This window comes from Streptomyces longwoodensis (assembly GCF_001514125.1).
Classification (GTDB): domain Bacteria; phylum Actinomycetota; class Actinomycetes; order Streptomycetales; family Streptomycetaceae; genus Streptomyces; species Streptomyces longwoodensis.
On the sequence record NZ_KQ948560.1, the window covers coordinates 111,906 to 167,202 of the forward strand.

The following is a 55,297-nucleotide window of genomic DNA, read 5'->3' on the forward strand; positions in this document are numbered from 1 at the left end:
TTGCGCTGGAGGCGCAGGCCGCCGAGCGAGGGGAGGGACAGCAGTGCCGCGCGGTGCTCGTGGCTCACTTCCATGACGAGCTTGCGGCCGTGCGAGTGCAACGGCAGATCGGTGAGGGCCACGACGACGTCCCACTTCTCGTCCTGCCCCCGGTCCACCGTCCGGCGCGCCACGGTGGCCAGGTCCTCGGTCCCCCCGCTGAAGGGCTCGCTGACCACCTCGAACTCGAACCGCCGGCCGCCGGTCCTTTCCGCGAGCCGATCGGGCAGGACCCGGGCCATGCGCCGTGCGGCCTCCGTCGGCGCGTCCGGATCCGCGAGGAGGGCCACGACCGTGACGTTGTGCGACGGCTCACCCATGACGGCCCCTACTCGTCGGCAGCTGCAGGGGTTCAGCAGTGCCCAGAAAGGCCTCGTCCTAACGCCGTCGGCGCCGTCGGCCCCGAAGGGGAGGGCGGGGGGCCGCCCCCGCTCCTCAGCGAGCCACCCGTACCGGCTTCTCCACCGTCACCTGGTCCACGTCCGACACCCGTACCGTCACCTTCATCGTCCACGTGCCGGCGAGCGGGAGGTTGACCGCGTTCGTCGCCCAGTAGCCGCCCCGGTCCGTGAGGTCGGCGTTCAGGGGGCCGATGTCCTGGGCGGGGAAGGTGAAGGCGATGCGGAGTTCGGGGACCGCGGCCAGGCCGCCGTCGGCGCCGTAGACCACGGCCTCCACGGCGTTGTCGCCGGTGCGGGCCGGGTCGAGGGTGACCTGGACCGTGCCCCGGTGGCCGGCCACGCTGAACGGCGCCATGACCACCGAGGTCGCCGGCAGGGCCGCCGCCTGCCGGGTCGCCTGCGCCTCGGCCTCGGCCCGGCCGGGCAGCGTGCCCGTCAGGACCGTCGTCAGGGCGAGGACGACCGCCGCGACCAGCACCTCCACCAGCACCGAGCGGCGCAGGGCCCGGCGGTGCGCGTCGCCGTCGGACGACGGCTCGGTGAGGGCGGTGCCGGCCTCGGAGGGCCGGGGGGTGCCGGCCTCCGGGGGCCGCTCCGTGAGGCCGTCGGGGGCCGGTGTCCCCGTACGGGTCGCTCCCACCGGTTGTGGCATGCGCAGCTCCTCCTTCCGCTCCGCGGGCGTCGCGGCCCTGGCCCGCTCCGCCACCCAGCGGCGCGACCAGTCGGCCGCCGTCAGCAGGACCGTCACCGCGGCCAGCTTGGCCAGGAGGAGGCGGCCGTAGGACGTGTCGGTGAGGGCGGTGAGGGTGCCCAGGCCGCGCCAGGACTGGTAGAGGCCGGTGACGGCCAGGGCGGTGACGCTGAGCATGGCCAGGCGGGAGAAGCGGGTCACCGTGGCGAGCGGGGGCGTGTCCCGGCGCAGCAGCACCAGCAGGGCCGTGAGGCCGCCCAGCCAGGCCGCCATCGCGAGCAGGTGCACGACCGCGGACGCCATCGCCAGCGGTACCTGGATGCCCGCCGACGCGTGCTCCGCCGCCGCCCAGGTCAGGGAGAGTCCGACCGCCAGGACGGCGCCGAGGGACAGGTGGGTGCGCGAGGGGCGTGCGCGCCGGGCCGCGTGGGTCAGCAGGAGGGCGGACGCGGCCAGCAGCGCGAGGCGCGCGAGCAGCGCCCAGCCCGGCCTGCCGGTGAGCGTGCGACCCAGCGCGTCCAGGTCGAGGGCGGCCGACGGGCCGTCGCCGGTCTCGTACGGGGCGCGCAGCACGAGGAGCAGGACCGTCGTGCCGGCCAGGCCCCAGCCGCCCGCGCGGAGCAGTCCCCGCAACGGGCGCACCCGCGTCGGACGGCACACGGCGACGAAGGCCGCCGTGCCGATGAGCAGCGCGGCGGCGAGGTAGGCGGCACCGCGGGCGGTGCCGTACAGGAAGGCGGTGAGCGGGTCCTCGGTCGGGCCCGTCGGCACCGGGGCCGCCGTGGCCGAGGGGGCGCCCACGGAGAAGGTGAAGGCGCCCGACACGGGGTGGCTGTCCGCCGACACCACCCGCCAGGCCACGGTGAACGTCCCCCGGTCCAGGCCGGCCGGGAGGCTGATCCGGGCGGTGTCCGCGTGCCCCCCGGCGTGCTCGGCGTCGCCCGTGGGGACCCGGTGCCCGGTGGGGTCCAGCACGCGGAAGGAGTCGTCGAGGAGGCCGACCGACTCGGTGAAGGTGAGGGTGACGCTGCGCGGGGCGGCCGGGACGACGCTGCCGTCGGCGGGGTCGGTGGCGCGCAGCGCGGCGTGTGCCGACGCCGGGTTCGCGCCCGGGAGGAGGAGCAGGAGGAGGAACGTGCCCAGGAGCAGCGTCAGCGCCCCGAGTCGTCTGCGGGCCACGCCGGCCCGGGCGTCCCGGTGTGCTGTTGCGTGGCCCTCTCCCACGGTCACCTCGCGCTCTTCGTCCACGCCGTCCCCCCGCCTCCGGGTCCGGCCTCCCGCTTACGTACGGACCGGGGGCCCGCTGTGCTCACCGCGTCCCGCACACCGTGCCCGGCTCACCACGTCGGGCGGGCCGTCGCGCCGCCGTCGACGACCAGGTCGTGCCCGGTGATCCAGGAAGCGAGCCGGGAGGCCAGGAACACGCAGGCGTCGCCCACGTCCTCGGGGCGGCCGAGGCGGCCCGTGGCCGTCGCCCCACGCCAGCGGCGTACGCCCTCCGGCCAGGCCTCGGCGAGGCCCGGGCGGTCGATCAGGCCGGGCGAGACGGTGTTGACGCGGATGCCGTGCGGGCCGTACTCCTGCGCGGCGGCGCGGGCGTGGGCCACCACGGCCGCCTTGGACGCCGCGTAGTGGGCGTGGCCCGGCGCGGGCAGGCCCGCCTCGACCGAGGCGATGTGGGTGACCGTGCCGCCGCCGGTCTGCTCGCGCATGACGTCCGCCGCGGCCTGGGTGCAGGCGAAGACGCCGGTGAGGTTGGCGTCCAGGACGGTCCGCCAGTCGGCGGTCGTCATGCCGGGAAGCGGCTGGACGGGCTGCACGCCCGCGTTGTTGACCAGCGCGGTCAGCCGGCCGCCGCCCCACTCGGCCGCCTCGCGCACCAGGCGGCGGCACGCGTCGTCGTCCGTCAGCTCGGCGCGCAGGACGACCGACCGGCCGCCCGCCGCGTCGATCCGCGCGGCGGCCTCCCGGACCGCCGTGGTCTCCGTACGGCAGTGGAGGGCCACCGCGGCGCCCTCCTCGGCGAAGCGCAGCGCGATGCCCCGGCCGATGCCGCCGCCCGCGCCCGTGATGAGGGCCACCTGGCCCGTCAGCAAGGTCATGGGCGGCAGAGTTCCGCGATCCGGGCCGCCTCGTGCGGGTAACGCGCCGTCAGGTCGGCCCGGTCGCCGTGCGCGTAGTCCGCGTAGGTGAAGCCGGGGGCCATCGTGCAGCCGAACAGGGTCCAGGAGCCCCGGGTCCGCCCGCCCATCCAGGTGTGCGCGGGGACGGTGAACTGGACCGCCTGGCCGCCCAGCACGTCGGGGCCGAGCACGGCCGTGCGGGAGGTGCCGTCGGGGGCGAGCAGCAGCAGCTCCAAAGGGTCGCCGAGGTAGAAGTGCCAGGTCTCGTCGGTCGGCAGGCGGTGCAGGGCCGAGTGGTCGCCGGCCGTGAGGAGGGCGACGACGGCCGTTCCCGCCGGGCGGCCGTCGGGTCCCTCGGGTCCCGCCCAGGTACGGCGGAACAGGCCGCCCTCGCGGGGGATCGGCTCCAGGCCGTAGTGCGCGATCAGCTCGTCCGGGGTCACCCGGGGAAGGCTACCTCCCGGCGCAGGAACGCCAGTTGGGCGCGCTTCTCCGGCAGGTACACGTCGGGCAGGTCCACCTCGGGCAGGGTGACAACCGGGCCGGCCTCGAAGCCGAGCCGCACGAAGCGGGCGAGGGCCCTGTCGTTGCGCACGTCCGGGTCGACGACCACCCGGCGCCGGTCCAGGCCGAGCAGCACGTACCGGGCGAACGCGCCGAGCAGCGCCCCCGACCAGCCGGGCCGGGCCGTGCCCTCGGGGGCGGGGGCCAGCAGCACGTGGGCGCCGATGTCGCCGGGCTCGACGGGGTAGCACGCGCCGACCCGGTCCTCGGCGGGCTCGTAGGTCTGCAGCAGCGCCACGGGCGTGCCGTCCAGCTCGGCGAGGAAGGCGTGGTGGGTGTCGAGGCCGGCCAGGTGAGCGTAGATCTCCCGGACCTGGTCGACCGTCAGGCCGTTCATGCCCCAGAACACGGCCCGTTCCTCGCTGACCCAGCCGTGCACGACGGGCGCGTCGCGGTCGGCGTCCAGGGGGCGCAGCCGGAGGGTGCCGAGACCGGGGAGGTCCTGCTCGTGGACGGGGGCGTCGGCCCTGCCGCCGTCGTCGGTGGGGGCGGCCTCATCGGCGGGGAGGTGCATCGCTCTCCTTCTCCAGGTGGGCCCAGTCGGTGACGACCGGGACGAGCTCGCCCCGCAACCACAGGGGGAGCTGGTCGTGGTGGTGGGGGTGGCCGGGGGTGCCGTGCGCGCCGTGCGGGACGACCCACCGGCTGTCCTCGCGGCGGGCGAGGTCCCAGACGTAGCGGGCGGCGGGGCCGCGGGCGGCCAGGTCGGTCAGACCGGGCACGGCGGAGGTGCACAGCACGCAGTCGTGGTCGCCGGAGAGGGCGGGAGCCGTGGTCTCCCCGTTCGGCGGCTCCGGCAGGGCGCGCCAGGCGGCGAGGCGGTGGGTGTCGCCCCAGCGGGCCGGGGGGCGGCCCACGCGCGCGTGCGCCACCTCCTCCAGGGCCGCGCGCACCAGCGCCGGACGGTCGACGCCGTACAACTCCTCGGCACGCAGCAGGTGTTCCAGCGCGTACCCGATCCGCGGCACCAGTGCCAGCCAGGGCAGCAGCACCTCGGGGTAGGCCGGCGGCGTCCTGAGCGTGGCGAAGGCGGGCTGGGCGGCGAGGTGCCGTACGACCGCGCCGCGCACCTGCGCGTAGGCCGCCGCGTCCTCGCTGTCGGCGTCCATGCGGCGGTCCCAGCGCAGCAGGCGCTCGCGCAGCGCGGCGGCCGGGCCGGTCAGGCCGTCCAGGGCGGCGAGGTGGTCCAGCAGGGGTGCGGCGGAGGCGAGGTGGGTGTCGGTGTGGATCGCGGACAGGTCGGCGGCCGACCAGGTGCGGCGCTCGCCGAGGAGGGCGCGGATGCGGTCGGCGCGGTGCGGCGGGGCGAACTCGACGCCCAGCGCGGCGGCCACGCCCCGCTGGTTGGCCATCACGGCGACGCCGTCGGTCAGGCCGGCCCTCGGCAGGGGGTGCCAGCCGGTCCACTCGTGGCCGGGCTCCCAGGCGGGCACGACCCGGACGCGGTTGTCCGCGGCGCGGACCGGGACGCGGCCGGCGACCCGGTGCAGGACGCCGCCCTCGGTGTCGGCGGCCTGGACGACGTTGACCGGCTCGGCCCAGGCGTCCAGGGCGCGGTCCACGTCGGCGACCCGGCGGGCCCGCAGCAGCGGCAGCAGGGCGCCGAAGCCGAGGTCGCCGGTGACGCGCGGCGGGTACCGCAGGCTGACGGCCAGCGGGGTGCCGTCGTCCAGCCCTTCCGGGCCGCCCGCGATCACCGGGCCCCGGTCGGTCTCCAGGACCTCCACCTCGACGGTGTCCTCCCCGGCCACGTGGACCGGTTCGGTGTGCCGGGCGGCCCGGTGCCAGAGCCCGTCGGGGCCGAGGGCCTCGACGCCGGCGCCGGTGCGGCGCAGGCGCTCGCGGTAGAGGTCCTGGTAGTCGGCCATGGCGTTGGTGATGGCCCAGGCGACCGTGCCGGTGTGGCCGAAGTGGGCGATGCCGGGGACGCCGGGCACGGCGAGGCCGACCACGTCGAACTCGTCGCAGGCCAGGCGGATCTGCTGGTAGACGCCGGGGTCCTCGACGAAGCGGTGCGGATCGCCCGCGAGGAGGGCGTGCCCGGTGACCGTGCGCTCCCCGGCGACCAGCCAGCCGTTGCTGCCGGCGGTGCCGGGGCCGTCGGTGGCGAACAGGCCGACCGCACCGGGGCCGAGGTGCCGTACCGCCTCCTCCCGCCAGAGCTTGGCGGGGAAGCCGGCGAACAGGATGTGGGTGGACAGCCACACGGCGAGCGGGGTCCAGGGCTCCCAGCGGCCGGGGGCGAGGCCGACGCGGGAGAACTCCGGGGCGACGCTCCGGGACGGGTCCTCGGCGACGCCCCGGGAGGGGTCCTCACCGAGGTCGGCGAGGCCTTCGTTGACGCCGTCGACGTACGCCGCCACCCACGCGGCCGTCCCGGGGTCGTGCTCGGTGAGCGCGGTGTGGCAGCGGCGGGCGGTGTCCTCCAGGCGGGCGCGGCGCGCGAACACGTCCCAGGCGAGGGCGCCCAGGCCGAGGAACGACGCCGAGGTGCCCTGCGCGCGGTGCCGTTCGACCTCCAGCTGCCAGGCGCGGTCGCGGGCGGTGACCAGGCCCTGGGCCCGGGCGAGGGCGAGCGGGTCGGGGGCGCGCAGGTGCGGGACGCCCCAGGCGTCCCGGTGGATCTCGGTCGTCACCGTGCACCCTCTCTGTGCCATGCAGCGGCTTTAGGTTAGCCTCACCTAAGTATTGGTGGAGATCGTACGTGAGGGGTGGAGAGGTCATGGCGCAGGGGCGGGGCTGGGAGGGCGCGGTCCTCCGGTTGATGCGGGCGAAGGACTTCACGCTGACGGTCACCGGGGCGCGGGACGTCACCCCGTCGTACCGACGGCTGCACCTGACCGACGGCGGGCTGCTCGCGGCGACCGGGGTGCACCCGACGATGTGGGTGCGGCTGTGGTTCGACAACGCCGGCAAGCCCCACCAGCGGGCCTACACCCTGGTCGACCCCGACCCCGCCCGGGGCACGTTCGCCCTGGAGTTCGCGCTGCACGAGGGCGCGGCCAGCGACTGGGCGCGGACCGCGCGCGCCGGCGACACCATCGAGGCGACCGTCCAGGGCACCGGGTTCACCCGGCCCGAGCCCGCGCCGACGCACGTCCTCGCGATCGGCGACCCGGCCTCGCTGCCCGCGATCAACTCCCTGCTCGGCGCGCTGGACGGGACCCCGAGCACGGTGTGGTTCGAGGGCGGCGACGACGGCCTGCCCTTCCCCGTCTCCCCCGCGCCGGGCCGGCTCGAGCTGCGCCGCGTGGGGCGCGGGGAGCTGGCCGACCGGGTCCGGGCCGAGCTCCCCGGCCTGCTCAGCGCCACCGAGCACCCGTACGTCTGGATCGCCTGCGACACCCGGACGACCCGCACGCTGGCGTCGTACGTGCGCAAGGACCTGGGCGTGCCCAAGGACCGGCTGCACGCGCTGGGGTACTGGCGGGACGAGTGAGCCGGCCCCCGGAGGGCCGGCGCCAGGTGTCACGACCCTCCTCGAAGAGGCGGCGGGGTGTCCGGCGGGCGATCATCGGTGCATGGACGTCACCGTGCACCTCGCCCAGGACCCCGAGGCCGACGCGCTCCTCGGGCGCTCCCCGCTCGCCGCGCTGGTCGGGATGCTGCTCGACCAGCAGGTCCCGATGGAGTGGGCGTTCAAGGGGCCCCGCACCATCGCCGACCGGCTGGGCGCCGACGACCTGGACGCCCACGAGATCGCCGCGCGCGACCCCGAGTCCTTCGCCGCGCTGCTCTCCGACAAGCCGGCCGTGCACCGCTACCCCGGCTCCATGGCCAAGCGCATCCAGCAGCTGTGCCAGTACCTCGTCGACCACTACGACGGTGACGCCGAGGGCGTCTGGCGGGGCGTGGACGACGGGCGCGAGCTGCTGCGGCGGCTGGAGGACCTGCCCGGGTTCGGCAAGCAGAAGGCCCAGATCTTCCTCGCCCTGCTCGGCAAGCAGCTGGGGGTGACCCCGCAGGGCTGGCGGGAGGCCGCGGGCTCCTACGGCGAACCCCGCGCCCACCGGTCCGTGGCCGACATCACCGGTCCGGAGTCGCTGGCGAAGGTCCGGGCGTTCAAGCAGGAGATGAAGGCGGCGGCCAAGACGGCGAAGGCGTCGACGGGCACAAAGGCAGCGAAGAGCGTGAAGAGCACGAAGACAGCGAAGAGCGCGAAGAAGCCGTAGCAGGGCCTGAGCCTGCGCCGTACGGGTGAACTCGGCGGGCGGGCGGAGGGGCTCCGGGCGTGCCGCGGGCAGAGCCCCTTGTGTGAGCACCGCACGACACCGTCCGCACCGCCGCGTCTGGCTGCGGGTGCTCGTCCTGCTGCTCGCGCTCCTGGTCTCCGGCGGCGAGGCGGCCTGTGCGGCTCCGCACGGCACGGTCGCCGCCGAGCACGACGTGACCGCTCCGGCGCCCCGGTCCGCCGCGTGCCGTCCCGCCGCACCCCTGCGGCCGGCGCCCACGCCGCGTCCCCGGCCGCGGGCCGCCGTACCGGTGGGACGCCCCGCCGCCCGACCGCCGTACACCGCGCCCCGCGTCCTGCGTTCCGTGGTCCTGCGCTGCTGACGGACCGGCCTCCCCCACCCACCGAGGTCAGTCCGAGACGCAGTCGGAGGAACCGTCATGCCCATCGATCCCTACGCGGTCCTGCGCGCCCTGCTGCGCGCCGAGGCCGCCCGCAGCGCCCCGAAACCGCAGCCGGAGCAGCGGCCCCTGCCCGAGCAGCCCCGCGAGCGAGGGGGCCGCTGAACGAGGTCCGGCGGGGGCGGGCGGCCGCCTCCGCCGGACGAGACACGCCCGAGGGACGGGGCGGGGCTCAGCGTCTCCTGCGGGCCGTGCCGAACAGGGAGCGGGTGATCTCGCGGCCGAGCTGGGTGCCGACCGAGCGGGCCAGGGACTTGAACATGCCGCTGCTCACGACCTGCTCCACGACCGACGGCTCCTCGTGCGCCGCGCGCTGCGACGGCTTCTGCGCCCGCTTCCCCGGTTGCCTCTCCGGCTCCGTCGCCGGTGCGTCCGTCGGGCCCGCCCCCGAGTGCGCCGCGGCGGCCGTCAGCTTCTCGTACGCCGACTCCCTGTCCACACCCTGTGCATACCGTTCGTAGAGCGGCGAGGCCTTCACCGCGCCGTCCAGGACCCCCGGGTCGACCGGGCCCATCAGGGACTCGGGTGCGCGCAGGCGGGTCGCGGCGACGGGCGTCGGAGCGCCGTTCTCGCTGAGGACCGTGACCACGGCCTCGCCGGTGCCGAGGCCGGTGAGCAGTTCCTCCAGGTCGTACGGCGAACGGGGGAAGGTCTGCACCGTGGCCCGCAGGGCCTTCTGGTCCTCCGGGGTGAAGGCACGCAGGGCGTGCTGGACGCGGTTGCCGAGCTGGGCGAGGACGTCGGAGGGGACGTCCTTCGGGGTCTGGGTGACGAAGAAGACGCCGACCCCCTTCGAGCGGATCAGCCGCACGGTCTGCGTCACCGCGTCCAGGAACGCCTTGGAGGCGTCGTGGAACAGCAGGTGCGCCTCGTCGAAGAAGAACACCAGCTTCGGCTTCTCCGCGTCGCCGACCTCCGGCAGGTCGTGGAACAGGTCGGCCAGCAGCCACATCAGGAACGTCGAGAAGAGCTGCGGCCGGTCCTGGACGGCGGGCAGTTCGAGCACCGACACCACGCCCCGGCCGTCGGCCGCCGTCCGCAGCAGCTCGGTGGTGCGGAACTCGGGCTCCCCGAAGAAGCCGGACGTGCCCTTGGCCTCGAAGGCGGTCAGCGTCCGCAGGATCACCCCGGCCGTGGCCGGGGACAGCCCGCCGAGTGCCTTCAGCTCCGGCCGGCCCTCGTCGGAGGCGAGGAAGGCGACGACTGCGCGCAGGTCCTTCAGGTCGTACAGTTCCAGGCCCTTCCGGTCGGCGTAGTGGAAGACCAGGCCGAGGGACTGCTCCTGGGTCTGGTTCAGGCCGAGCACCTTGGAGAGCAGGACCGGGCCGAAGCTGGTGACCGTCGCGCGGACCGGGATGCCGTGGCCGAGGCCGCCGAGGGCGTAGAACTCCGCCGGGAAGGCGCTCGCCGTCCAGTCCTGGCCGACCTCCGCGGACCGGGTGCGGACCCGGTCGCCGGGGGCGCCGGGGGCCGAGATGCCCGACAGGTCCCCCTTCACGTCCGCGAGGAACACCGGCACGCCCTGCGCCGACAGCTGTTCGGTGACGAGCTGCAGCGTCTTGGTCTTGCCGGTGCCGGTGGCGCCCGCGACCAGGCCGTGCCGGTTGAGCATCGGAAGCGGGACGCGGACCTGCGCGTCGGGCAGGCAGCGGCCCTCCCAGAGCAGGGCGCCCAGGTCGAGCGCGGGGCCGGAGAAGGCGTACCCGGCGGCGATCTTCGCCACGGGCTCGCTGGCGTTCATCGACAGACCCCTCCCGGATCGTTCGCGTTCCGCAATTCCGGGTTCACTCCCGGGGCGCTTCCGGTATGCCCGGGTTCCTGCGGTATTTCCAGCGTCGCACTCGCTCGCCATGGCTGCGCCCGGAAGGTCTGGGCCGGTAGGCTTTCCGTGTGATCTTCAAGCGCATCGGAAACGGCCGGCCGTACCCCGACCACGGCCGGGAAAGCACCCGGCAGTGGGCGGACGTCGCGCCGCGCCCGGTCCGCCTCGATCAGCTGGTGACGACCAAGCAGCAGCTCGACCTGGAAACGCTCCTCGCCGAGGACTCCACGTTCTACGGCGACCTCTTCGCGCACGTCGTGAAGTGGCAGGGCGACCTCTACCTGGAGGACGGACTGCACCGCGCGGTGCGGGCCGCGCTCCAGCAGCGCCAGGTGCTGCACGCGCGCGTGCTCGAACTGGACTGACGGGCCGGCCGACCGCCCCTTCCCCCGTGCACACGGCGGCTGCCGTGTGGCCCTTTCGGGTTCACCTGAGCGGTGTCGAATGATCATCTAGTAGGCACGGCAGCTCCGTCGCACTACGCTGCGCTCATGAGCATGCTGACTCCCCCCGGGATGGGCGGCCAGTACCGCATCACGGGGGACAAGTACCCGCGGATGCGCCCGCCCCGGCGGCGCGCCAGGATGGCCGGCATCGTCGTCGTCTGCGGAGCCGTGCTCGGAGTCGCCGGGTGGGGAACGCTGCAGCTCGTCGACGTCTTCACGGGCGGCGGCGGTACGGCTTCCGCGGCCGCGGCGAAGGCGTGTGCGACCACGAAGTCCGGTGCGGTGGCCAGTGCCTCGCCCGTGGTGCTGCCCAAGCCGGCGCAGATCACCGTGAACGTCTACAACGCCACGACCCGCAGTGGGCTCGCGAAGACCACGGCCGACGAGCTGAAGAAGCGGGGCTTCAAGGTCGGGCAGGTGGGGAACGCGAGTGCGGCGTTCGACAAGAAGGTCACGGGGGTGGGGGTGCTGGTGGGGGCCGGGGCCTCGGTGAAGACGTCGTTGCCGGTGGTGGGGGTGCAGGTGCCTGCGGCGGAGCGGCGGGTGGATGCGGAGCGCGTCGCGGATGGGGCGGTGGATCTGGTGATCGGTGACGGGTTCAAGGGGTTGGCGGTGCGGGGGGATGCGGAGCGGGCGCTGGCGGCGTTGGCTGCGCCGAAGGCGGTGGCTGTGGTGAAGAAGGGGTGCTGACGTTTTAGCGCCGGGGGGTTGGTGTTGTGCGGGGGGTTCGGCTGTGCGGGGGGTTGGGGGGTTTTTGCGCAGTTCCCCGCGCCCCTGACGGACCCGGTTTGGCGCGCGTTTCGTTGCGCCTGACGCGCCGTGGTGGTGTTTGCGCAGTTCCCCGCGCCCCTGACGGACCCGGTTCGGCGCGCGTTTCGTTGCGCCTGGCGCGCCGTGGTGGTGTTTGCGCAGTTCCCCGCGCCCCTGGCAGACCGGGTTCGGCGCGCCTTTAGATGCGGCTGACGCGACGTCGTCGGTTTTGCGCAGTTCCCCGCGCCCCTCCACAAGCGATCCGTCGCGGTGGCGGAAAGCTGAGTCCCCGCGGCCTGGTGGGGTGCTGGGCGCGGGGACTTGGGGCGGGGGGAGGCTTACTCGGCTGCTCCGTACAGGCGGTCGCCTGCGTCTCCGAGGCCCGGGATGATGTAGCCGTGTTCGTTCAGGTGGTCGTCGACGGCTGCCGTGACGACCGTGACCGGGGTGCCCGCCAGTTCGCGTTCCATGATCTCGACGCCCTCGGGGGCGGCGAGGAGGACGACCGCGGTGACGTCGTCGGCGCCGCGCCGGATCAGTTCGCGGATCGCGGCGACCAGGGTGCCGCCCGTGGCCAGCATCGGGTCCAGGACGTACACCTGGCGGCCGGAGAGGTCCTCCGGCATCCGGGTGGCGTACGTGGAGGCCTGCAGCGTCTCCTCGTTGCGGATCATGCCGAGGAAGCCCACCTCGGCGGTCGGCAGCAGCCGGACCATGCCGTCCAGCATGCCGAGGCCCGCCCGCAGGATCGGCACGACCAGGGGGCGCGGGTGGGAGAGCTTGACGCCGGTGGTCCGGGCGACCGGCGTGGTGATGTCGACCTGCTCGGTGCGCACGTCGCGCGTGGCCTCGTAGGCGAGCAGGGTGACCAGCTCGTCGGCGAGACGACGGAAGGTGGCCGAGTCCGTGCGCTGGTCGCGCAGCGTGGTGAGCTTGTGGGCGACCAGGGGGTGGTCGACGACGTGGAGACGCATGGGCACCACAGTAACCGGGCCGACCGGGCCGGTCGTCCGCACGGAGCGCACATCCTGGGCCAGAGCTTCACGGGCCCTCACACGCCCGGGGCATGCATCCCGCCGACCGGGGGAAGGTGGAGGGGACGACGGACCGGGGTGGTCGACCTGGACCGATGCGGGGTGGTGCGCCTATGGCAGAACGAACGGATCGAGCAGGTCGGACGGAACGAGCGGGTCGGACGGAACGAACCGTCCGGACGGCAGCGACGGACGCGTCCGCGCGGGAGACCGACGCCGAGCGCCGTCGCCGCCGCGCCCAGTTCCTGCGGGAACTCGCCGAGGCCCGCGCCCTGCGCGACCGGGTCCAGCCCCGCCGCGCCAAGGCCGCGCGGCTGCGCCACGCGATGCGGATGCGCACCTTCCGCTGGTAGCCGTACGGCCCCCGTCGGGAGTCCCGACACGAGGTGTCCGCGGGGGGAAGATCGCCGACGTGCCGCGCGTTGCGAGGGGTGGGCGTGCGTGGCCGCGGGGGAAAGCCGCGTACGATCCGCACGTGGCGGCAACGAGTGTGCTGGTGGGGTCGCTTGTGCACGTGTCACCCCGGCGCCACCGGGGTGTGCACCCAGCTGCGATCAAAATGCCGGACACAGGGAGCCGAAGACGTCCCCTGGACGCCTTGTTTCTGCCACGATTCCGAGTGGGCGGGGCTCGGAGCCTGAGCTCTCTCCCCGCCCGTAACCTCCGCCGGGGGGACCCCCAACCGGCACGCCTATGACCAGTGGGAGAGTCACGGTGTACTTCGCCGCACTGCTCGCGCGCACCGAAGACGGGTGGGAAGCGAGCGACACAGAGCTGGACGATGTGGAGACCCTGTCGGATCTGGCCGACCTGGCCCGGGAAGCCTCTCCCGACGACGACACGGTGCTCGTGCTGATCGAGCAGGAGGACGCCTGGTTCGGCGTCGTCCGGGTCGACGGCGAGGAGGACCCTCGTATCTACGTCTCCGACGCGGCCGCGGCCGCCCGCAGTTCGTACGGCGAGATCCTGCTCACCGACGAGCTGCTCGGCCGGGAGCCGGGCGAGGACGTCCCCGACCTGGACGCCCTCGACCTCGACGGCACCGAGGACGGCGAGGACGACGACCAGGAGGACGACGACGCGGACAGCCCCGCGGCCGCCGCCTCCACCGACGGGAGCGTGCCGCACGGCCCCGTCGGCGACGGCGGCATCCTCGACGACCTCGGCGTCAGCCAGAAGGAGCTGCGGTCGCTGTCGCAGGACGCCGTCAACGAGATCGCCGAGGCCCTGGGCGCCTCGGAGGTGCTGGAGACCGTCCGCTGACCGCACCGGAACAGTGGGGCCGGCCCCCCGGGACCCCCGGGGCCGCCGACCCGGTACGCGACCGCTGGCGGGCCGCGATGCGACTCGCCCTGGACGAGGCCGCACTGGCCGTCCGGGGCGGGGACGTCCCCGTCGGCGCCGTCGTGCTGTCCCCCGACGGGGAGAGCGTCCTCGCCGTCGGCCACAACGAACGCGAGGCCGTGGGCGACCCCACGGCGCACGCCGAGGTGCTCGCCGTCCGGCGGGCCGCCGCACGGCTCGGCGAGTGGCGGCTGACCGGCTGCACCCTCGTGGTGACCCTGGAACCGTGCACGATGTGCGCGGGCGCGATCGTGCAGTCCCGGGTGGACCGGGTGGTCTACGGCGCCCGCGACGAGAAGGCGGGCGCGGCCGGCTCCCTCTGGGACGTCGTCCGCGACCGGCGGCTCAACCACCGCCCCGAGGTGATCGAGGGCGTCCTCGCGGACGACTGCGCGCGGCTGCTCACCGACTTCTTCCGGGACCGCTGAGCGGCCGACGTATCGATTTCCAACCCGGTCCCGGCGTGCTGTAAGGTCTCCCTCGGTAGCGTGTCCGAGCGGCCGAAGGAGCTCGCCTCGAAAGCGAGTGTGGCGCAAGTCACCGAGGGTTCAAATCCCTCCGCTACCGCAGAGAGACGAAGGGCCCGGTCCGGTGGACCGGGCCCTTCGCCCGTTCCGTGCCCCGGGGCGGCGAAAACGCCCGTGGTCGCCGTGCCTGCGGTCATACGAAACGATCTGCGCGTTACACTCGCGCCCGGCAACAGGGCCCGAGGGGCACATCGGTGGCAGGGGAGGCCGCGGTGGCGGTGAACGCCAAGAAGATCGCCGTCTACGTACTCGTGGTCTTCGTGCTGTACGTGATCATCACGGACCCGGCCAAGGCCGCGGACTACGTCCAGATAGGGTTCGAGGGCATATCGGACGCCGCCAAGGCCGTCGGGGAGTTCTTCACCTGGCTCGCCGACGGGGCCAAGTAGCGCGCGTCCCCGAGCACCGCACGGGAACCACGCTGGGAGCGCCCATGATCCGCCACCTGGTCCTCTTCAAGCTCAACGAGGGCGTCCACCGCGACGACCCCCGGGTCGCGGCCGGTGAGGCCGCCTTCCGGGCGCTGGGCGGGCAGATCGAGGAGCTGCGCCACTGGGAGCTGGGCTGGAACGTCAGCGAGCGGCCCATCGCCTACGACTTCGCCATCAACTCGGCGGTGGACGACGAGGCCGCGCTGAAGCGGTACCTGGAGCACCCCGCGCACCAGGCGGGCGTCGCCCTGTGGCGGGAGTTCGCCACCTGGGTGGTCGCCGACTACCCCTTCTGAAAGCAGCCGCACCACGAGCCCCCCGCCGGTCGGCGGGGGGCTTTTGTGCGCCCGGAAGGCTCAACTTCTCCATCAACACGGTGTGATGGGGTGCTTGCACACAGTGCACATGTCTTGTGATGCTATGACCGCTTTTGACGGATGATTGACCGATGAAGAGGTGGCGTTGACCATGTCGGCCAGTACTGCGCCGCCCCAGGAGAAGGCCGGGGAAGAGGCACCCGCCCCCGCCGCGGACGTCCCGGAGAAGCGGCGCGGCGCCGACACCAGGGCCCTCACCCAGGTGCTCTTCGCCCAGCTGAAGGACCTCACCCCCGGCACGCCGGAGCACAACCGGGTGCGCGGGGCGCTCATCGAGGCGAACCTGCCGCTCGTGCGCTACGCCGCCGCCCGCTTCCGCTCCCGCAACGAGCCGATGGAGGACGTCGTCCAGGTCGGCACCATCGGTCTGATCAACGCCATCGACCGCTTCGACCCCGACCGGGGCGTGCAGTTCCCGACCTTCGCCATGCCGACCGTCGTCGGCGAGATCAAGCGGTACTTCCGCGACAACGTGCGCACCGTCCACGTGCCGCGCCGGCTCCACGAGCTGTGGGTGCAGGTCAACAGCGCCACCGAGGACCTGACCACCGCCCACGGGCGCACCCCGACCACCGCCGAGATCGCCGAGCGGCTGCGCATCAGCGAGGAGGAGGTGCTGTCCTGCATCGAGGCCGGGCGGTCGTACCACGCGACCTCGCTGGAGGCCGCCCAGGAGGGCGACGGGCTGCCCGGCCTGCTGGACCGCCTCGGCTACGAGGACCCGGCGCTCGACGGCGTGGAGCACCGCGACCTGGTCCGCCACCTGCTGGTCCAGCTTCCGGAACGCGAACAGCGAATCCTGCTGCTGCGCTACTACAGCAACCTGACCCAGTCGCAGATCAGCGCCGAGCTCGGGGTCTCGCAGATGCACGTCTCACGCCTCCTGGCGCGCAGCTTCCAGCGGTTGCGCTCGGCCAACCGGATCGACGCGTAGACGTACGGGAGTTCGAGGCGTACGCCGGGGGGAGTCCCGTACGCGTGAGCGAGGGATCCCCGGGGAGAGCGAATCGCTCCACGGTCCCGATCACGGGAATTCGGGGCTGAAAAACCGTCACACCCCCACTTTCCAGGGCGGATTCGCGACTACGATGTCGACATGTCACTACAGCGTGTTGCCGACATGTGACATTCTGCCGGAAGAGCGTTTGCCGGAGCTCGGGCTCCGGTATTCAGGTGAAGGCCGCGTTCCTCCCCGGGAGCGTCCGCCACGACCGTCCCGCGACCCAAAGGGGGTGGCATGTCCGCAGATCAGGGCAGCTCGAAGGTGCTCACGCTCGACAAGAGCGAGACCGCGCCCGCCGTGCCCGTCGAGACCGACGTGCTCGACGACGTCACGGCCCTCGAGGCCGCGCCGGCCCCGGCCCTCCCGGCCTCGGAGGCCATCGACACCCGCACCCTGTCCCGCTCCCTGTTCCTGCGGCTGGCCGCGCTCGACGAGGACAGCCCCGAGCGCGCCTACGTCCGGGACACGCTCATCGAGCTCAACCTCCCCCTCGTCCGCTACGCCGCCGCGCGCTTCCGCTCGCGCAACGAGCCGATGGAGGACATCGTCCAGGTCGGCACGATCGGCCTGATCAAGGCGATCGACCGTTTCGACTGCGAACGCGGCGTGGAGTTCCCGACCTTCGCGATGCCGACGGTCGTGGGCGAGATCAAGCGGTTCTTCCGGGACACGTCCTGGTCGGTGCGCGTGCCGCGCCGCCTCCAGGAGCTGCGCCTGGCCCTCACCAAGGCCAGCGACGAGCTGTCGCAGAAGCTGGACCGCTCTCCGACGGTGACGGAACTCGCGGCCGTCCTCGGCGTCTCCGAGGAGGACGTGGTCGACGGGCTGGCCGTGGGCAACGCCTACACCGCCTCCTCCCTCGACTCCCCCGCCCCGGAGGACGACGGCGGCGAGGGCTCCCTGGCCGACCGGCTGGGCTACGAGGACAGCGCGCTGGAGGGCGTGGAGTACCGCGAGTCCCTCAAGCCCCTGCTGGCCAAGCTGCCGCCGCGCGAGCGCCGCATCATCATGCTGCGCTTCTTCGCCAACATGACGCAGTCGCAGATCGGCGAGGAGGTCGGCATCTCGCAGATGCACGTCTCCCGCCTGCTGACGCGCACGCTGGCGCAGCTGCGGGACGGGCTGATCAGCGACTGAGGCACCCCGCCTCCCGCAGCACCTGGCGACCGCCGCGCCCCGGCTCCGAGGAGCCGCAGGGGCGCGGCGGTCGCCGTTGGTGCGTCGTCGCCGTCGCTGTGTCCGCCGGCGGTGACCCGCCTCAGCGGGTCCTTACTTCAGCGCCAGCCAGGCGACCGCGGCGACGACGACCACGGCCGCCACGATGCCGATGATCAGTCCGAGGCGCGGGCCGGAGGAGCCGGACGGCGCCGCGGCCTGGCGGGACGGCTGCGGGGTGCCCTCGTCGACGAACGCGCGGAACATCTGGGTGCTGCCGGCGGGGTCGTAATTGCCCTGGGGGCCCTGGGTGTTAGCCATGGCCCGAGACCCTAGCGAAAACGGGTGCGGCGGCCCAAGTGGGGGTCGGTCCCCGGTCGCCGGCGGCGGGCCGCACCAGCGCGTTTACTCCGGCACTACTTGCCTTTGCCAACTTTTTGCGGCGGAGGCGGCCTCTTTATTTGCCTGTAGCAACCAAGCGCCCCTATGGTTGCCCTAAGCAACGAATCGGGAGGGTGAGATGGCCGGCGAGGCGCGGTACGAGGAGCTGATGCGTCAGTTCAGCGCCTTCGGGGCCGTGAAGAGGGAGCTGGGACGGATCCTGCCGTCCGACTGCCCCAGCGGTTCCACCGCCGTGCTGACGCTGCTCAGCCGCCATGGCGACATGCGCATGAGCAAGCTCGCCGAGCTGCTGGTCGTCGACATGTCGGTGACCAGCCGCCACGTGGCCCACCTCGCCGAGCGCGGTTGGATCGAGCGCTCCCCGGACCCGGCGGACAAGCGCTCGCGCATCGTGCGCCTGACCCCGGCCGGCTGGAGCCAGATCGACGAGCTGTCCCGGCGCACCACCCGGCTCCTGGAGGAGCGGCTGCGCGACTGGAGCGACGACGAGGTCGACCAGCTCACCCGGCTGATGCAGCGGCTGCGGTCCAGTTTCGACGACTGCCGTACGACCGCGCACCGGCCGCCGCAGCCGCCCGCCGAGCCCCCGGCACCGCCGCCGGCCCCTCCCGCACTCGACCAGACCACCCGTACACCCGCGAACACGTAAGAAAAGGAAGCCCATGGCAACGACCACACCAGCCGGTGTGCGGGCCCATGCCAAGCACGGGGGAGGCTCCTCCGGCGGCCACGCTCCGATGAGCCACCGGCAGATCATGGAGGCGCTCTCCGGGCTGCTGCTCGGAATGTTCGTGGCGATCCTGTCGTCCACGATCGTCTCCAACGCGCTGCCCGAGATCATCGGTGACCTGGGCGGCGGCCAGTCCGCCTACACCTGGGTCGTCACCGCCGCCCTGCTGTCGATGACCGCGGCCACTCCCCTGTGGGGCAAGCTCGCCGACCTGTACAGCAAGAAGGCGCTCGTCCAGATAGCGCTCGTCATCTACGTCGTCGCCTCGATGGCGGCCGGCCTCTCGCAGAACCCCGGCATGCTGATCGTCTGCCGCGTGGTGCAGGGCATCGGCGTCGGCGGTCTGTCCGCGCTGGCGCAGATCGTGATGGCCGCGATGATCTCCCCGCGCGAGCGGGGCCGTTACTCCGGCTACCTCGGTGCCACGTTCGCCGTCGCGACCGTCGGCGGTCCGCTGCTCGGCGGCGTCATCACCGACACCTCCTGGCTGGGCTGGCGCTGGTGCTTCTACGTCGGTGTCCCGTTCGCCGTCATCGCGCTGATCGTGCTGCAGAAGACCCTGCACCTGCCGGTCGTCAAGCGTGAGGTGAAGGTCGACTGGGGCGGCGCGACGCTGATCTCCGCCGCGGTCTCGCTGCTGCTGATCTGGGTCACCTTCGCCGGTGACAAGTACGACTGGCTGTCGTGGCAGACGTACACGATGGTCGCCGGGTCCCTGGTGCTCGGCGCGCTGTTCGTGCTCGTCGAGGCCAGGGCCAGTGAGCCGATCATCCCGCTGCGCCTGTTCCGCAACCGCACCATCACGCTCGCCTCGCTCGCCTCGCTGTTCGTCGGCATCGCGATGTTCAGCGGCACGGTGTTCTTCAGCCAGTACTTCCAGCTGGCCCGCGACAAGTCCCCGACGATGTCGGGCGTCATGACGATCCCGATGATCGGCGGCCTGTTCGTCTCCTCGACGGTCTCCGGCCAGTTCATCACCCGCACCGGCCGCTGGAAGGCCTGGCTGGTCAGCGGTGGTGTCCTGGTGACGGCCGGGCTGCTGCTGCTCGGCGGCATCCGGTACGACACGGACTACTGGAAGATGGCGCTGTTCATGGCGCTGCTGGGTCTCGGCATCGGCATGATGATGCAGAACCTGGTGCTGTGCACGCAGAACCAGGTGGAGCCGGGCGACCTCGGCTCGGCCAGCTCCACGGTCACCTTCTTCCGCTCGCTCGGTGGTGCGATGGGCGTGTCCGCCCTGGGCGCGGTGATGTCCCACAAGATCACCGACTACGTCAAGGACGGCCTGGCCACGATCGACCCGAAGTACGCGGCCGCCATGGCGCAGTCCGGGTCGACCGACACCATCCCGGACATGGACAAGCTGCCCGCGCCGCTGCGCACGGTCATGGAGAGCGCCTACGGTCACGGCATCGCCGACGTCTTCCTGATCGCCGGCTTCCTCGCCGCGCTCGCCTTCCTGATCACGCTGTTCATCAAGGAGGTGCCGCTGCGCACCAAGGGCGCCCTGGCGCAGGCCGCCGAGGGTGACGCACCCGCCGTCGACCCGGCCGCCGCGCCCACCGTGGCCGAGGCCCAGCAGGTGCCGGCCGCCGTCGGTGCCCCCGCGGCCTCCGACAGCGCCGCCGCCACCGCCGGTGCGGCCACCGCGCCGCAGCCCGTGGCCGCCGTCGCCCCGGGGGCCGGCTCCACGGACACCCCCGCCGGGGGCGTCCCGGTCCGGGGCTTCGTCCGCGGCGCCGAGAGCGCGCCCGTGCCGCACGCCGCGGTCACGCTGATCTCGCTGGCCGGCCGCCAGCTCGGCCGGGCCGTCGCCCAGGCCGACGGCGCCTACGCGCTGGACGCGCCGGGCGCGGGGTCGTACGTCCTGATCGCCTCCGCCGACGGCTTCCAGCCGCAGGCCTCCACGGTCGTGGTCAACGGCGAACCGCTCGCCTACGACATCCTGCTCAGCGGCACCAGCGGGCTGACCGGTGTCGTGCGGGCCGCCGTGTCCGGCGAGGGCGTCAAGGACGCGATGGTGATCGTCACCGATGTGCGCGGCGATCTGCTGGCCACCGGAACCACCGGTGAGCACGGCGAGTTCTCCTTCACGGAGCTGGTGCCGGGTGCCGTGACCGTCGCGGTCAACGCCGCCGGGTTCCGGCCGCGGGCGCTGCCCGTCGAGATCGGCGCCACCGGTGTGACCCGCACGGACGTCCTCCTCGACGCGGGTTCCCGGGTGCAGGGTGTCGTGCGCGCGCCGCACGGCCCGCTGGCCGACGCACGGGTGACGCTCGTGGACGCCGCGGGCAACGTGGTCGGCTCGGCCACGACCGGCGCCGACGGGGCGTACGCCTTCACGGACCTCGACGGCGGCGAGTACACGGTCATCGCGACCGGTTACCCGCCGGTGGCCACCGCCCTGACCCTGTCGGGCACCGGTGTCGACGACCACGACATCGAGCTCGCCCACCCGGGCGAGTAGTCCGGCCCCGGCCCGTGACGGGAGGCGCGACCGGCTTCCGGCGCGCCCCCGCCACGGGCCGTTCCACGTTCTGACCAGTTGTCACGCTGTGTCGGGAAGCTCAGTTGTCGAAGCTCTGCAGGGGAGAGAAAACGGGATGGGACTGACCGCGAGGATCCGCACCCGGGACGGATGGGCCGTGTCGCACGCGGTCGTCACGGTGACCGACATGACCGGCACGCAGGTGGTGCGCGCCGAGGCCGACGACGAGGGCGTCGTCCGGGACGCCACGGCGCTGGCGCCCGGGGCGTACACGGTGATCGTCACGGCCGTCGGGTACGCGCCCGTGGCCTCCAGCGCGATCGTCACCGCGAGCGGGCGGGCCGAGGTCGGCACGGTGACCCTCGCCCGGCAGGGCGGCACCGAGCTGCCGCCGCCCGGCCCCTGGACGGTCGACCCGGCGCACTCCACGGTCGGCGCGGTCGCCCAGCACCTGGGCATCTCCAGCGTGCGGGGCCGGTTCACGGACTTCTCCGCGGCGCTGGAGATCGCCCCGGACGACGTGACCAAGTCGAGGGTGGAGGCGGTGATCCGGGCGGCCTCGATCGACACCGGCAACGCGATGCGCGACCAGCACCTGCGGTCGGCCGACTTCCTGGACACCGAGCGATTCCCGGAGATCGCCTACCGCTCGACCGGCGTGAGCGAGGCGGGCCCGGACCGCTGGACCGTGCGCGGCGAGCTGACCATGCGGGGCATCGTCCGGCCCGTCGACCTGGACCTCGCCTACCTGGGCACCGGCGCCGACCCCTGGGGCGGCACCCGCGCCGCGTTCCGGGCGACGGCCGAACTGCACCGCGACGACTTCGCGATGAACTACAACCAGGTCGTCCAGGCCGGCATCGCCGCCATCGGCACCACACTCAAGGTCGAGCTGGACGTCCAGGCGGTGCAGGGCGAGTCCCTGCCCCAGGCGTAGGCGCCCGGGCGTAGGCACAGCAGGGTCAGCCACCGGGCGGGGTTCCGCGCCTAGGCTGCCGTCATGGCACCGAACATCGCGACGAACACGACCGTCTCCCGGGACGAGCTGCTGGACTTCGTGCGGCCCCGCCACCGGGCCCTGCTGCTCACCCGCCGGGCCGACGGCAGTCCCCAAGCCTCGCCGCTGACCTGCGGGGTGGACGACTCCGGCCGGATCGTGGTCTCGACCTACCCGGAGCGCGCCAAGACCCGCAACGCCCGGCGGGACCCGCGGGTGAGCCTCGTCGTCCTCAGCGACGAGTGGAACGGCCCGTGGGTCCAGGTCGACGGCACGGCCGAGGTGATCGACTCCCCCGACTCCGTCGAGCCGCTCGTGGAGTACTACCGCACCATCGCCGGGGAGCACCCGGACTGGGACGAGTACCGCGCGGCGATGGTCAAGCAGGGCAAGTCGATCATCCGGGTCACCCCGGAGCGCTGGGGACCGGTGGCGACGGGCGGCTTCCCGGCACGGCTGGCGCAGGAGGACTGATCGACGAGACACCCCCTAGGGAGCGGGCCCGTCGCCCTCACGCGTCCGGCGCGGGCCCCGAACGCTCCACCATCGCCTCGATGCCCGCGACCAGCAGGTCCAGGGCGAAGGTGAAGTCGCGGTCGAGCATCTCGTCGACCGTGGCGCCACCGCGCGCGTCCATGATGTCGCGGGTCTCCTCGATGACGGCGGCCGTGTCGGGGGTGCCGCCCACCGAGGCCATCATCTGCGCGTGGTACTCGTCGGGGGTCACCCCTGCCTCGGTGACCCGGGACATGAAGTGGCCCTGGATCGTGCCGTAGCCGTACACGAACTGGAAGACGGCCGAGATGGCGCCGGTGATGCCGTGCACGGGCAGGCCGGTGCGGCGTACCACGTGGTGGATCGCGCGGGAGAAGGCGAGCGAGTTCGGGCCGATGTTGAGGTAGCGCCCGATCAGCGGCGGCACCCAGGGGTGACGCACCAGCAGCGCCCGGTACTCGCGGGCGAGCGCGCGCAGCAGTGTCCGCCAGTCGCCGGCCCCGTCGTCCGGGTCCGGCAGGGCCGGCTCCCCGAACACCTCGTCGAGGGCGAGCTCCAGCAGCTCGTCCTTGGTGTCGACGTACCAGTACACGGACATCGCGGTGACGTTCAGCTCGGCGGCGAGCCGCCGCATGGAGAACCGGTCCAGCCCCTCGGCGTCGAGCAGCCGTACGGTCGCCGCGGTGATCCGGTCCCGGTCCAGCCCCGAGGGCTGTCCGCCGCCCCGGCCGCGACGCGTCCCGCCGCCCAGCCAGACACTGCTGCGCGCGGCCTGTTCGCCTGCCCTGGCGGCCATGCGGCACCTCCTGGTCTCCCACCGACGGGCCTCCGACGGGCCCACCCTACGGGGCGGGAGGAGCCGCACCACCAGCGACGACGCCCGCGCTACGACGGGACGGCCGTCGTCTCCTTGCGCGCTGGTTCTGCTCTTCCCGCCCGGCGCAGCAGGACGGCCGCCAGTACGCCGCCCGCGAACACGGCCACCGCGCCGACCGCCTGACCGGTGCCCAGGGCCGAGGAGAGCCGCGCCCCGGACGCCAGCCGCGCGCTGAGCACCGCACCGAGCACCGCCACGCCGAGCCCGTTGCCGAACTCGGCGAGCATGCCGTTGACGCCGGCGCCCACCCCGGCGCGGTCCGGCGGGATGGTGCTCATGATGGCGTGGGCCATCGCCGGTCCGGCCAGCGCGGTGCCCGTCCCGATGAGCAGCAGCCCGAGCAGCGTGACGGCGTACCCGTCGGAGGCCACGGCGATGGAGACCAGGCCCGCCGCCATCGCCGTCATGCCGGTCAGGATCGCCGCCGGTCCGCCGAGCTTCACGGTGGCCTTCGCCGCCAGGCCCGTGAAGTTCAGGGCGACGACGGTCAGCGCGAGCGGCGCGGTGCGCAGGCCCGCCTCCAGGGGGCCGTAGCGCAGCACGAGTTGGAGGTGCTGGGTGAGGAGGAACAGGGCGCCGCCCATGCCGAAGGTCACCAGCACCGCGCCGGCGACGGCGCCCGTGAACCGGCGGTCGCGGAACAGGGCGAGGTCGAGCATCGGGTACGGGGCCCTGCTCTCCCACCGGGCGAACAGCGCGAGGACGCCCACCGCCACGGCCCCGCTGACCAGCACCCGCGCCGACGTCCAGCCGTGCGTGGGGCCGGAGATGACCGTGAAGACCAGCGAGGCCATGCCGACCGTCGACAGCAGTGCGCCGGGCAGGTCGGGGCGGTCGCCCTGCGGGTTCTTCGACTCGGGCACCAGCGCGACCACCGCGACCAGGGCGAGGGCCGCGACCGGCAGGTTGACCAGGAAGATCGAGCCCCACCAGAAGTGGTTCAGCAGGAAGCCGCCGATGAGCGGGCCCGTGGCGAAGCCCAGCGAGTTCACCGCGGCCCATACGCCGATGGCCTTCGGCTGTTCCTCCGGCGCGAAGATCTGCATGACCACGGCCAGGGTGGTGGTCAGCAGCAGCGCCCCGCCGACGCCCATCCCGGCGCGCGCGGCGATGAGCTGCCCGGTGGTGCCCGCGCAGCCGGCGACCACCGAGCCGGCGCCGAACAGGGCGAGCCCGGCGATCAGCATCCGCTTGCGGCCGTAGCGGTCGGCGGCGCTGCCCGCGGTGAGCAGCAGGCCCGACTGGACCAGCGAGTAGGCGTTGATCATCCACTGGATGTCGGAGGTGGAGGCGCCCAGTTCCCGGGTGAGGGAGGGGATCGCGACGTTCAGGACGGTGTTGTCGAGCAGCACGGTGAGCTGCGCGAGGCAGATGACGCCGAGGATCAGCCAGCGCTGGGGATGGCTCGGGACGGAAGGCATGCTCTACACCGTAGAAGAGTTCTCGTACGGTGTACAAGCGGGATGCGGGAAGAGGCGGTGCCCGTCGGGACACCGCCTCCGTCCGTGCTGCGCCCGGCCGTCAGCCGCTCGCCTCCTGCGTCAGGTCGTAGAAGGTGGCCGAGCCGACCGTCACCTTCTTGAAGGTGGCCTCGACCCAGGAGGTGATCTGCGACGACGTGCCGTTCGCCCCGCCGCCCGGGCCGGCGCCCATGGAGCCGCTCGCGATGAAGTAGTGGATCCGCCCGTCCGCCACGTACCGCTTGAACTGGGCCGGCGTCGGGGACGGGTCGGTGCCGTTGAAGCCGCCGATCGCCATCACCGGCTCGCCGGTGGCGAGTTGGTAGCTCGCGGCGTTCTGGGAGCCGATGGCCGCGGCGGCCCACGTGTAGCGGCCGGAGTCCGTCTCCAGCAGCTTCTCGGCCTCGGCGGTGACGGACGCGCCGTTCAGCAGGCCGCCGACGCCACCGCCGCCGCCCGCGCCCTCGCCGGTCGGGCCGCCCTGCTGGGTCTGCCCGCCGCCCTGGCCGGGCAGGGCGCCGCCGAAGCCGCCCGTGCCACCGCCGGGGAAGCCCTGGCCCTGCTGGTTCCGGCCCTGTGGGCCGCCCTGCTGGCCCTGCTGGCCCTGCTGGTTCTGGCCCGGCATGCCTCCGCCGCCGAAGCCGCCGCGAACGCCGCCGGGACGGCCCCCGCCCATCATCGAGGCGCCCGCCGGGCCGGCCGTGACGATGGACCCGGTGTGGCCCTGCTGGACGGTGCTCAAGGTGTACGCCGTCGGGCCGGCCAGCGCGGTCAGCAGGCCGAGCGAGGCCGCCGCGAGGGCGAGCCGCCGGGTGAGCCGGCCCGCGAAGACCAGGCCGAGCGCGGCGGTGAGACCGCCGACCAGCACGAGCCACCTCAGCCAGGGCAGGTAGTCGGGGGTGCGGTGCAGCAGGACGTAGCCCCAGGTGGCCGCCGCGACCGCCGCGGCCGCCAGGGTGAGCGACGCCCACAGCTCCCGGCGCCTCTCCCACAGGAGTCCGGCGCCCATGCCGGTCACGGCCGCCAGGTAGGGGGCGAGGGCGACGGTGTAGTACTGGTGGAAGATGCCCGCCATGTAGCTGAAGACGACCGTGGTCATCAGCAGCGAGCCGCCCCAGACCAGGAACGAGCCGCGGGTGACCGACGTGCGGCGGGCCCGGCGCGTGGCCACCAGGCCGGCGGCCAGCAGCACCAGCGCGGCCGGCAGCAGCCAGGAGATCTGGCCGCCGACCTCGGAGGTGAACATCCGGTCCCAGCCGGTCTCGCCCCACTGCCCGGTGCCGCCCGCGCCCCCGCCGCCCCCGCCGACGCTGCCCGTCTCGTCGCCGCTGAGCCGGCCGAGGCCGTTGTAGCCGAAGGTCAGCTCCAGGAAGGAGTTGTTCTGCGAGCCGCCGATGTACGGGCGTGAGGACGCCGGCCACAGCTCGACGACCGCCACCCACCAGCCGCCGGAGACGACCAGCGCGCCGGTCGCGGCGGCCAGTTGGCCGAGGCGCTTCCTCACCGTGACCGGTGCGCAGACCGCGTACACGAGCGCCAGCGGCGGCAGGATCAGGAACGCCTGGAGGGTCTTGGCGAGGAACGCGAAGCCGATCGCCGCACCGGCCCACACCAGCCACCTGGTCCGGCCGTCCTCCAGCGCGCGGACGACGAGGTAGCAGGCCACGGCCATCAGCAGGGCGAGCATCGCGTCCGGGTTGTTGAACCGGAACATCAGCGCCGCCACGGGCGTCAGCGCCAGCACCGCGCCGGCGATCAGGCCGGAGGCGGGGCTGAACCGGCGGCGGACGGCCGCGTAGACGACGGCGACCGTGCCGACGCCCATCAGCACCTCGGGGACGAGGATCGCCCAGGAGTTCAGGCCGAAGGTCCTGACCGACAGCTGCATCGGCCACAGCGAGGCCGGCGGCTTGTCGACGGTGATGGCGTTGCCCGCGTCCAGCGAGCCGAAGAAGAACGCCTTCCAGCTCGTGGAGCCGGCCTGGACGGCCGCGGAGTAGAAGGAGTTGGCGTAGCCGGAGGCGCTGAGGTCCCAGAGGTAGAGCAGCAGCGTCGCGAGGAGCAGGGCGAGGAAGGCCGGGCGGACCCAGCGGGGGTCCTCGGGGCGGCCCCGCCACAGCCTCCGGCCGAACGGCTGCTGCGGCTCACTGGCCCCGGGTCGGGCCGGAGGGGGAGGGGTGGACGGGGTCAGCGTCGCCGGAGGGGGCGAGGCGGGCGGGCCCCAGTCGGCGCGGTCGTAGTCGGTGGTCATCGGGTCTCCCCCGGGTCGGTGTCGTAGGGGCGGACCGGGCCGGGGCGCCGGGTGGCGTCCGGCCGGGTGCCGTCCGCGGCGTCACCGGCGCGGAACGGGGAGGTCGGGGGCACCGGGGGGTGCGCGGCGTGGGCGCCGTGGGAGGGGGCGGGGCCGCCGGGTGCCGTGGGCTCGGGGAGGCCGCCGTCGCGGTCGGAGAAGACCCAGATGCGGAAGAGCAGGAAGCGCAGGACGGTCGCGGCGAGGTTGGCGGCGACCAGGACGGCCAGCTCGGTCGAGTGCGCGGGGTGGGCGTTGGCGGCGTTCAGGGCCACCAGCGAGCCGCTGGTCAGCGCGAGGCCGATGCCGAAGACCACCAGGCCCTGCGCCTGGTGCCGGACGGCCCCGCCCGGGCCGCGCACGCCGAAGGTGAGCCGGCGGTTGGCGGCGGTGTTGGCGACCGCGGAGATCAGCAGGGCGAGCGCGTTGGCGACCTGGGAGCCGGTGAAGAGCCGGAAGCCGCTGTAGAGCAGCAGGTAGAAGAGGGTCGACAGACCCCCGACGACGCAGAAGCCGACGAGCTGACGGGCCAGTCCCTTGGGTACGTCCATGATCTCGCGGTCGCGGGGGTCGTCCCCGAACGGCCTGGTCAGCCGGTCCAGTGGCAGCGAACCGGTGGCCAGCGCCTTCCCGACGCGCCACACCCCCTTCAGGTCCTCGGTCGCCGTCCGCACGATGTGCACGGTGGAGTCCGGGTCGTCGACCCAGTCGACCGGCACCTCGTGGATACGGCATCCGGCCCGCTCGGCGAGCACCAGCATCTCAGTGTCGAAGAACCAGCCCGTGTCTTCCACCAGCGGGAGCAGGACTTGTGCGACGTCCCGGCGGATCGCCTTGAAACCGCACTGCGCGTCCGAGAAGCGGGCCTGCAGCGAGCCGCGCAGGATCAGGTTGTAGGAGCGGGAGATGAACTCGCGCTTGGGGCCGCGCACCACCCGCGCGCTGCGGGCGAGCCGGGAGCCGATCGCCAGGTCGGAGTGGCCGGAGATGAGCGGCGCCACCAGCGGCAGCAGGGCGTTGAGGTCGGTGGACAGGTCCACGTCCATGTAGGCGAGGACCGGGGCGTCGGAGGCCGACCAGACGGTGCGCAGCGCCCGGCCGCGGCCCTTCTGCTCCAGCCGGAGCGTGCGGACCCCGGCGATCCGTGCCTCCAGCCGGCGGGCCACCTCGGGGGTGGCGTCCGTCGACGCGTTGTCCGCGATGGTGATGCGGAACGGGTACGGGAAGGTGCGCTCGAGGTGCTCGTGCAGGCGCAGCACGCACGGCTGGAGGTCCCTCTCCTCGTTGTAGACGGGGATCACTACGTCCAGGACAGGCGCACCGGCTGGTCCGGCCGGGAGATGCTCCCGCGCCGGCAGGGTGCCGGGAGAAGAGTCGGTTCGCATACCGACGACTCTCGTCAGGAGCCCTGTCGCACCCATGTGGCGGCACTGTGCTGTGCCTGTGAGTCGTGACTGTGCTGTGCCGGTGAGTCGTACGGCCGCCCGGTTGCGTACGCGGCGTGCGGCGCCGCGGGCGGGAGAGCGGGCAGGTGGACCGTGAACACGGTCCGCCCGGGCACGCTGTCGACGGTCACGGCGCCGTCGTGCGCGGCCGCCACGGCCTGCACGATGGCGAGGCCGAGGCCGGTCGAGCCGGTGGCGCGCGAGCGCGCGGAGTCGCCGCGCGCGAACCGTTCGAAGACGCGCGGGAGCAGCTCCGGCGGGATGCCCTGGCCGTCGTCCTCGACGTCGACGCACAGCCAGGGGCCGCTGCGGCGCACGCGCGCGGTGACGGTGGTGCCGGGCGGCGTGTGGGTGCGAGCGTTGGCGAGGAGGTTGACCAGGACCTGCTGCAGGCGGGCCGCGTCGGCGGAGACGAGCGCCGGTTCCTCGGGCAGCTCCAGGCGCCAGACGTGGTCGCGGCCGGCCGCGCGGGCGTCGCTGACGGTGTCGACGACCAGCGGGACGAGGTCGGTCTGCCCGAACTGCAGCGGGCGGCCCGCGTCGAGCCGGGCGAGCAGCAGCAGGTCCTCCACCAGCAGCGTCATCCGGCCCGCCTCGGACTCGATGCGGCCCAGGGCGTGCCGGGTGTCGGGGCCGACCTGCTCACGGCCGCGCCGGGTCAGCTCGGCGTAGCCGCGGATGGAGGCGAGGGGGGTGCGCAGCTCGTGGCTGGCGTCGGCGACGAACTGGCGCACCCGCGTCTCGCTCTGCTGGCGGGCGTGCAGGGCGCCGTGGACGTGGTCGAGCATGCGGTTGAGCGCGGCGCCGACCCGGCCGACCTCGGTGTGCGGGTCGCACTCGGCCTCGGGGACGCGCTCGCTGAGGTTCACCTCGCCGGTGTGCAGCGGGAGTTCGGAGACCCGGGTGGCGGTGTGGGCGACCCGGCGCAGGGGGCGGGTGGCGACGCTGACGATCACCGTGCCGGCCAGGGACGCGGCGATCAGCCCGGCCGCGGTGACGCTGATCTCGACGAGGACCAGTGTGCGGAGGGTGTTGTCGGCGTCCGCCGTCGGGATGGCCACGTAGTAGGCGTAGGTGCCGTTGGTCGTGTACGTGACGCGGTAGTCGCCGAGTCCGGGCAGGTCCACGGTGTGCACGGCGCCGTCCTGGGGGACGGAGTCGAGCACCTCGACCTGCGCCTCGCCGAGCGCCTTGGCGGTCATGTCGAAGTTGCCGCTGGCCGTGGACTTCACCCCGCGCCGGGAGTCGGTGACGGTGCCTTTGGTGATCTTGGCGGCGATCGTGCCGGCCGGCACCGGGCCGTGGGTGACGAAGGTGGAGAGGTCGGTCTCCACGGGGACCTTGCCGAGCGGGCTCTGCTGCCGGCGGGGCGCGGTGCTGTCGCCGGTGCTGTCGCCGGAGCTGTTGTCCGTGCCGGTGCTGTCGCCGGAGCCGTTGTCCGTGCCGGGCGGGGTGAGCGGGCCGAAGTCGCGCGGGGCCACGCGGATGGCCACCTCACTCAGCCGGTCGTCGAGCTGCTGGTAGAGGTGGGAGCGCAGGGCGAGGGTGGTGACGGAGCCGATCACCGTGCAGACGACGGCGATCAGGACCACGGACGCGACGACGAGCCGGGTCCGCAGGGTGCGCGGCCGGCTGGGCCGGAGCCTGCGCGGACGCTGCACACGCGGCCGTCGTCGCCCGCTCACGGGACGGCGGGGACGGCGGGCTTGATCAGGTAACCGGCCCCGCGCCGGGTGTGGATCATCGGCTCCCGTCCGGCGTCGATCTTCCGCCGCAGGTACGAGATGTAGAGCTCGACCACATTGGCCTGGCCGCCGAAGTCGTAGGACCACACCCGGTCGAGGATCTGCGCCTTGCTGAGCACCCGCCGCGGGTTGCGCATCAGGAAGCGGAGCAGCTCGAACTCGGTGGCGGTGAGGTGGATGGACTCGCCGCCCCGGTAGACCTCGTGGCTGTCCTCGTCGAGGGTGAGGTCGCCGACCACGAGCACGGAGTCGGAGCGGTGGTCGGCGGCACCGGAGCGCCGGATCAGGCCGCGCAGCCGGGCGACGACCTCCTCCAGGCTGAACGGCTTGGTGACGTAGTCGTCGCCGCCCGCGGTGAGACCGGCGATCCGGTCCTCGACGGCGTCCTTGGCCGTCAGGAACAGCACGGGCACGTCGGGCAGCTCACGGCGGAGCCGGCCGAGGACGGCGAGGCCGTCCATGTCGGGCAGCATCATGTCCAAGACGACGGCGTCCGGCCGGAACTCCCGCGCCGTCTGGAGGGCGCCCTGCCCGTCCCCGGCGCTGCGGATCTGCCAGCCCTCGTAGCGCAGGGCCATGGACAGGAGTTCGGTGATCGACAGCTCGTCGTCCACCACCAGCACGCGGACGGGGCTCCCGTCCGGCCTCAGCAGTTCGGTGCGCCCCTGGGGCGAGGTCGTGGTCATGGTGACACCCTGTCGGGGCCCTCTGAGAACACGCTTTCGCTTGTCTGTGATTTCCCTGAGAAACACACAGGGGACTCTCAGGAAGCGTGCGGGGAGCGGGAGTTCTCTCCTGTGGTTGCCGTGCGGTCGCCGTGTGGGCGTCGTGCGGTTCCTTCGCGGGGCCTTCGCGGGGCCTGTGCGGGAGGGGGGCGTGCGGTCAGAAGAGCCCGTCCTGCCGCGCGGCGTCACCGGGGGCCTCGAAGCGCCGTACGGGAAAGGCGGCTGGGGCGTCCTCGTCGCCGGCCGGCGGCACGAGGTCCCAGCCCGTCATCAGCCGGGTGTCCAGGACGACGACGGTGTCCCGCGCGGTGCGCAGGTGCAGGTCCGGTCCGGCGGCCGCGACGAGCTCCCCGCGCACTCCGCCCCCGGCGGTCAGCTCGGTCACGTCCCCGACGGCGGCCGGGGTGTCCTGGTCGAGCCCGAACGCCCGTACGTGGTCGACCGGGTGGAACGGCGCGGGCGCCAGCGACTCCGGCCAGCCGGCCAGGGCCGCGGCCCGTGCGTGCAGGTCGGCGAGCTCCGCCGCCCGCTCGGCCCCGTCCACGGGCAGCCGGGAGCGCACGGCGCGCTTCTCGGCGTACGGGATGCGGTCGGGCACGCGCAGGGCGGCCCGCAGCAGCTCCTCGGTGCGCCGGGCGGCCATGAGGGGGCCCGCGCCGAGCCAGGTGAAGCAGACGGCGCCCTGTTCCAGCAGCCGGGCGCTGCCGCGCTCGACGGCGGTGATGCCGACCTTGGCCATCCCGGGGCCGAACCAGGCCAGGTACACGTGGTACGGCCGCGGGTCGTCGGCGAGCGTGTCCGCCGCGACCGAGTGCGCCCGGTCCAGCCGCGCGCACTCCTCGCACCGCCCGCCCGTGCTCCGCGCCGGCACCGGCGTCCGGCGCGGACAGGGGTGCCCCCGCGCGCCCACGCACCTCCTGACCTCCCCCGGCGCGACCGCGAAGGCCACGCCCTTCCCCCAGGACAGCGGGCTACGACGCCCCCCGTCCCACGTCAGCTCCGGGTTGCCCGCCGACCAGCGCAGCGCCGCGCACCTCCATGCCTGTGCCATCACTCGCGAGCGTAGAGGGAGGCACTGACAGTGGGGTCGACGTCACCGGGGGCGAGACCGGCTGGGCCGAGGTCACCGGGGGCGTAACCGGCTGGGGCGAGGCCGACCGGGGCGAGGTCACGCGCCCGCGCCCGGCGAGGCGGCAGCCGAGGCAGTCCGGGTGCCCCTCGCGCGCGTGCGGGTCGCGCACCCGCATGCTCCACTGCGCCGGCGGCCGGATCCCGGGCGGCTTGCCCCAGCCGCTCAGGTGCAGCGCCCAGGTGACCAGCAGCGCGAGGACGTCGATCACGCCCCCGAGGACCAGGGCGGGGGGCGAGACCGTGCACACGCCGACGCCCATGACGGAGGTCCCGACGGTCGCGATGGCGACGCCGGTCCAGCCGGCGACGGTGTGGCCCTCGTCGTACGGATGCACGCTCATGGATTACCTCACGACGTGAGAAGTTATGTTTCTGAATCTCTTACAAGGTAAGACATCTCGAAAGCGGATAACAAGGGAGCCGACGCTTCAGCCACGAGACAGCCCGAGACAGAGGACCCATGAGCGAGGAATCCGCGATGCCGGACGAGGCCGTGGAACCGGCGGCCGTGCCGGACGAGGCCGTGGAACCGGCGGCCGGTGACCGCCCGACGGCGACGCCCGCGCAGGCGCTGTCGGCGATGGACGACCTGATCGCGGGCAGCATGGTCGGCCAGCAGGAGATGGCGCAGCGCCTGGGCGTGAACGTCACCGACCTGACGACGTTCGCGTACGTCCTCCAGGCCGGTGAGAACCTGCTGACGGCGGGCGAGCTGGCGACGAAGGTGCACGTGACCACGGGCGCGGTGACCGGCATCCTCAACCGCCTCGAACGCGCCGGCTGGATCACCCGCCGCGCCGACCCCACGGACCGCCGCCGCGTGCGGGTGGCGGCGGAGCCGGAGGCGGTGGCCCGGGTGCTCGCCCTGTACGGGCCGTACTACGAGCGCCTCACGGCCCTGTTCGCCTCCTACTCGCCGGACGAGATCGCCGTGCTGACGGACTGGTTCAGGAGGGCGACGGAGCTGGCGAACGCGTACCGGGAGGAGCTGCGGGGGCAGGAGCGGGGGACGGGTGGTGGGGGCGGTTCCCCGGAAGCTCCCGGCGGATGAGGCGGGGCCGGGCGGGTTTGTAGAGTGCGCGGGGACGGCGGACGGGGGCACGGATCCGCCCGGGGGAGGGAGAAGGCATGCGGGACACGGAAGGCACGGGGGACACGAACGGCCGCGCGGAGGTGATGGTCGCGGAGGCGCGGAAGGCGTTCTTCGTGATGTTCGCCTTCGTGGCCCTGATCTGGGTCGTCCAGCTGGTCAACGCCGCCGACGGCTACGACCTCTCCCGCGACCACGGCGTGGTCCCGGGCGACCTGGACAGCCTGCCCGCACTGCTCTCGGCGCCGCTGCTGCACTGGAGCTGGAACCACATCGAGGCCAACTCCGGCCCCCTGTTCGTCTTCGGCTTCCTGGCCGCGTACCGGGGAGTGACCCGGTTCCTGGGCCTGACCCTGCTGGTCGCGCTCACCAGCGGTGCGGCGGTCTGGCTGTTCGAGCGGGGTGGCGTGGACACGGTGGGCGCGAGCGGCCTGGTCTTCGGCTACTTCGGGTACGTGGTCGTGCGCGGCCTCTTCGACCGCCACCTCGTAGACACCCTGATCGGCGTGGTGATGGCGGCGTCCTTCGCCTACCTGCTGACGGTGGCCGTACCGGGCACCCCCGGGGTGAGCTGGCTGGGCCACCTGGGCGGCCTGACCGGAGGGGTACTGGGCGCGTGGCTGTTCCGGGACCGGGGGAAGCGGTCGGCCGGCGGGGGTGGCGGTGGGGGCGGCGAGGAGCCGTCGGCCACCGCGTCCCCGCGGGCGGACCTGCACAAGGAGCTGGGGGACCTGGGGCTGCTCTGAGCGGGCCGCCGGGGCCCGTTGGGGCACGCCGGGCCAGCCGGGGCCGGCCGGGGCGGTTACCGGGCGAGGAGCCAGGCCCGGCTGACGGCCATGGCCTTGAGCTCGTCGAGCGTGACCGCGGGCTCGGCGCCCCGCTTCTTGGAGGTGGGGCTCGGCGCGTTGTAGGCGGTGAGGGACATCCACAGACCGTTGACGCGGAGCGCGTCGGCCCGCAGTTCGATGACGCCCGGCTGCTCGCCGGCCGTGCGCCGGGTGCCGACCTTCGTGCCGTCGGGCAGGGTCTGGCTCCAGAACTCCTTGTCGCCGGCGGTCCGCACGGCCTGGATGTACGTGGTGTCCCCCTTCTCGGGGTCGACCACCACGACGTGGCCGTCCGCCCCCGTGCCGCCCTCGGAGTAGATGTGGAGACGCTTGGGGAGCAGGGACTTCAGCACGGGCAGGATGTCGCCCGGCTCCGGCCGCGAACCCGGCGTGACGGTGGCGAAGGGGTTGGGGTCGCCGGTGCCGGTGAACGAGGCGTCGACGTACATCGCCAGGAAGCGCAACTTCCCGGGGTTCATCCGGGGATTGCGGCTCAGCGAGGTGGCCGGGTCGGGGGACGACGCGGCCGCGGTCGGCGTCAGCCACACATCCGCCGTCGGAGTCCCCTCCGCACGTGCACCCGGAGCCGCACTCGCGGTCGCCGGCGAGGGGATGTTGTAGGTGGCGACGTCGATGACGTACCCGTTGGACGAGAGCATCGTGACCGCCCACTTCTTCACGCCCCCGGCCTTCCCGGCCCCGGTGTACCCCTTCACCGCGCGGTTGTCGCTCTGGGTCGTGCACTCCTCGTACAGTGACCCGGCCCGCGGCGGGCAGGTGATCAGCTTCTTCAGACCCGGCTGTGCCGGGTCCACGCGGCGTACGGAGAGCGTGACCCTGGCCCGGCCCCAGCCGTCACCGAAGTCGAACGAGGCGGTCGCGGGCCGGCCCGGGCCGGAGCTGCCCGCGGCCGTCACCTCGGGGTGCGCGGTGGCGACGCCGGCCCGCTCCATGCCGTTGGACAGGATGTTCTTCATCTCCTCGCGGGTGACCGAGAACCGCCGGTAGTCGTGGTCGGACCCCGATGACGCGGCGGGATTCCCCCGCCCGCCGCCGTCCCCCAGGCCACCCCACTGGACACCGGCCACGGCCACGAGGGCGGCGGCCATCGCGCTGCCGCCGGCGACGGCGATCCGGCGGCGTGCCACGCGCCGACGGCCGCGGGCGAGACTGCGTTCCGCGAGGAGTCGCTGTTCGGTGGAGTAGGCGCCGGCCGTGAGGCGAAGTGCCCGGCCGACCTCGTCTTCGAAGCGCATGGGAAAGCCACCAGTTCCTGTGTCGATGCGGGGGTGGGGACGAGGCGAGCGGACGGCCGCCGGGCAGGGCGCGCCTGGGACCGGCCGTGGGCCCGGCGGGCGCGACCGCCGGCCGCGGTCAGCCGGAGCCGGCCAGTTCGGCGAGGCTGCCGCCCAGCCGTGCCCGGAGCTTGGCGAGCGCTCTGCTCGAACGGCTGCGGACGGCGATGGCGCTCACGTTCATCGCGTCGGCCGTCTCCTCGACGGTGCGGTCCTCCCAGTAGCGCAGCATCACCACCGCCCGGTCCTTGGGCGGCAGTTCACGCAGCGCCTGGAGCAGCGCCAGTCGCAGCGCCGGGTCGTCCGCGCCGTGCGGGACGGGGAGCTCCGGCACGTCGGCCAGGGGCCGTTCGGACGCGGAGTAGCGGCGCCGCTGCGTGAGGAACGTACGGACGAGGACGGTCTGTGCGTACGCCGCCGGATTGTCGATGCGGGAAATGCGTCCCCACAGCGCGTACATCCGGCTGAGCGTCTCCTGCACCAGGTCCTCGGCGAGGTGGGTGTCACCGCTGGTGAGCAGGCACGCGGAACGGTACAGGTGCCCCCCGCTCCCCGCGGCGAACTCCAAGAACTCGTCCGCCCTGGACCGTGTCCGCGACCTACCCACATCCCCACCCCTCGGAGCCCTGCACCGGCCTACACCTCACCGACGCGCTGAGGGACGGGAATGTTGCAGACGAATCGCCGGGGGCTGGGGACGAGGGACCGGCTCGGCCGCGACGACCATCGCGCTGCCCCACTAAGTCAACAACTGACCTACAGCCTCTCCACCGTCCTCCCGTGACCACACCCGAGGACGAACGCGCGGATCTCCTGGAGACGCTGGCGGAGCACCGGCAACTGCTGCGGCACATGGACTCGCCCGTCAACGCCAGAGGCCACGGACTGATCCGGGCCTCCGGTCCGGCCGCGGAGCCGCCACCTCGCCCCCAGCGCTCGACGCTGCCTATCGCTTCTGGGCCCGGTAGCGCTTCATCAGTGCGGTGATCCGTGCTTGGTCCGCCTGCCCGTTGAGTTCGGCCAGGAGATCGTCCAGGCACAGCTCGTAGACATCGCCCCACCAACGGCGGCCCCGGTTGTCCCAGATCCGGTAGCCACCCGGCACCCCCCTGGCGACGTAGCGTCTCCTGCTCACTCTCCCCCTGCCCCGCCCCGCACAGCTCGGGCCTCCGCTGGGCGTCGTCAAACGCCAGAGGCCCCGGATCTCTCCGGGGCCTCTGGTCTGTGTGCACTCGGCAGGACTCGAACCTGCAACCTTCTGATCCGTAGGCGGGCGCGCTTCTAGCAGAAGCGATCAGATACCCGTCTCTGCTCTGGCCGACGACAGATCCATGCCTAGCTCCTGTATCCCTCCGTGCGCGGTCGTGCGCGACTGTTGATGTCAGCGGTTGATGTCAAGGCACGAGTTGCTGACCTGCGCTTCCGAGTGCCAGGGCGTGTCTCGGTAGGGCGTGACCTCAATGCCCGCGTGGACAGGGCCCGACCGGCACGAGAGCGGTGATGGTTGCGGAAGCGGTGTCCATCTCGGTTCGAACCGCTGGAGTGCCTGGAGCGCGAAAGCCACTGAGCTAAAGAGGGAGCTACAGCCGCTACGGCGAGAGCCGTATTGAGCGGCACCGCAGTGGAGGGATGTCGGTGGACCAGCGCCATGGTGAGAACGGACGCGACGCCGAGCGCACTTGCCAGCGCACCTCGCCAACAACCTCGCTGCCGAAACGCAGCGGATAGTCGCCAGCCGTCACCGCGGCTCTTCCCTGCAGTTGAGGTTGTCCGTTGAGTCGGTAGTGTCACTACTGGCCTTTCTCACGCCAACGGGTGGGCCAGGGCGGCTCCCGTTCCAGCGGGGGCCGTCTCTACTCGGGCCACGCCACCCTGTGTGCTGCCAGAGTGGCCCATCTACCGGCTCTTTCCCATCTCCTTCAAAATTTGCAATTTGCGCAAGTGATTGAACGTGACGCAACACGTGTTGCTATAGAGTGGGCCTGATCTGCCATTATTTGAAGCACCGCGCTATGCATGGATAGACAATGCAAAGCACGGTACGGTGGCTATTCCGGCAGTTGAAGCGGATGATGTTCAGCCGCTACCGCTGGCAGACGCTCAGCCGCGGAGAGCCGCTGTAGAGCGCACACGGTGAGGCGCAGCAACGGCGAGCCGCGCAGCGACGGGAACGCATTGCCATCGCAGAGCACCCGGCCCCAGAAAGTGTGACTAACGTCTCATTAATCGTCGCTCGCGATGACTGCTGCAATAGCGTCCGATGACCAGTGATCGGATGCGCCGGGACACGCCGCCACGTACTCAGCAATTGCATCCACGTCCCATGCCCCGGCCTCTCTCAGCCCAGACGCCAGGAAGCGTACGTAGGCTCGGGAGGGTGGCACCCAGGGGACATCATCGATCCCCCACGGGGCAGTGAAAGTAAGCACTGGCCGGCCTTCGATCTGGCCGGCACAGATGAGTGTTTCGTACCGCCCTTCACCGAGCACGGACCGGCCGGTGCGAAGTACGCCGGCAAGCGACAAATCAACCCCTGGCTCTCGATACATCTCCTGTGCAGCGATGTCAGAAAACTGTTCAGTTGTCACCAAATGCGCTCTGGCCAACACGCGCCCTGCCGCAGCCGGGTCGTAAAAGGCACGTCCCCCTCCCCACACGGGGGACTCGGTTGCGAAGTACATGGCACCCTGCAATTCCACGGCGATCGAGCGGGACGGCATCGCCGGGTTCCTACATCCTGGGTACCGCCTTGAGGCACCCTGCGGGCTCCCACCTCGGATGTACGCGGCAAGCCGCTGGAGGTGCATGTTCGACCCGTACGAGGTGTACCAGACCTCCGAAGGACAAAGATCCTCGGGCAGGTGCGGATCGATGCTGTTCAGCGCCTTCACGGCCGTGTGCTCCTAGGGGCGGGTCTAGTCGGCGGAAACGTCGTACCTGATGACATGACGATCCCCGGGAAGAATGGTGATCATCACACGAAGTGGTCGGCCGTCTTTGTCGTAGCCCGTGCGCATGTGCACTGCAACAGGAGTGGCTGACGGCAGAGACAGCTTCTCGATCTCTGCGCGAGTAGGCATTCGCACGGTGATCTCATCGCGGTAGCGAGCCTGGATGAGACCAACGCTTGCGAGTACCCCGCCCGGCGCTGACACGTCCTCAGGAAGCATCAACGGCGTACCGCGGACCAGTTCTTCGGGGAAGTAGGAGTCGGCCAGAGCGTAGGGGTCCTGGTCGACTATGCGGACCCGCTCCCGTACGACAGTGAGGGCCGTCTCGGGGTCCAGCTCTAGTCGCTCGGCCACGTCTGCCGGCGGCCGACGGATCGACACACGGACTTCCTGCCGTGGCTGACGCCCACTTTCAGCCACGATGCTTGACCACTGGTCGCCCTGCTGGTCGCTTTGATGGCGGGACCGTGATTCCAGCACTGACCAGTCCCAGACTGCCGGCTTGAGCGCGTGCCGGACGAAGCTGCCCCGTCCCTGACCAGCAATGACGAGCCCTTCTTCGGTCAGTCGTCGCAGTGCGAGACGAACCGTGTTCCGACTCGCCTCGTAGCGCTCCACCAACTCAAACTCAGTGGGAAGCTGCTCGCCCGGCTCCAACTCCCCCCGCTCGATCTGTCCTCGCAGGTCATCAGCGATGCGGTGATACCTCGGGCGTTGCTCCCTCACGGTTCCCTCCCGACGGTTGGCTGACTTGTGCCAACAACATACGCCGTTCGCCTTGACGTGCCCACCAACTCGGGGCAACACTCAGGGCGTCGGTTGTTGGTACAACACCACCAACACCGATGAGTCAGTCTTTGTGCCGGTCAGGAGCGCCCGCAGAACCTTGCGGGCCCTGAACTGGGCGTTCTTTGACAACTGAATGGGATTACGCCGCCTCTCCTCGGCCAAGTAGGCGGCCACACAGGGGTTCGCCCTTGTGTGAGGTACAGCGCGACCCAATCTCCACAGCACCCGCTGTGGCCGGTTGCCTCCGTTGCACGTCTCGCACGTGCAGCGTCGAGGGGAGCCGGAGTTCCGACTTCAACGGCGCGCGGCCCCGGTGCGGGAACACCGGGGCCGCTGTTCGGGCCGTTTCACCTGCTAGGGAGACCACGACCCATGGACCACATCGTTACTGTTCAGGACGCTGTTACCGCGTTCGCCGACTTCATGGAGCCGACGGCCGCGGAGCTGGACGCCATCGACGCCGAGATGCCCGTCATCCGCGCGGAGATGGAGTTGCTGGACGCGCAGATCGTCGTCATCGACCGCGTCCCGACCGAGCTGGACGAGCGGCGTATCCGCCGGGCCCGCCGACGCGTGCTCGCCGCGCACCGCGACTACGTCAACGGCCTGCCTGTGCAGAAGGGCGGCGCCGCGTGATCCGCATCGTCACCCGAGCCCGGATCGCGCAGCTCGAACACGACGCCCGTACCACCGCGGGGCACGCCCGGCAGACCAGCGGGGCCGCGAACGAGGCGTTCGGCCGGCACGTGCGGGAGCTGTACGCCGCCGCCACCGACCGCGCGGAGCGGGCCGAGGCAACCACGACCGAGGTAGGCACCCTGCTGGCGCACGCGATGGCGGAGCTGTCCGCCGCGCAGCAGGAGTTACTGCTGAGGGACATCGAGATCCGCCGGCTGCGTCAGGAGCTGGAGGGGGAGTCGATGGAGGGGCGGACGCTGACGGTGCTGCTGCACTACGGCGAGCCCCACACGGTCTACGCCTCCCGCGAGGACGCCCACGCCGACACCGCCACTCACGGAGTCCCCGCCGGCGCATGGGTGCCCGGTGATGAACGTCCGGTCGGTGAGGTCGCGTGGCGCTGTGAGGCGTTCATCTACGACGCCGCGTCCAACGGGTTCCGCCGCGCGTACGTGCCCGCTGCGGGGTCGGTCGGGGAGGCGGCGTGAACAGCGTTCAGACGCGTTCAGCGGAGCGCGCTCTGTCGTCTGGCACGTGGCTGATCGTGTGCGGGGCGATGCTCTACTCGATCCTCACGGTGACGCCGCTGATGGCGAAGCACACGGCGAATGAGTGGGACTGGACGGCGCCGATTCTGCCGCTCGTGGTGGACGCCGCGGTGGTCATCGTGGTCAAGCTCGATGACGTGCTGGCCCGGCTGGGCGGGCACGGCGGGCCCTGGCCCGTCGCCCTGCGGTGGATGACCGGCCTGATGACCCTGGCGCTCAATACGGCCGACTCCGCGCTGAGGAAAGACCTGGTCGGCGTGGCCGTGCACGCGGTGGCGCCGCTGCTGCTGATCGTCACCGCGGAGACCAGCCTGGCCTACCGCCGGGCGATTGCCGCCGCCGTGGCCGCGCTGGAAGCCGAGCAGCGGGCCGAGCGGGAGCGGCGCGAGCAGGCGGCCCGCGAGCGTGCCGAGCAGGCCCGCCGGGACGCCCGTGAGGAGCGCGAGCACGCCGCGCAGTTGGCGCGTGAACAGCGTGAACACGAAGCCCGCCTGGCCCGCGAGCAGGCCGAGCGCGAGGAGGCCCGGCGGCGCGAGGAGCGCGAGGCGCGGGAGCGGGCGGAGGCGGCCGAGCGGGCGGAGCGTGAACGCCGTGAACGCGAGCGTGAACGGCTCCGGGCCGAGCGTGAACGCGCCGAGAGTGAGGAAGCCGAGCGGCGCGAGCGGGAGCACCGCGAGCGCATGGAGCGTGAACGCCGTGAACGGCACGAGCGCGAGGAGCGGGCCGAGTGTGAACGCGCCGCGCTGCTGGCCGCTGGCCCGGCAGTCGAGAAGTTCCCTGAGGAGCAGGCGCGCGCGACGGTGCAAGCCGCGTTCGCTGCGGGTCTGTCGGTGCGGCAGGCTGCGGAGCTGTGCGGCTGGTCGGTGGGATGGGTCTCGGCCCGCTACGCCGAACACCGCGACCCGGGCCCGCGCCCGGCTGAACTCGCCGCCGCGAGCCGATGATGGGCACCCTCCCCGTCTACCGGTGGCGCCTGGCCCCTGACGGCTACGCCACCTACCGCCAACTCCGCGCGCTGGGCCTTCGCCCCGGTGGTCAGGACGTAGCCGCTCAACTCGAACGGCCACGCCGACGCCGTGACCCGCTGGTCGCTTACCTCTACCGCATTGACCACGCGAAACCGGTCCGGCCGATGACCCCGGCCAAGTGGGCGGCGCTGGCCAAGGCGAACGCCGCGCGTCGCACCTGCCCCGCCTGCCGGCGGGATGCCGGATACGTCATCCCGCCCACCCTCGGCACCTGCGCCACCTGCGCCTTCCCCGACGAACAGTGCGCCGCCTAAGCCCCTTCGGCCTTCCCAGGAGTGTCCTGTGTCCAGTCGTACCCGTGCCCGCGGCGTGAAGACGGCCGCCGGCGTCCACACCGTCCGCATCCCCCGCCAGCGCAGCCGGCGCCGCGCAGACCCGTTCGTCATCGTCGTACCGGAGCGGCCGTCCCTGGCCCGTGAGGCCGCGGCCGTGGTGGGCGGGTGGCTGTGGCGCTCGCGCCGCGCCCTCGCCCCCACCGGCCTCGCCGTCCTGGCCCTGATCGTGGCCGGTCTGCTGCACGTCATGGCGTGGTGGTCCGGCCTGCTGCTCGCCCCGACCGCGGCCGGCCCGCTCGTGTGGCTGCTGCTGATGCAGCGCCGCCGCCCCGCGAGCGGCTCCGTCCTGGCCTGGCGCACCGGGCTCGCCGCGCTCGCCTCGTCCGCGCTGGCCTGGCTCGCGGTGGCGGCCGGGTTCGGCCCGCTGGCCGGGCCGCTGGAGCTGTGGTGGCTGCTCACCCTCATCGTCGCCCAGACCGCCTGGCTCATCGTCCGCCGTACCCACTGACCTGAGGAGACCACCCCATGGCCAGCAACCGACGCACCAACGCTGTCCGCGACTTCGCCTCCCGACAGGCCAGCGAGCCGTTGACCCGCCCGAACGGGAGCAACCGCACCACCAATGACGGCAAGGGCAACAAGTTCGCCAACGCCGGCGCCGCCGCGGGCGGGTTCGTCGGAGCCCTGGGCGGATCGTTCGCCCCGCCGATCAACGTCACCGTGAACAACAACCGGGGCGGCAGCGGCCACAGGGGCGGTGGCCGCTCGCACGCCGAGTCCCTGCTGCCCGCGCCGGAGTTCACCTCGCCGGCGCAGGTGCGCGGCTACTGCAACACCCTGCGGGCCGCCGCCGTCACCCTCTCCATCGAGGTCGCGATGGGTGCGGAGATCCTCAAGAGCGTGCTGGCCGCGGTGCCCGACCCGGACGGGCGGGCCTTCGGCTCCCGGGTGCGGGCGGCCAAGGTCGCGCGGAAGATGCAGCGTTCTGCGGACGCGCTGCGGGACGCCGCGAAGAACGCCGCCGCCTGCTACGCGACCTTCCAGCAGGAGTACGAGGAGGAGATCAACCGGGTGCGCCACCGCGCCCGCAAGCCGCAGCAGCCGGTCATGAACTGGACCCAGCAGTAGGAAGGCCCGCCCGATGGCACGCAACACGAGCCGCCGCGCGCGGCCCACCGACTACTACGACAACGCCGCGGCCGGCGACTACGCCGGCTACGGCCTCCTGCCGGGCGACAGCGGCGCGGGCGCGGGCAGTGTCCGCGGCTACCTGCTGCACCGGGCCAAGCCGCACCTGCCGCCGTGGCTCGCGGTCGGCGCGACCGGCCTGGCCGGCGCGCTCGGGAACTGGCGGTGGGGCGACAGCGCCGCCGCCGGCGTCGGCCTCACCCTCGCCTCCGTCGCCCTGACCGGCGCCACCTGGTGGGCAGGCAAATCGACCAGCCAACAGCGGCGCCTGCACTCCGCCATCACGGTTGCCGCCGGCTCCGCCTGGATCACCGCGGCCTGCCTCGCCGGACCCACGGCCGGGCCGCTGGACGACCTGTACCTGATGGGCGGCCCCGTGGTCGCCCTGTCGTGGAACGTGCGGATGATCCTGCGGCACAACGCCGACCCGTCCGGCGAGAACAGCGACAAGGGCCTGCTGGAAAAGGTCGGCCTGGCGCGGGCGCAGATCCGTGAGGCGAGGGTGGAGCCGAACCGGGTCACCGCGCCCGTGGCGCTCGCCCCGGGCGAGCAGACCAACGACGACGTATCCAAGGCACTCGGCAGGATCGCGTCTGCCCTGGACCTGCCCACGAGTGCTGTGCGCTATCACCCCGAGCCGGACTCCAACCGCCGTGGGGACCTGGTCATCGTCCCCGAAGACATGCTCGCCGAAGTGGTCGAGTGGGAGGGCCCTTCCAACCTCGGGGGTTCGATCGCTGAGCCGCTGGTCATCGGCCGTTACGACGACGGCGCCCCGCTGGTGGTGTGGCTGCCGGGCGACCCGGACGCGGGCCGCAACTCCACCCACGTCCTGGTCGCCGGCGGCACAGGGTCCGGCAAGGGCGACACCGCCCTGAACCTGCTCACCGAGGTCCTGTCGCGCCGGGACGTGATCGTGTGGTTCTCCGACCCCAAGGCGTTCCAGGACTTCGCACCCCTGCGGCCCGGGCTGGACTGGGCCGCGGAGGGCGGCACCCAGACGGAAGTCATGGTCGCCGCCGTGCAAGAGGTCATCCCGGCGCGCACGCGCTGGCTGGGCGAGCACGGCTACCGGCAGTGGGTCCCGCAGGCCGCGCAGCAGCAGACCAGTGCTGAGCACACCTGCCGGGCCGACGGCCGGGCGTGCGGCTGCGCGGGGATGCCGTTCCTGGTCACCTGGTTCGAGGAGGCCGCCAACACCCTGCGCGCCCTAGGGGACGACGCGTTCACCGGCATCGCCCAGGAAGCCCGCTCCGCCGGCATCTCCCTGATCGTGTCGCTGCAGCGTCCGTCCTACGACCAGATGTCCACCTCCACCCGCGCGTCCCTGCCCTCCGTGATCGCGCTGGGCTGCGACCCGCGCGACGAAGGCTTCTGCCTGCCGGACGAGGTCCTCGCCGCGGGCGCCCACCCCGGGGCGTGGGGCAACCGGCGGCCCGGCTACTGCTACGTCGTCTCCCCCGGCATCGCGGAGGACCGGTACCCGTCCCCGGGCCGTACCCGCCGCTTCACCCACCGCGCCGTCCCGGTCATGGAGCTGCTGGCCACCTGGGCACAGCGCAACGGCGCCACCGCCGACCCGGTCACCGCCGGCGCCGCGGCGGGCGTCGCCGGCACCGCCTACACCGGCCGCACCACGCCCGATGCCCCGCAGCAGCCGGCCCGGCTGCGGGCCGTGTCCGAGGAGGACGACATGCAGCACGGCGGACCGCTCGTGGACCCCGAGGACGCCCACATCGACCCGGAAGCCGACCTGCCCGACGCGCTGGACGGCGACGACGCGCCGATCTTCGCACCGGAGCCCGGGCACAAGCCGTCCCCCGAGGAGGCCCGGGAGCTGTTCGCCCGCGCCCTCCAGGAGTTCGAGGAGAACGGTCAGATGATCGTCGGCCCGAAGGACTTCATGGACTGGTGCGACCGGCACAACCTCTCCCGCCCCTGGGTCTCCGCCCGGCTCAAGGAAGCCGCCCTCGACGGCCGGCTGGAGCCGACCAACACCACCGGCCGGTGGCGCATCGTCCCCACCCTGACGGCCGCCTGACACCTGACACCGTCACACCCCCCTGACACCCAAACCCTCAGGCAAACCCGGGTGTCACGCGCTCCTGACACCCCCACCGTGACACCCCCTGACACCCCACCCACACGGGCCCGCGCCCCACCCCGGCGCGGGCCCGCCACACGCCGAAGAGGACTCCGCATGTACCCCGACCACACCACCCGACCGCCCACCGCACGGGCCGTGGAACTCCACCACCCCACCCCGCTCTCGACCACCGCACCGGCGTCCGTCGCGGTGCCGACCGTGGCGAGCATCGTCCTGCCCGACGGCCGCATCGTCACCGGCTACGCCATCAGCCCCATGCAGCCCGAACCCGTCGTGGCCAAGCCGCCCATCTCCCGCGCGGCCGTCAACGTCGCCCTCGGAGGCGTCGGGTTCCTCGCCGTGTGCGGCGGACTGCTGCTGCTCACGTCGTTCATCGCGGCCCTAGCCGCGCTGGTCGCTCAGCTCGTCACCCTGGCCGCTGTCATCTTCGGCGGATGGATCGCCGTGCAGGTGTTCAGCGCGAGCAGCCACCGCGGCGGAACCACGGTCAACATCCGCAAAGCCGTCATCAAGCGCAGCCACTTCCACGGCTAGCTACGCCAAGGGCGGCCCCCACCTCTCGCCAAAGAACGCGGGGCCGCCCTTGCCAACCAGCACCGTTCAAGGAACTGGAGATATCCAGCATGACCCATGACACCCGTTCCGCGCTGCTGCGCGCAGCGCTGGACGCCGCCGCCCGCGGGTGGCACGTCTTCCCCTTACGTCCCGGCACCAAGCGCCCCGCCCTTCACGGCGAGCAGGCGTGCCCCCGCACCGGTGAATGCGCGGCCGTCCACGTGAAGTGGGAGCAGCGCGCCACCACCGACCCCGACCGAATCCGCGCCGCCTGGTCGCGGGCGCCGTTCAACGTCGGAATCGCCACCGGCCCGTCCGGGCTGGTGGCCATCGACCTGGACGTGCCAAAGGACAAGGGCAGTTCGGACGCGCCTTGCGGCGCGACGACCTTTGCAGCGCTCTGCGAGCGCGCCGGGCAGGCCGTTCCCACCACCTACCGGGTGCGGACCGCGAGCGGCGGTGAGCACCTGTACTTCACCGCCCCCACCGGCCCCAGGCTCACCAACACCGCACGAACGATTGGGGAGTTGGTGGACACCCGGGCATGGGGCGGGTACGTCGTCGCCGCCGGCAGCATCACCCCCGCCGGCCCCTACGAAGCCCTGTGCGGCCTCGAGGTGGCCGCACTGCCCGACTGGCTGTGCGACATCCTCCGACCGGTCCCCAAGCCGTCTCAGGCGCCTTCCGTAGCCGTAGCGGGGCAATCCTGCCGATATGCGAACGTAGCACTCACCGCCGAGACGCAGAACGTCGCCACGGCCCAACTCGGAACGCGGGAAGCGGCATTGTTCCGTGCCGCACGCGCCCTGGGGCGGTTCGTCGCGTGGGGCGACCTCCCCCGCCACGTGGTCGAGCAGGCTCTTCAGGAGGCAGGCGAGACGGCCGGACTCACCGCCGCCGAGTGCCGCTCCACCCTGCGCAGCGCCCTTAACTGGTCCATCACCCACAACACCCGCCGCCGGGACGCGGCATGAGCACCCCTGCCCGCCCCTCCCTGAAGAGCATCCCCGCCACCCCCGACGGGCCGCGCCCCGCCGGACCGGCTGCACCGTTGGCGGCCGTGGGCGAGCCGAAAGGCGCCGCCCGCAAGGGCGTCCCAACAAGCCCTGACCCGCACACAGCCGACCCGGGCAACCCCATCCCTGACCGGCCCGGAATCCGCATCTGCGCCCCGCCGGTCTACCGCCACCACTACGACGGCGCCCGCTGGTCCCCACGCCGCTACGGCGAAACCCCCACCGCCGCCTACGCCTGCGCCTGCGGTCAGACCCGCACCGCCCGCGGACGGGACGCCGTGGCCGCGCTGGTCGCCGACTACGACACCCACCGCGCCACCTGCTCAACGCGCACCACTGAGGAAGGACGGGCCGCCGCATGACCGACCACATCGACGGGGCCGCGCTGCTCAACGAGGTGGAAGCCTTCCACCGCCGCTTCAACGTCTTCCCCCACGAAGCCGCCTACGTCGCCGTGGCTCTCTGGGACGCACACGCCCACCTGCTCGACTGCTTCGACTCCACCCCCCGCCTCGCCTTCCTCTCCCCCGAACCGGGGTCGGGCAAGTCCCGGGCGCTGGAGATCGTGGACACCCTCGTGCCCCAGCCCATGACGGCCGTCAACGCGTCAGCCGCCGCCCTGTTCCGGGCCGTCTCCGGGCCCAGCGGCCGGCCCACGATCCTGTTTGACGAGATCGACACCATCTTCGGCCCTAAGGCCGGGGACAACGAGGAACTGCGCGGATTCCTCAACGCCGGACACCGCCGCACCGGGGTCACCTACCGGTGCATCGGCGACGGTGGCAACCAGACGGTGCAGGCATTCCCCTCGTACTGCGCGGTCGCGGTCGCCGGACTCGGCTCGCTTCCCGACACGATCATGACCCGGTCCGTCATCATCCGGATGCGCCGCAAGGGCCGCAACGAGCGCGTGGAGCCCTACCGCGCCCGCATCCACGAAGCCGAAGGACACCGCCTGCGTGACCGGCTCGCCCAGTGGGCTGAGCAGGCACGGGCACAGGTGGTGGACGCCTGGCCCGACATGCCCGACGGCGTGACCGACCGGCCCGCCGACGTGTGGGAACCCCTGCTCACCGTCGCCGACACTGCCGGCGGCACTTGGCCCCAACGAGCCCGCGAAGCGTGCGTGGCGCTGGTCAAGGCATCCCGCGCCAACGACAAGGGAAGTCTCGGCATCCGCCTGCTCACCGACCTGCGCGATCACGTGATGGTCGGTATCGACCGCCTGCCCACCGTCGCCATCCTGGACCGGCTCAACGCCCTGGACGACGCCCCGTGGGCCGACTTGGGCGGCAAGCCGCTCGACAACCGGCGCCTGTCCCGGATGCTCGCCGAGTACATGACGGCCGATAACGAGCCCATCACCTCCCGCAACATCAAAACCGCCGGGAGCGTCCTCAAGGGCTACTACGCCACCGACCTCTGGGACGCGTGGGCCCGCTACTGCCCCCCACCCCCGGAAAGTCCGCTACCTCCGCTACCCGGCACCGAAAACCTGGCCTGACCAGCAACAACGCGGTAGCGGCAACCCGCCCCGGTTGCCGCTACCGCCCCGCTACTCATCCGCTACCGCTACCCCCTCCCGCTACCACCAACAGGCCCCTGACCTGCGCGGTAGCGGCGGTAGCGGAAGTAGCGCCCCTCAGAAACAGGGGCCGACAGTACCCCGGTCGATCACGGAGGTATCGACGTGCTCACCCTCGTCCCGAGCGAGCCGCAAGCCCTCACCGTCCCCGAGGTCATGACCGCCCTGCGTCTCAGCCGCAGCAAGGTCTACGACCTCATCCGTTCCAAGCAACTCCCGAGCTACACCAGCGGCCGCGCCCGGCGCATCCCGGTCGAAGCCGTCCGCCGCTACATGCAAGACCGACTGGAGGAAGCCGCCTGATGGCAAAGCGCCGTGCAAACGGAGAGGGAACGATCACCAAGCGGGCGGACGGTCGGTATCACGCGGCCGCGTACGTCTTCCGCCCTGACGGCACCCGCACCCGCAAGTTCGTCTACGGCAAGACGCGCGAGGAAGTCGCCGACAAGCTCACGGAGATGCAGGAGATGACCCGGCAGGGCATCCCAGCAGCGTCGTCCACCATGGCGTTCGGGGAGTACCTGACGTACTGGCTCGCCGCGATCGCCCCTGAACGGCTCAAGCCCTCGACGCTGAACAGCTACGAGGGTCTTACCCGGCTCTACATCCGGCCCGCGCTCGGCAGGAAGCGGCTCAACCGGCTGTCGCCGGCGGACGTCCGCACCTTCCTCTTCAACTTCAAGTCGGCGTGCCTGTGCTGCCTGCGTGGGGCGGACACAGAACGCCCCAAGGGCAAGCGCATGTGCTGCGCGGTCGGTCGCTGCTGCGAGCGGCGTCCCTCCGCGCGCACCGTCCAGTACGTGCACGCCGTCCTGCGGTCCGCGCTGCAACAGGCAATCCGCGAAGAACTGATCGCCCGGAACGTGGCCCGGATCGTGGAGACCCCCACCGTGAACCGTAAGGAGGTGCGTCCCTTGGACGCCGGCGAGGTGAAGGCACTGCTCAAGACGGCCCGTCCGCACCGTCTCTACGCCCTGTGGCTGCTGCTGGTCTCCACCGGCCTGCGCCGCGGGGAAGCCCTGGCGCTCACGTGGTCGGACGTGGACCTGAACGCTGGCACGCTCCGAGTGCGCCGCAACGTGCAGCGCATCCGGCGGGAACTGATCTTCGGCACGCCGAAGACCACGCGATCCATCCGCACCATCTCCCTGCCCCGGCGGTGCGTCCAAGCGCTTACCGAACACCGCGCGGCGCAGGAAAGGGAACGTGCGGTCGCGGGTCCGAAGTGGAAGCCGACGGAGGGACAGCCGGCGGGACTCATCTTCACGACCTCAACCGGCAGGGTGATCGATCCGCGCGGCCTCAACAGGATGCTCACCATCCTGTGCCGGGACGCCAAGGTGCGGCGGGTGCGCGTGCACGACCTGCGCCACACCTGTGCGTCGCTGCTGCTAGCTCAGGGAGTGGACGCGCGCACCATCATGGAGACGCTCGGGCACAGCACCATCACGATGACGCTGGACACGTACGCGCACGTCATGGGGCCGACGCTGAGGGCCGCCGCGGAGCAGATGGACGAGGCCCTGGGACTGGACGACGACCAGAGCGACTCGGAGGACGGGAGGGACACCTGAACGGAGCCGCGCGGGGGCGTTGATGTCACCCGTTGATGTCAAAGGCCCTGCCGGATTCACCGGCAGGGCCTTTGACCTGTGTGCACTCGGCAGGACTCGAACCTGCAACCTTCTGATCCGTAGTCAGATGCTCTATCCATTAAGCTACGAGTGCTTGCTTGTTCAGTTTTTTCGTCTTCGCTCCTGGTCCTTGCGGGCCCCTCGCGGCGACAGGAAGAACATTACATGACTGCCGCCGTCATGTGAAATCCGTTTGGCCTACCCCTTGTGACCTGCGAAAACGCCGTTCGCGGGGGTGGCCGGGAACACCGAAGCCCCGGTCCTGTGGACCGGGGCTTCTTGATCGCGCGGAGGCGGAGGGATTTGAACCCTCGATGGGCTTTAAGACCCAAACCGCATTAGCAGTGCGGCGCCATAGACCGGACTAGGCGACGCCTCCAGCACAGCCGCTCGCGTGTGTGCGAGTGGTGCGTGCAGATGATGACACAGTCGAGCGTCGTGTCACCAATCGGCCTCCACGGTACTAGGCAGGCCGGGCGCAGGGCAAAGGGGTTCTCCCGCCCCGCGCACCGCCCGCGCGCTGCCCACGCGCACCCTCCGCGCGCCGCCCCCGCGCGCCGCCCGCGCAACGTCCTCCCCCCGCCCCGCGTTAGGCACGGCATGGCCCAGACCTTCGCGACCTCCGCGACCCCAGCCCCGACCGCAGCCTCCACCCCCGCGCGCCGGCGCCTCGGCGCCCTCGGCGTCGTGTCCGCGCTCGCCTCCCTCGCCGCCCTCGCGCCCTTCGCCACCCTCTCCGCCCACGCCTCCCCCTCCACCGCCCCCCTCGCCCCGCCCCCCGTCCGCGACGAGGACCGGCCCGACTACGGTCGCGGGGACCAGCTCGTCGTCACCGTCCGGGACAGCGGGGTCCCCGGCGCCGACGGTGTCTACCGGCTCTCCTGCCACCCCGGCGGCGGCAGTCACCCCCACGCCGACGCCGCCTGCGCCGCCCTCGACCGCAACAGCGTCTGGGGGCGGGACGCCTTCGCCCCCGTGCCCGAGGGCAGCGTGTGCACCCTGCAGTACGGCGGTCCCGCCACCGCGCACGTCACCGGACGGTGGGCCGGACGCCCCGTCGATGCCACGTTCGAGCGTGCCAACGGGTGCGAGATCGAGCGGTGGGACCGTTTCGTCCCCCTGCTCCCCGAGGTGTCGACCGGCCGACCGGCCTCCCGTCCCCCGGCCGACTGGTCCCAGCCGTCCCGCCCGTCCCGCCCGTCGCACCCGGCCCAGCCGGCCGACCCCTCCCGCCCGGCCTCCCACGCCGCCCACCGGCCGAGCACCCGACCCGCGCCCCATCCCCTGCCCCACCCCTTGCCGCACCCGGTCCAGGGAGCCCCCACCCTCCTCCCGGCCCCCCTCCCCGAGCCCGCCCCCGAGCCCCGGCCGGCCCGCTGATCCCCGGTTCCGGCACCTCCCCCGGACCCCCGCCCCCGTGAACGCCCCGCGAAGCTCTCGCGAAGGTCTGTTCGAGGGGCGTGCACGTGTCCACCGCTCGGGTCATCTCCTCGTGCGAGGTCGCTCTCATCCGGCGCCGCTCGCACAACCCCAGCCCTTAGACTCCCTCGCGTGACACCCCGCGGGCCCCTTGGCAAGATGGCCCGAGCGGTCGGCAAGGTGCGGTAACAGGGAGGAAGCGTCTCGTGAGCAGCAGGCCATCCCGAGGCGCTGCTCGCCTCGCAGCCATACTCGACGCGCTTCCCGACGCGTTGGTCCTGGTCAACGCCAACGGAACCGTCGTCAACGCCAACACCATCGCCCTGGAGGCCTTCGAGACGCCGGGCACCGCGCTCGTCGGGCGCGGGCTGCTCGACCTGCTGCCGGAGTTCGACTCCAAGCTGATCCCGGGCTCCATGCGGCGGCCCGACCACATGGACCCGCGCGGGCGGACCAAGCCGACCCGGATGATCGCCCGCCGGACCGACGGCACCGAGTTCCCCGTCGAGGTCACCAGCGCCAACCTCGAGAACGGCCAGCAGGCCTACGACGGCCACGGCTACAGCGGCGACGAACTGCTGATGCTGGTCGTGCGGGACCTCACCGGGACCGTGGACACCGAGGCGGAGCTCGCCCGCTCGCAGCGGCAGACCGAGATGATCCTGCGGGCCGCCTCCGAGGGCGTCGTCGGCACGGACACCGACGGGCGCATCGTGCTGGTCAACCCGGCCGCCGCGCAGATCCTCGGGTACCGGGCCAGCGACCTCGGCGGCAAGGAGCTGCACACCCTCGTGCTGCACTCGCGCGCCGACGGCTCGCCGTTCCCGTACGACGAGTCGCCGCTCGCCGACACCCTGCGCTCGGGACGCAAGCACCGGGTGCGCGGGCAGGTGCTGTTCGCCAAGAACGGCGACCGGGTGCCCGTCGACCTCACCACCGCGCCGGTGCGCGACGGCGACCAGCTCGTGGGCGCCGTCATGACGTTCGCCGACCGCCGCCCCTTCGACTCCCTCGCCGCCGAGAAGGCCGACGTCGAGAAGCGGCACGCCGAGGAGCTGGAACGGCTCTCCGAGGAACACGCCTCCGACCTCACCGCGCTGCGCCAGCAGCACGTCACCGAGCTGGAGGAGCTGCGCGAGCGCCACGAGGAGGAACTGGCCGCAGGGGAGGAGCGCTACGCCGCCCTCGGCGAGCGCGAGAAGGACCGGTACGAGGCGCTGGCCGCGCGCCACGACCAGCTCCTCACCCTGCTCGGGCAGTCCCTGCGCGGTCCCCTGGACGAGCTGCGCCGCGAGCTGGCCGCGCTCGCCGCCGACGACGCGGGCCAGCTGTGGCCCGAGGCCAACCAGGTCCTGCACCACCTCTCGGCCGGCTACTCCCGCATCACCACCCTCATCGACAACGTCCTCGGCTACCAGCGGCTGGACACCGGCGAGCAGGCGATCACCCGTACGAAGGTGATGCTCGACGCGGTCGTCGCCGCCGGTGTCGACGGTGCCGTGGAGCTCATCGGGCCGGGCCGCGTGCAGTTCGCGGTGCACGCGCCGCCCATCGAGGCCGAGGTCGACGCGCCCCTCCTCGCCACCGCGCTCGCGCACCTCGTCGCCGACGTCGCGGGTGTCGACGCCACCGGCAACGCGCCCGTCTCCGCGGGCGGTTACATGGACAACACCGTGGTGGTCGCGGCCGCGCAGCGCGGCGAGGTCGTACGGATCGAGGTGCGCGGGCCGTACGCCGGCGGCGACCCGGTGCACGAGCCGATCGTGCGCGGGATCGTGCGCGCCCACGGCGGCGTGCTGCAGACCCACGAGGTGCCCGGGATGAGCGGCAGCGCGTACGTGCTGGAGGTGCCGCTCGGCGGCGGTGCCGGTGCCGTGCCCGCTCCCCCCGTCCCGGCCCCGCTGGAACTCGCCGCCGCCCAGCCCGCGTCCGGTGACGCCCACCCGGCCGACGGCACCCACGCCGACGCCGCCGACCACGGCCCCGGCGGGCGCCGGCGGGCCCGGCGGTCGTCCGTGGACGCCTTCCTGGACAGCGACGTGCCCGCTGCCGCCGAGCCGGAGGCCGGGGTGCCGACAGGGCGCCGCCGTCGTCGCGGCCCGGCCGCCGACGAGCCGGCCGCGCCCCTCCCGCCAGAGGCCGACGCGCCCGCGGAGGGCGGCCCGGTCGGGTCCGGGCGCCGGCGCGGACGGCCGGCCGGTGACGTCGACGGCGCGGACGCGCCCGGTGTCGCGGGCGCGCTCCCCGCCGGTCCGGTGGGTGCGGGCGTCCCGGGTGTCGGGGTGTCGGAGGGTGCCGTGCGCACCGCCGCGGAGCACGCCGCGGGGACCGCTGCCTCGGGTACGGGGCTCGGCGGCACCGTTCCGCCGCAGGGGGTGCCCGTGCCGGGCGCGCCCTCGGGGCGGCGCGCGCGCCGCCCCGTGGAGCAGGCGCCGCAGGGCGGGCCCGGGCAGGAGCAGCACGCGCTGCCGCCCGCGCTGCCCGCCGTCGCCGGACCGCAGGGCGGCGAGTCGGGCGAGGCCGGTACGGCGGGGGAGGCCGCCCAGCCGACCGGGCGCCGGCGGCGTGCCCTCGCCGCCGCCCAGGAACGCGCCGCCGCGCAGGAGGCGGGACCGCGCGCGGTGTTCGCCCTGCCGCCCGCGGACGCGGACCGTGCGGAAGGGGACATCGCGGCCGAGGCCGTCGACGTACCGGTGCCCGGTGGCGCCGCGGCCGGGGCGGCCGGGCCCGTCGCCGGTGCGCCCGTGCCGGGGAGTGCCGTCCAGGTGCCCGGTGTGCTGCCGCTGCCCGGGACTCCCCTGCCGGGGGTGCCGGTCGCGGGTGCGCTGCCCGGGCAGGTCCCCGTGCAGGTGCCGCTGCCGGTGCCGGGTCAGGCTCAGGCCGCCGGTGCGCCGGTGGCCGTCCCGCCGCAGGTTCCCGGCCAGGCCGTTCCCGTGGCGGTGCCGCTCCCGGGGCAGCCGGCCGGCCCCGTCGGCACCGGTGCCGACGCGGACCACGGCCGTCACGACGCCGTCCCGCTCGACCAGGCCGACGACCACACCCCGCCCCAGCCGCACCCCACCACCGCGCCGACCGGACGCCGCCGCCGGGCCGTCGCCGCCCCGCCGCCCGCCGAGGTGGGCGCGGAGGCGCCGGGGCAGCCGAACCCCGCCGTCGGTCCGGCTCCGGCGGTCCCGGTCCAGGTGCCGCAGCAGGTTCCGGCGCAGGCGCAGGCGCTGGGGCAAGCGTCCTCGCCGGTGCCGGCTCCGGCTCCGGCGGCCGTGCAGGCTCCCGGGCAGGTGCCCGGTTCCCCCGGTGCGGTGCAGTTGCCCGCCCAGCAGGGCGCCAAGGCTCCGGCGCCGGGGGCGCAGCCCGTCCCCGGGCAACCCGTCGTACCCGCTCAGGGGCAACCCGTAGGACCCGGACAACCGGTTCCGGCGGCGCAGCCCGTCGTGCCGGGGCAGCCCGTACCCCCCGTACCTCCGCAGGGTCAGGCCCCCGCGCAGATCCAGCCGCAGGCGCCCGCCCCGGCCCAGCCGCTGCCCGCCGAGGCGGTGCCCGGTGTGCCGGGCGGGACTCCGGCGGCGGGGACGCCGTTGCCGCCCGAGGCCGCGGGGGCCGCGGCGCGGGCCGCGCAGCCGTTGCCCGCGGAGGCCGGTGCGCCGGTCGACCCGAACTCCACGCAGGGCCGGGCGATCAGCGTGCGGACGCTGGGGCAGGGCGTGCCGTTCACGCGGCAGGCCGTGCAGGTGCAGCAGTCCGGCCCCTCCGCCACGGCGACCCCGCCCCCGCACGCCCCGGGCGGCTCCGGGCGGCGCCGCAAGCTGGGCACGCCCCCCGACCCGGCCGCCCGCCAGCACCCGAACGGCACGGCCGGCGAGCAGGGCCCGAGCCCCGTACCGACGGCGCCCGCCCCGGCAGCCGCGCCGCAGACCGCCGTACCGCAGGCGCCACAGTCGCCCCAGGCATCCCAGCCCGCGCACCCCTCCCTGGCCGGTCAGTCGCGGCTCACCACGCCCGGGACCGAGGGTGCGGGGCGGTCGTACGCCATAGGGGCGCCGGACGAGAACGCCGCCGAGGGGCCCGAACCGCTGGACGGTCCCGGCGGGGCCGTCGAGGTGGCGGACACCCCGCGCCCGCAGCCGATGGACGACGAGCTGCCGCCGGAGCCGCTGGACAACCCGCGGCGGCTGCTGGTGTGGCCGG

General features: G+C 73.1%; 54 protein-coding genes, 3 tRNA genes and 1 pseudogene (2 of these 58 only partly in view). 35 read left to right on the forward strand and 23 right to left on the reverse strand.

Going from position 1 to position 55,297, the window contains the following annotated elements; all coding sequences use genetic code 11:
* The 6 genes from AQJ30_RS27880 to AQJ30_RS27905 form a co-directional block, all read right to left on the reverse strand.
* On the reverse strand, positions 1-359 hold the 5' portion of the coding sequence (locus tag AQJ30_RS27880) for an MATE family efflux transporter (protein ID WP_107119717.1). It extends 766 nt beyond the left edge of the window; the window shows 359 of its 1,125 coding nt (coding positions 1-359); its start codon is at positions 357-359; its stop codon lies off the left edge, out of view.
* A gap of 115 nt (positions 360-474) precedes the next feature.
* The gene (locus tag AQJ30_RS27885) at positions 475-2,280 is read right to left on the reverse strand and encodes a copper resistance CopC/CopD family protein (protein ID WP_067239786.1); all 1,806 of its coding nucleotides are present in this window, start codon (positions 2,278-2,280) and stop codon (positions 475-477) included.
* A gap of 188 nt (positions 2,281-2,468) precedes the next feature.
* Positions 2,469-3,233 carry an SDR family NAD(P)-dependent oxidoreductase gene (locus tag AQJ30_RS27890; protein ID WP_107119718.1) on the reverse strand — a complete coding sequence of 255 codons (765 nt, stop codon included), beginning with the start codon at positions 3,231-3,233 and terminating at the stop codon, positions 2,469-2,471.
* A complete protein-coding gene (locus AQJ30_RS27895; RefSeq protein ID WP_067239469.1) occupies positions 3,230-3,697 on the reverse strand; it encodes a cupin domain-containing protein in 468 nt (155 codons plus the stop codon). The genes AQJ30_RS27890 and AQJ30_RS27895 overlap by 4 nt, the downstream gene beginning before the upstream one ends.
* Positions 3,694-4,332: a GNAT family N-acetyltransferase gene (locus tag AQJ30_RS27900; protein WP_067239471.1), complete on the reverse strand. Its 639-nt coding sequence runs from the start codon at positions 4,330-4,332 to the stop codon at positions 3,694-3,696. Before AQJ30_RS27900 ends, AQJ30_RS27895 begins: the two co-directional genes overlap by 4 nt.
* Entirely contained in the window at positions 4,313-6,454 is a 2,142-nt protein-coding gene (locus tag AQJ30_RS27905; protein WP_067239472.1) for a penicillin acylase family protein, read from the reverse strand. Before AQJ30_RS27905 ends, AQJ30_RS27900 begins: the two co-directional genes overlap by 20 nt.
* 86 nt (positions 6,455-6,540) lie before the next feature.
* Between AQJ30_RS27905 and AQJ30_RS27910 the strand changes: the two genes are divergently transcribed.
* The 4 genes from AQJ30_RS27910 to AQJ30_RS39865 all read left to right on the forward strand — a co-directional run bounded on the left by AQJ30_RS27910 (position 6,541) and on the right by AQJ30_RS39865 (position 8,555).
* Positions 6,541-7,257: a siderophore-interacting protein gene (locus AQJ30_RS27910; RefSeq protein WP_067239474.1), complete on the forward strand. Its 717-nt coding sequence runs from the start codon at positions 6,541-6,543 to the stop codon at positions 7,255-7,257.
* An 82-nt stretch (positions 7,258-7,339) separates the two neighbouring features.
* Complete coding sequence (locus AQJ30_RS27915) at positions 7,340-7,990, forward strand: HhH-GPD-type base excision DNA repair protein (protein WP_067239476.1); 651 nt, start codon at positions 7,340-7,342, stop codon at positions 7,988-7,990.
* 82 nt (positions 7,991-8,072) lie between these two features.
* Positions 8,073-8,372: a hypothetical protein gene (locus tag AQJ30_RS27920; protein WP_067239478.1), complete on the forward strand. Its 300-nt coding sequence runs from the start codon at positions 8,073-8,075 to the stop codon at positions 8,370-8,372.
* Between the two features lie 57 nt (positions 8,373-8,429).
* Positions 8,430-8,555, forward strand: a complete 126-nt coding sequence (locus tag AQJ30_RS39865) for a hypothetical protein (RefSeq protein ID WP_281200970.1) — start codon at positions 8,430-8,432, stop codon at positions 8,553-8,555.
* Positions 8,556-8,622: 67 nt separating this feature from the next.
* On the opposite strand, the gene AQJ30_RS27925 is transcribed toward AQJ30_RS39865, so the two are convergent.
* Positions 8,623-10,191 carry a helicase HerA-like domain-containing protein gene (locus AQJ30_RS27925; RefSeq protein ID WP_067239480.1) on the reverse strand — a complete coding sequence of 523 codons (1,569 nt, stop codon included), beginning with the start codon at positions 10,189-10,191 and terminating at the stop codon, positions 8,623-8,625.
* 149 nt (positions 10,192-10,340) lie between these two features.
* Between AQJ30_RS27925 and AQJ30_RS27930 the strand changes: the two genes are divergently transcribed.
* Together AQJ30_RS27930 and AQJ30_RS27935 are read left to right on the forward strand one after the other, a co-directional pair.
* Positions 10,341-10,637 carry a type II toxin-antitoxin system VapB family antitoxin gene (locus AQJ30_RS27930; RefSeq protein WP_004943146.1) on the forward strand — a complete coding sequence of 99 codons (297 nt, stop codon included), beginning with the start codon at positions 10,341-10,343 and terminating at the stop codon, positions 10,635-10,637.
* Between the two features lie 150 nt (positions 10,638-10,787).
* A complete protein-coding gene (locus AQJ30_RS27935; protein ID WP_067239481.1) occupies positions 10,788-11,408 on the forward strand; it encodes a LytR C-terminal domain-containing protein in 621 nt (206 codons plus the stop codon).
* Between the two features lie 398 nt (positions 11,409-11,806).
* Here AQJ30_RS27935 and upp read toward each other — a convergent pair whose 3' ends face one another.
* On the reverse strand, positions 11,807-12,442 hold the full coding sequence (upp, locus tag AQJ30_RS27940; protein WP_067239483.1) for a uracil phosphoribosyltransferase: 636 nt from the start codon (positions 12,440-12,442) through the stop codon (positions 11,807-11,809).
* 173 nt (positions 12,443-12,615) lie between these two features.
* Between upp and AQJ30_RS37365 the strand changes: the two genes are divergently transcribed.
* The 8 genes from AQJ30_RS37365 (at position 12,616) to AQJ30_RS27970 (ending at position 17,321) form a co-directional block, all read left to right on the forward strand.
* Complete coding sequence (locus AQJ30_RS37365; protein ID WP_079084341.1) at positions 12,616-12,855, forward strand: hypothetical protein; 240 nt, start codon at positions 12,616-12,618, stop codon at positions 12,853-12,855.
* A 361-nt stretch (positions 12,856-13,216) separates the two neighbouring features.
* Complete coding sequence (locus AQJ30_RS27945; RefSeq protein ID WP_067239484.1) at positions 13,217-13,765, forward strand: tRNA adenosine deaminase-associated protein; 549 nt, start codon at positions 13,217-13,219, stop codon at positions 13,763-13,765.
* A gap of 77 nt (positions 13,766-13,842) precedes the next feature.
* On the forward strand, positions 13,843-14,274 hold the full coding sequence (gene tadA / locus AQJ30_RS27950; RefSeq protein WP_067239486.1) for a tRNA adenosine(34) deaminase TadA: 432 nt from the start codon (positions 13,843-13,845) through the stop codon (positions 14,272-14,274).
* Between the two features lie 54 nt (positions 14,275-14,328).
* Positions 14,329-14,413 (forward strand) — tRNA-Ser (locus AQJ30_RS27955).
* Between the two features lie 154 nt (positions 14,414-14,567).
* Positions 14,568-14,762 (forward strand): hypothetical protein, encoded by a 195-nt coding sequence (locus AQJ30_RS38540; protein ID WP_137307635.1) that lies wholly within the window; start codon positions 14,568-14,570, stop codon positions 14,760-14,762.
* A 44-nt stretch (positions 14,763-14,806) separates the two neighbouring features.
* Entirely contained in the window at positions 14,807-15,100 is a 294-nt protein-coding gene (locus AQJ30_RS27960) for a Dabb family protein (protein ID WP_067239488.1), read from the forward strand.
* 172 nt (positions 15,101-15,272) lie between these two features.
* Positions 15,273-16,115, forward strand: a complete 843-nt coding sequence (locus AQJ30_RS27965; RefSeq protein WP_079084342.1) for an RNA polymerase sigma factor SigF — start codon at positions 15,273-15,275, stop codon at positions 16,113-16,115.
* A 303-nt stretch (positions 16,116-16,418) separates the two neighbouring features.
* The gene (locus AQJ30_RS27970; RefSeq protein ID WP_067239492.1) at positions 16,419-17,321 is read left to right on the forward strand and encodes an RNA polymerase sigma factor SigF; all 903 of its coding nucleotides are present in this window, start codon (positions 16,419-16,421) and stop codon (positions 17,319-17,321) included.
* A 132-nt stretch (positions 17,322-17,453) separates the two neighbouring features.
* Here the strand turns inward: AQJ30_RS27970 and AQJ30_RS27975 are convergent, their stop codons facing one another.
* A complete protein-coding gene (locus AQJ30_RS27975; RefSeq protein ID WP_067239494.1) occupies positions 17,454-17,660 on the reverse strand; it encodes a hypothetical protein in 207 nt (68 codons plus the stop codon).
* A 199-nt stretch (positions 17,661-17,859) separates the two neighbouring features.
* Here AQJ30_RS27975 and AQJ30_RS27980 point away from each other — a divergent pair, with 199 nt between their 5' ends.
* The 4 genes from AQJ30_RS27980 (at position 17,860) to AQJ30_RS27995 (ending at position 22,433) form a co-directional block, all read left to right on the forward strand.
* Positions 17,860-18,390: a MarR family winged helix-turn-helix transcriptional regulator gene (locus AQJ30_RS27980; protein ID WP_067239496.1), complete on the forward strand. Its 531-nt coding sequence runs from the start codon at positions 17,860-17,862 to the stop codon at positions 18,388-18,390.
* A gap of 88 nt (positions 18,391-18,478) precedes the next feature.
* On the forward strand, positions 18,479-20,941 hold the full coding sequence (locus AQJ30_RS27985; protein ID WP_067239497.1) for an MFS transporter: 2,463 nt from the start codon (positions 18,479-18,481) through the stop codon (positions 20,939-20,941).
* Between the two features lie 136 nt (positions 20,942-21,077).
* Positions 21,078-21,899: a YceI family protein gene (locus AQJ30_RS27990; RefSeq protein ID WP_067239499.1), complete on the forward strand. Its 822-nt coding sequence runs from the start codon at positions 21,078-21,080 to the stop codon at positions 21,897-21,899.
* Positions 21,900-21,962: 63 nt separating this feature from the next.
* Complete coding sequence (locus AQJ30_RS27995; protein ID WP_067239501.1) at positions 21,963-22,433, forward strand: PPOX class F420-dependent oxidoreductase; 471 nt, start codon at positions 21,963-21,965, stop codon at positions 22,431-22,433.
* A gap of 37 nt (positions 22,434-22,470) precedes the next feature.
* Here AQJ30_RS27995 and AQJ30_RS28000 read toward each other — a convergent pair whose 3' ends face one another.
* The 8 genes and pseudogenes from AQJ30_RS28000 to AQJ30_RS39580 all read right to left on the reverse strand — a co-directional run.
* Positions 22,471-23,250: a TetR/AcrR family transcriptional regulator gene (locus AQJ30_RS28000; protein WP_067239502.1), complete on the reverse strand. Its 780-nt coding sequence runs from the start codon at positions 23,248-23,250 to the stop codon at positions 22,471-22,473.
* 89 nt (positions 23,251-23,339) lie between these two features.
* On the reverse strand, positions 23,340-24,752 hold the full coding sequence (locus AQJ30_RS28005; RefSeq protein ID WP_067239504.1) for an MFS transporter: 1,413 nt from the start codon (positions 24,750-24,752) through the stop codon (positions 23,340-23,342).
* Positions 24,753-24,852: 100 nt separating this feature from the next.
* A complete protein-coding gene (locus tag AQJ30_RS28010) occupies positions 24,853-27,042 on the reverse strand; it encodes an ArnT family glycosyltransferase (protein ID WP_079084343.1) in 2,190 nt (729 codons plus the stop codon).
* Positions 27,039-28,466 carry a bifunctional glycosyltransferase family 2/GtrA family protein gene (locus tag AQJ30_RS28015; protein WP_067239506.1) on the reverse strand — a complete coding sequence of 476 codons (1,428 nt, stop codon included), beginning with the start codon at positions 28,464-28,466 and terminating at the stop codon, positions 27,039-27,041. Before AQJ30_RS28015 ends, AQJ30_RS28010 begins: the two co-directional genes overlap by 4 nt.
* A gap of 14 nt (positions 28,467-28,480) precedes the next feature.
* Positions 28,481-30,211, reverse strand: a complete 1,731-nt coding sequence (locus AQJ30_RS28020; protein ID WP_067239507.1) for a sensor histidine kinase — start codon at positions 30,209-30,211, stop codon at positions 28,481-28,483.
* Entirely contained in the window at positions 30,208-30,957 is a 750-nt protein-coding gene (locus AQJ30_RS28025) for a response regulator transcription factor (protein WP_067239509.1), read from the reverse strand. Before AQJ30_RS28025 ends, AQJ30_RS28020 begins: the two co-directional genes overlap by 4 nt.
* A 196-nt stretch (positions 30,958-31,153) precedes the next feature.
* A complete protein-coding gene (locus AQJ30_RS28030; protein ID WP_067239510.1) occupies positions 31,154-32,047 on the reverse strand; it encodes a DUF2797 domain-containing protein in 894 nt (297 codons plus the stop codon).
* Between the two features lie 52 nt (positions 32,048-32,099).
* A pseudogene (locus tag AQJ30_RS39580) lies at positions 32,100-32,468 on the reverse strand (HGxxPAAW family protein); the annotation flags it as partial.
* Positions 32,469-32,707: 239 nt separating this feature from the next.
* On the opposite strand from AQJ30_RS39580, the gene AQJ30_RS28040 reads away from it, so the two are divergent.
* On the forward strand, positions 32,708-33,178 hold the full coding sequence (locus AQJ30_RS28040; protein WP_067239790.1) for a MarR family winged helix-turn-helix transcriptional regulator: 471 nt from the start codon (positions 32,708-32,710) through the stop codon (positions 33,176-33,178).
* A gap of 77 nt (positions 33,179-33,255) precedes the next feature.
* Positions 33,256-33,963, forward strand: coding sequence for a rhomboid family intramembrane serine protease (locus AQJ30_RS28045; RefSeq protein WP_067239513.1), 708 nt, complete (start codon positions 33,256-33,258; stop codon positions 33,961-33,963).
* 56 nt (positions 33,964-34,019) lie between these two features.
* On the opposite strand, the gene AQJ30_RS28050 is transcribed toward AQJ30_RS28045, so the two are convergent.
* The 4 genes from AQJ30_RS28050 to AQJ30_RS28065 form a co-directional block, all read right to left on the reverse strand.
* Positions 34,020-35,300 carry a hypothetical protein gene (locus tag AQJ30_RS28050; RefSeq protein WP_067239514.1) on the reverse strand — a complete coding sequence of 427 codons (1,281 nt, stop codon included), beginning with the start codon at positions 35,298-35,300 and terminating at the stop codon, positions 34,020-34,022.
* Between the two features lie 118 nt (positions 35,301-35,418).
* The gene (locus AQJ30_RS28055; RefSeq protein WP_067239516.1) at positions 35,419-35,946 is read right to left on the reverse strand and encodes a SigE family RNA polymerase sigma factor; all 528 of its coding nucleotides are present in this window, start codon (positions 35,944-35,946) and stop codon (positions 35,419-35,421) included.
* A gap of 339 nt (positions 35,947-36,285) precedes the next feature.
* Positions 36,286-36,474, reverse strand: a complete 189-nt coding sequence (locus AQJ30_RS28060) for a hypothetical protein (protein ID WP_067239517.1) — start codon at positions 36,472-36,474, stop codon at positions 36,286-36,288.
* Between the two features lie 1,780 nt (positions 36,475-38,254).
* Complete coding sequence (locus AQJ30_RS28065) at positions 38,255-39,016, reverse strand: GntR family transcriptional regulator (protein WP_067239519.1); 762 nt, start codon at positions 39,014-39,016, stop codon at positions 38,255-38,257.
* A gap of 435 nt (positions 39,017-39,451) precedes the next feature.
* Between AQJ30_RS28065 and AQJ30_RS28070 the strand changes: the two genes are divergently transcribed.
* The 13 genes from AQJ30_RS28070 to AQJ30_RS28125 all read left to right on the forward strand — a co-directional run bounded on the left by AQJ30_RS28070 (position 39,452) and on the right by AQJ30_RS28125 (position 49,633).
* On the forward strand, positions 39,452-39,715 hold the full coding sequence (locus AQJ30_RS28070) for a DUF6284 family protein (protein ID WP_067239521.1): 264 nt from the start codon (positions 39,452-39,454) through the stop codon (positions 39,713-39,715).
* Positions 39,712-40,245: a hypothetical protein gene (locus tag AQJ30_RS28075; protein WP_067239522.1), complete on the forward strand. Its 534-nt coding sequence runs from the start codon at positions 39,712-39,714 to the stop codon at positions 40,243-40,245. The genes AQJ30_RS28070 and AQJ30_RS28075 overlap by 4 nt, the downstream gene beginning before the upstream one ends.
* Complete coding sequence (locus AQJ30_RS28080; protein ID WP_067239524.1) at positions 40,242-41,249, forward strand: DUF2637 domain-containing protein; 1,008 nt, start codon at positions 40,242-40,244, stop codon at positions 41,247-41,249. The genes AQJ30_RS28075 and AQJ30_RS28080 overlap by 4 nt, the downstream gene beginning before the upstream one ends.
* Positions 41,249-41,587, forward strand: coding sequence for an RRQRL motif-containing zinc-binding protein (locus AQJ30_RS28085; protein ID WP_067239525.1), 339 nt, complete (start codon positions 41,249-41,251; stop codon positions 41,585-41,587). The genes AQJ30_RS28080 and AQJ30_RS28085 overlap by 1 nt, the downstream gene beginning before the upstream one ends.
* A gap of 28 nt (positions 41,588-41,615) precedes the next feature.
* On the forward strand, positions 41,616-42,116 hold the full coding sequence (locus AQJ30_RS28090; protein ID WP_067239527.1) for a hypothetical protein: 501 nt from the start codon (positions 41,616-41,618) through the stop codon (positions 42,114-42,116).
* Positions 42,117-42,133: 17 nt separating this feature from the next.
* Positions 42,134-42,736: a plasmid transfer protein TraA gene (gene traA, locus AQJ30_RS28095; RefSeq protein ID WP_245727163.1), complete on the forward strand. Its 603-nt coding sequence runs from the start codon at positions 42,134-42,136 to the stop codon at positions 42,734-42,736.
* A gap of 13 nt (positions 42,737-42,749) precedes the next feature.
* Positions 42,750-44,837: a plasmid transfer protein TraB gene (gene traB, locus AQJ30_RS28100; protein ID WP_107119719.1), complete on the forward strand. Its 2,088-nt coding sequence runs from the start codon at positions 42,750-42,752 to the stop codon at positions 44,835-44,837.
* A 159-nt stretch (positions 44,838-44,996) separates the two neighbouring features.
* The gene (locus tag AQJ30_RS28105; RefSeq protein WP_067239529.1) at positions 44,997-45,437 is read left to right on the forward strand and encodes a hypothetical protein; all 441 of its coding nucleotides are present in this window, start codon (positions 44,997-44,999) and stop codon (positions 45,435-45,437) included.
* An 89-nt stretch (positions 45,438-45,526) separates the two neighbouring features.
* Complete coding sequence (locus AQJ30_RS28110) at positions 45,527-46,432, forward strand: bifunctional DNA primase/polymerase (protein WP_067239530.1); 906 nt, start codon at positions 45,527-45,529, stop codon at positions 46,430-46,432.
* Positions 46,429-46,836, forward strand: coding sequence for a hypothetical protein (locus AQJ30_RS37375; RefSeq protein ID WP_245727165.1), 408 nt, complete (start codon positions 46,429-46,431; stop codon positions 46,834-46,836). Before AQJ30_RS28110 ends, AQJ30_RS37375 begins: the two co-directional genes overlap by 4 nt.
* Positions 46,833-47,978: a DUF3631 domain-containing protein gene (locus AQJ30_RS28115; RefSeq protein WP_067239532.1), complete on the forward strand. Its 1,146-nt coding sequence runs from the start codon at positions 46,833-46,835 to the stop codon at positions 47,976-47,978. Before AQJ30_RS37375 ends, AQJ30_RS28115 begins: the two co-directional genes overlap by 4 nt.
* Before the next feature lie 186 nt (positions 47,979-48,164).
* Positions 48,165-48,362 carry a helix-turn-helix domain-containing protein gene (locus tag AQJ30_RS28120; protein WP_067239534.1) on the forward strand — a complete coding sequence of 66 codons (198 nt, stop codon included), beginning with the start codon at positions 48,165-48,167 and terminating at the stop codon, positions 48,360-48,362.
* On the forward strand, positions 48,362-49,633 hold the full coding sequence (locus tag AQJ30_RS28125; RefSeq protein ID WP_067239535.1) for a tyrosine-type recombinase/integrase: 1,272 nt from the start codon (positions 48,362-48,364) through the stop codon (positions 49,631-49,633). Before AQJ30_RS28120 ends, AQJ30_RS28125 begins: the two co-directional genes overlap by 1 nt.
* 81 nt (positions 49,634-49,714) lie before the next feature.
* Here AQJ30_RS28125 and AQJ30_RS28130 read toward each other — a convergent pair.
* Positions 49,715-49,787, reverse strand: a tRNA-Arg gene (locus AQJ30_RS28130).
* Positions 49,788-49,981: 194 nt separating this feature from the next.
* Positions 49,982-50,072, reverse strand: a tRNA-Ser gene (locus tag AQJ30_RS28135).
* A gap of 221 nt (positions 50,073-50,293) precedes the next feature.
* On the opposite strand from AQJ30_RS28135, the gene AQJ30_RS39870 reads away from it, so the two are divergent.
* Positions 50,294-51,073: an SSI family serine proteinase inhibitor gene (locus tag AQJ30_RS39870; RefSeq protein ID WP_211279123.1), complete on the forward strand. Its 780-nt coding sequence runs from the start codon at positions 50,294-50,296 to the stop codon at positions 51,071-51,073.
* Positions 51,074-51,318: 245 nt separating this feature from the next.
* On the forward strand, positions 51,319-55,297 hold the 5' portion of the coding sequence (locus AQJ30_RS28145; RefSeq protein ID WP_079084347.1) for a hybrid sensor histidine kinase/response regulator. The gene runs 674 nt beyond the window's last position; the window shows 3,979 of its 4,653 coding nt (coding positions 1-3,979); it begins with the start codon at positions 51,319-51,321; its stop codon lies off the right edge, out of view.

Excerpts from the sequence above, each read along its gene's own strand:
- AQJ30_RS27890 (WP_107119718.1), bottom strand. The coding sequence starts at position 3,233 with ATGACCTTGCTGACGGGCCAGGTGGCCCTCATCACGGGCGCGGGCGGC.
- AQJ30_RS27900 (WP_067239471.1), bottom strand. The coding sequence starts at position 4,332 with ATGCACCTCCCCGCCGATGAGGCCGCCCCCACCGACGACGGCGGCAGG.
- AQJ30_RS27910 (WP_067239474.1), top strand. The coding sequence starts at position 6,541 with ATGGCGCAGGGGCGGGGCTGGGAGGGCGCGGTCCTCCGGTTGATGCGG.
- AQJ30_RS27915 (WP_067239476.1), top strand. The coding sequence starts at position 7,340 with ATGGACGTCACCGTGCACCTCGCCCAGGACCCCGAGGCCGACGCGCTC.
- AQJ30_RS39865 (WP_281200970.1), top strand. The coding sequence starts at position 8,430 with ATGCCCATCGATCCCTACGCGGTCCTGCGCGCCCTGCTGCGCGCCGAG.
- AQJ30_RS27925 (WP_067239480.1), bottom strand. The coding sequence starts at position 10,191 with ATGAACGCCAGCGAGCCCGTGGCGAAGATCGCCGCCGGGTACGCCTTC.
- AQJ30_RS27935 (WP_067239481.1), top strand. The coding sequence starts at position 10,788 with ATGGGCGGCCAGTACCGCATCACGGGGGACAAGTACCCGCGGATGCGC.
- upp (WP_067239483.1), bottom strand. The coding sequence starts at position 12,442 with ATGCGTCTCCACGTCGTCGACCACCCCCTGGTCGCCCACAAGCTCACC.
- AQJ30_RS37365 (WP_079084341.1), top strand. The coding sequence starts at position 12,616 with ATGGCAGAACGAACGGATCGAGCAGGTCGGACGGAACGAGCGGGTCGG.
- tadA (WP_067239486.1), top strand. The coding sequence starts at position 13,843 with ATGCGACTCGCCCTGGACGAGGCCGCACTGGCCGTCCGGGGCGGGGAC.
- AQJ30_RS27960 (WP_067239488.1), top strand. The coding sequence starts at position 14,807 with ATGATCCGCCACCTGGTCCTCTTCAAGCTCAACGAGGGCGTCCACCGC.
- AQJ30_RS27965 (WP_079084342.1), top strand. The coding sequence starts at position 15,273 with ATGTCGGCCAGTACTGCGCCGCCCCAGGAGAAGGCCGGGGAAGAGGCA.
- AQJ30_RS27970 (WP_067239492.1), top strand. The coding sequence starts at position 16,419 with ATGTCCGCAGATCAGGGCAGCTCGAAGGTGCTCACGCTCGACAAGAGC.
- AQJ30_RS27975 (WP_067239494.1), bottom strand. The coding sequence starts at position 17,660 with ATGGCTAACACCCAGGGCCCCCAGGGCAATTACGACCCCGCCGGCAGC.
- AQJ30_RS27980 (WP_067239496.1), top strand. The coding sequence starts at position 17,860 with ATGGCCGGCGAGGCGCGGTACGAGGAGCTGATGCGTCAGTTCAGCGCC.
- AQJ30_RS27985 (WP_067239497.1), top strand. The coding sequence starts at position 18,479 with ATGAGCCACCGGCAGATCATGGAGGCGCTCTCCGGGCTGCTGCTCGGA.
- AQJ30_RS27990 (WP_067239499.1), top strand. The coding sequence starts at position 21,078 with ATGGGACTGACCGCGAGGATCCGCACCCGGGACGGATGGGCCGTGTCG.
- AQJ30_RS27995 (WP_067239501.1), top strand. The coding sequence starts at position 21,963 with ATGGCACCGAACATCGCGACGAACACGACCGTCTCCCGGGACGAGCTG.
- AQJ30_RS28000 (WP_067239502.1), bottom strand. The coding sequence starts at position 23,250 with ATGGCCGCCAGGGCAGGCGAACAGGCCGCGCGCAGCAGTGTCTGGCTG.
- AQJ30_RS28005 (WP_067239504.1), bottom strand. The coding sequence starts at position 24,752 with ATGCCTTCCGTCCCGAGCCATCCCCAGCGCTGGCTGATCCTCGGCGTC.
- AQJ30_RS28010 (WP_079084343.1), bottom strand. The coding sequence starts at position 27,042 with ATGACCACCGACTACGACCGCGCCGACTGGGGCCCGCCCGCCTCGCCC.
- AQJ30_RS28015 (WP_067239506.1), bottom strand. The coding sequence starts at position 28,466 with ATGCGAACCGACTCTTCTCCCGGCACCCTGCCGGCGCGGGAGCATCTC.
- AQJ30_RS28025 (WP_067239509.1), bottom strand. The coding sequence starts at position 30,957 with ATGACCACGACCTCGCCCCAGGGGCGCACCGAACTGCTGAGGCCGGAC.
- AQJ30_RS28030 (WP_067239510.1), bottom strand. The coding sequence starts at position 32,047 with ATGGCACAGGCATGGAGGTGCGCGGCGCTGCGCTGGTCGGCGGGCAAC.
- AQJ30_RS28040 (WP_067239790.1), top strand. The coding sequence starts at position 32,708 with ATGGACGACCTGATCGCGGGCAGCATGGTCGGCCAGCAGGAGATGGCG.
- AQJ30_RS28045 (WP_067239513.1), top strand. The coding sequence starts at position 33,256 with ATGCGGGACACGGAAGGCACGGGGGACACGAACGGCCGCGCGGAGGTG.
- AQJ30_RS28050 (WP_067239514.1), bottom strand. The coding sequence starts at position 35,300 with ATGCGCTTCGAAGACGAGGTCGGCCGGGCACTTCGCCTCACGGCCGGC.
- AQJ30_RS28070 (WP_067239521.1), top strand. The coding sequence starts at position 39,452 with ATGGACCACATCGTTACTGTTCAGGACGCTGTTACCGCGTTCGCCGAC.
- AQJ30_RS28085 (WP_067239525.1), top strand. The coding sequence starts at position 41,249 with ATGGGCACCCTCCCCGTCTACCGGTGGCGCCTGGCCCCTGACGGCTAC.
- traA (WP_245727163.1), top strand. The coding sequence starts at position 42,134 with ATGGCCAGCAACCGACGCACCAACGCTGTCCGCGACTTCGCCTCCCGA.
- traB (WP_107119719.1), top strand. The coding sequence starts at position 42,750 with ATGGCACGCAACACGAGCCGCCGCGCGCGGCCCACCGACTACTACGAC.
- AQJ30_RS28105 (WP_067239529.1), top strand. The coding sequence starts at position 44,997 with ATGTACCCCGACCACACCACCCGACCGCCCACCGCACGGGCCGTGGAA.
- AQJ30_RS28110 (WP_067239530.1), top strand. The coding sequence starts at position 45,527 with ATGACCCATGACACCCGTTCCGCGCTGCTGCGCGCAGCGCTGGACGCC.
- AQJ30_RS37375 (WP_245727165.1), top strand. The coding sequence starts at position 46,429 with ATGAGCACCCCTGCCCGCCCCTCCCTGAAGAGCATCCCCGCCACCCCC.
- AQJ30_RS28115 (WP_067239532.1), top strand. The coding sequence starts at position 46,833 with ATGACCGACCACATCGACGGGGCCGCGCTGCTCAACGAGGTGGAAGCC.
- AQJ30_RS28125 (WP_067239535.1), top strand. The coding sequence starts at position 48,362 with ATGGCAAAGCGCCGTGCAAACGGAGAGGGAACGATCACCAAGCGGGCG.
- AQJ30_RS39870 (WP_211279123.1), top strand. The coding sequence starts at position 50,294 with ATGGCCCAGACCTTCGCGACCTCCGCGACCCCAGCCCCGACCGCAGCC.